Here is a 55,735-nt window from a genome sequence, read left to right as displayed (position 1 = left end):
TGCCCATTTCGCCGCCCTCGATTCGAAGTTCGGCGCGGCGCGCGTGGCCGGCGGCCTCGCCCGCATCTCCGGCATGCTGGGTCCCAACGGCGAGATCCTGCACAGCGGCGCCTCGGGCGTGTCGTTCGGCGAGCGCGATGGAAAGCCCGCCCGCCCGTCGCTGGTCGAGCTCGACGCGGCCTGCAGGAAGGCCGGCATCGACGGCGGCCTGAACGACAACATCAACCAGGATCTCTGGGACAAGTGGATCATGCTGTCGACGATCGCGGGCATGTGCGCCTCGATGCGCGGCACGATCGGCGACATCATGGAGAGCGAGGACGGCGCGGCGATCGTCGCCGAGACGCTCGAGGAAAGCCGCAAGGTCGCCGTTGCCGAGGGCCAGCCGCCCAGCGACAAGGTCGTGGCCAACCTCAAGGGCATGCTGACGGCCAAGGGCTCCAAGGCGGTCGCCTCGATCCTGGGCGACATGGAGAAGGGCGGCGCGGCCGAGGGCAAGCAGATCGTCGGCGACATGCTCGCCCGCGCCCGCAAGCACGGCATCGCCGCACCGAACCTGCGGTACGCCTATGCGCATCTCCAGACGTACGAAGCCCGCCGTGCGCGTGGCGGACTGAAGTAGGAGCCGACATGAAGATCCTGATCCTGGGTGCCGGTGCAATCGGTGGACTCGTCGGCGGACGCCTGCACCAGAGCGGCGCCGACGTGACTTTCCTCGTGCGCGCTGGTCGCAACGAGGCGCTGCAACGCGACGGGCTGGTGATCAAGAGCACCAAGGGCGACATCACCCAGAAGGTGAAGACGGTCACGAACGGTGCCGAAGGGGGCCCGTATGACGTCATCCTGCTGACCTGTAAGGCCTACGATCTCGATTCGGCGATGGATGCCATCGCCCCGGCGGTCGGTCCCAACACCACGATCGTGCCGCTGTTGAACGGCATGCGCCATCTCGAGGCGCTCGATGCCCGGTTCGGCGCCGAGAAGGTGGTGGGCGGTCTCGCGCGGGTCGGCGTCGCCATGAACGGTCAGGGCCACATCCTGCATACCAGCCCGTTCGCGGTGATCTCGTTCGGCGAGCGCGATGGAAAGCCGGCGCGCAAGGCGCTGGTCGATCTCGATGCCGCCATCAAGGCATCGGGGATCGACGGCGGGTTGAACGCCAACATCGTCCAGGATCTCTGGGACAAGTGGATCATGCTGTGCACCCTGGCCGCGACCTGCTGCCTGATGCGCGGCTCCTCCGGCGATGTGCTCGAAGCCGACGAGGGCCTGGCGATCGTGCTCGAGACGGTCGAGGAGAGCCGCCAGGTGGCCGCCGCCGCCGGCCACGATCCGGGGGAAAAGGGCCTGAAGACCATCCGCTCCTTCCTGACGGTGAAGGGCTCGAAGTTCACCGCCTCGATGCTGCACGATCTCGAGAAGGGCGGGATGGTCGAAGCCGACCATATCGTGGGCGACATGATCGCCCGCGCGAAGAAGGCCGGCCTCGCGACGCCGAACCTGCGACTCGCCTACGCCCACCTGCAGGTCTATCTCGCGAAGCGTGCACGCAAAGCGGCTTGAACGCCGGCGCGGGAGGGGCTTAACTCCTCCCATGAGCTTTTCCGGACCCTTCTCACGCGTCCCGCGACGGAACCATCCGATCGCGGAAGCGTAGTCCCCGAGCCGGCCCCTGTGTCCCGGTATCGGGGCACGATCGCATTTTTGCGATCACCGATCCTCTTCAATTCGTCTTCATCAATGCAGGAGCATCCGCGATGCCCGCCGTTGCACGTAATCGTTCCGTCCCCAACATCGTCGTCAGCGACTCCGACTGCGATCGCCTCACCGACCTGGCGACCGCGTCGCTGGAGCGGCTGCCGGAAGTGGCGGAGGAGCTGCTGTCCGAGATGGAGCGTGCCAAAGTGGTGAGCGAGGACAAGGTGCCGGCAGACGTCGTGCGCATGGGCTCCACCGTGACCTTCCGCTCCGATGCCGGTACCGAGGGCGAGCCGCACGAACTCACCGAGACGCTGGTCTATCCTGCGGACGAAGACAGCGACGCGCACAAGTTATCGGTGATGACGCCGGTCGGCGCCGCGCTGATCGGCCTCGCGGTCGGCCAGTCGATCTCCTGGACCGCCCGCGACGGCCGCAAGCATCGGCTCACGGTGGTGAAGGTCGCCTGAGCTTCAGGGCTTGAATCGCAGCAGGGCGACGCCGAAGCCCATGAAGACGGCGCCGCTCGCGCGATTGAGCCAGCGGCGCCAGGCCCCGTGCATCAGCCGGTCGGCGAGCTTGCGTCCCGAGAGGGCGTAGAGCGAGTAGAAGAACAGCTCGATGCCCAGGAAGGTCGCGACCATCAACGCGAACTGCGGTCCGACGGTGCGCGATCGGTCGATGAATTGCGGGAAGAAGGCAGCGGCGAAGACCAGCAGCTTGGGATTGCTGATGCCGACCAGGAAGCCGTCGCGATAGAGCGTCGCGCCCGACGTCCCGGTCGCGGGCGGTGGCGCCTCTTCCGCGACCGGCTCGCGCCAGACCTGGATGCCGAGATAGACGAGGTAGGCCGCGCCCGCGATCTTGAGCACGTCGAAGGCGCCGGGCAGGGCCAGCAGCACCGCGCTGAGCCCTGCCACGGACCCGATCAGCATCAGCACGAGCGCGGTCAGGCAGCCGGCCACGCCGATGAACGCAGGCCCCAAGCCGTAGCGGATGCTGCGCGTCGTGACGTAGAGCACGTTCGGTCCCGGCGTGCAGGAGATCAGCACGACGGCGCCGACGTAGAGCCACCAGGTTTCGAGGCTCATCGCGCGTATCCTACCTCCGGGCGATGAGCGCTCCGTACGCGGCCAGCGCCGCGTGATTCACGAGGTCGCTGACGGTCGCGCCCATCTGGACGATCTGCACCGGCTTCGACAGGCCGTCGATCACCGGGCCGATCACCGTCACGCCGCCCAGCGACTGCATCAGGCGCGAGGAGATGTGGGCGGAGTGCAGGCCCGGCATGACCAGGATGTTGGCCGGGCCGGTGAGGCGCGTGAACGGATAGGTCGACTTCAGCAGCTCGTAGTCGAGCGCCATGTCGGCCTGCATCTCGCCGTCATACTCGAAGTCGACCTGCTCGGCGTCGAGCAGGCGGATCGCCTTGCGGATGCGGTCGATGCGTTCGATCTCGCGGCTGCCGAAGTTCGAGAAGGACAGGAACGCGACCCGTGGCTCGTGGCCCATCATGCGGGCGTTCTTCACCATCTGTTTGGCGATGGTCGCGAGCTGTTCGGGCGTCGGCGTTTCGTTGATCGAGGTGTCGGCGAGGAACACCGTTCCCTGGCGCGACACCACGATCGAATAGCCCATCGGCACCTTGCCGGCGTCGATGTTGATCACGCGCTTCACGTCGGCATAGCACTCGGGGAAGCGCCGCGTGATGCCAGTCACCATGCCGTCGGCGTCGCCCGCCGCCACCATGCAGGCGCCGAACACGTTGCGGCCCTGGTTGACCATGCGCTGCACGTCGCGGTGCAGGTAGCCGTCGCGCTGCAGCCGCTTGTAGACCAGCTCGGTATAAGGCGCGTTCTTGGTCGAGAGCCGCGCATTGTGGATTTCCAGGCCCGAGGTGTCGTTGATGCCGAGCGACTTCATGGTCTCGCGCACCTGCTCCTCGCGGCCGATCAGGATCGGCGTGCCGTAGCCGTTGTCGCGAAACATGACGGCGGCGCGGATGGTGCGCTCCTCCTCGCCCTCGGCGAAGACGATGCGCTGCGGATTGGCCTTCACCTGTTCGAACAGGCTCTGCAGGAAGTGGCTGGTCGGATCGAGGCGGCCGCTGAGGCTGCGCTTGTACTCCGCCATGTCGGTGATCTGCTTCTGCGCGACACCGGACTCCATGGCCGCCTTGGCGACGGCCGAGGAGACCTCGACGATCAGGCGTGGATCGAACGGCACCGGCACGATGTATTCCGGTCCGTAGCGCAGGCGGCGGCCGGAATAGGCGCGGTCGACCTCGTCGGGCACGTCCTCGCGGGCGAGCTTGGCCAGGGCTTCGGCGGCGGCGACCTTCATCGCCTCGTTGATCGTCGTGGCGCGTACGTCGAGCGCGCCGCGGAAAATGTAGGGGAAGCCCAGAACGTTGTTGATCTGGTTCGCGTAGTCCGAGCGGCCGGTGGCGACGATCGCGTCGCCACGAGCGGCGCGCACGTCCTCCGGCGTGATCTCCGGATCCGGGTTGGCCATGGCGAAGATGATCGGCTTCGCCGCCATCGACTTCACCATTTCCTTGGTGACGGCGCCCTTCACCGAGAGGCCGAAGAACACGTCGGCGCCCTCCATCGCCTCTGCCAGGGTGCGTGCCTTGGTGCGCACCGCATGGGCGCTCTTCCACTGGTTCATACCCTCGGTGCGGCCCTGGTAGATCACGCCCTTGGTGTCGCACAGGATCGCGTTCTCGTGCGGCATGCCCATCGCCTTCACGAGTTCGATGCAGGCGATCGACGCCGCGCCGGCGCCGTTCACCACCATCTTGATGTCCTTGATGTCGCGCCCGGTGAGATGCAGCGCGTTGATCAGGCCGGCGGCCGACACGATCGCCGTGCCGTGCTGGTCGTCGTGGAAGATCGGGATGTTCATCAGTTCGCGCAGGCGCTGCTCGATGATGAAACACTCGGGCGCCTTGATGTCCTCGAGGTTGATGCCGCCGAAGGTCGGCCCGAGGTAGCGCACGCAGTTCACGAACTGGTCGACGTCCTTGGTGTCGACTTCCAGGTCGATGCAGTCGACGTCGGCAAAGCGCTTGAACAGGACGGCCTTGCCCTCCATCACCGGCTTGCCGGCCAGCGCCCCGATGTCGCCCAGGCCCAGCACGGCGGTGCCGTTGGAGATCACGGCCACCAGGTTGCCCTTGATCGTGTAGTCGTAGGCGGTGGCAGGGTCCTTCTCGATCGCGAGGCAGGGCGCCGCGACGCCCGGCGAATAGGCCAGCGCCAGGTCACGCTGGGTGACCAGCGGCTTGCTGGCGATGATCTCGATTTTGCCGGGCCGCCCCGTGCGGTGCATGATCAGCGAGTCGCCGTCGAGATCGCCCATCTGGTTGCTGACCATTTCTTCCGAGCTTTTGCCCGCCATCTGCTTTTTCTCTCCCGATTGAGACCGCATATTGGCGCTATTCCACGAACCATGCCAGACGGCCATCCCGCGCTGCAGCGCGGGTTCACTGCCCAAATATCGTCCACCTGTCGTCCACATGGAACGCCGTGCGGCGTGTGCTAGATCGAACCTCCCCCGAGGAAGTTCCAGTGCCGGACAGTCCGACCATTCCCGCCGACGCCACGCCGATGATGCGCCAGTACCTGGCGATCAAGGCCGCGCATCCGGACCATCTGGTCTTCTACCGGATGGGCGATTTCTACGAGCTGTTCTTCGACGATGCGGTGAAGGCCTCGGCAGCACTCGACATTGCGCTGACCAAGCGCGGCCAGCATCTCGGCGAAGACATCAAGATGTGCGGCGTGCCGGTGCACAGCCACGAGGCCTACCTGTCGCGCCTGATCCGGCAGAGCTTCAAGGTCGCGGTCTGCGAGCAGGTCGAGGATCCGGCCGAAGCCAAGAAGCGCGGCGCCAAGTCGGTGGTCGAGCGCGCCGTGGTGCGGGTCATCACACCAGGCACCCTGACCGAAGACTCTTTGCTCGATGCGCGCAGCCACAACTACCTCGCCGCGCTCTCCGAGGCGCAGGGCGACCTGGCGCTGGCCTGGCTCGACCTGTCGACGGCCGATTTTGCGACGCAGCCGCTCCTGCCTGGTCAGCTCGCCGCCGCGCTGGCACGGCTGGCGCCCGGAGAGTTGCTGGTGCCGGACCGGCTGCTGGCGCGTGAGCCGCTCAAGGCCGCGCTGGAGGAGTGGAATTCCGTCCTGACGCCGCTGCCCTCGGCGCGGTTCGACAGCGACAATGCCCGCAAGCGCCTGCTGCAGGCTTTCAACGTCGCGGCGCTCGAGAGCTTCGGCGATTTCTCGCGCGCCGAGGTCGCGGCTTGCGGCGCGCTGCTCGACTATGTCGAGCTGACCCAGGCCGGCAAGCGCCCGGCGCTGGTGCCGCCGCGCCGCGAGCGCGCCGACGGGACGATGGAGATCGACCCGGCGACGCGGCGCAACCTCGAACTGGTGAAGAGCCTCGATGGCCGTCGCGACGGCAGCCTGCTGGCCACCATCGATCGCACCCTGACCGGCCCGGGCGCGCGCCTGCTGGCCGAGCGTATCGCAGCACCTCTCACCGACCGTGCCGAGATCGAGCGCCGGCTCGACCTGGTGCAGCTCTTCGTCGAACGGCCCGCCGTGCGCGAGCGCGTGCGCGAGGCGCTGCGGCGCACGCCCGACATCGAGCGCGCCCTGCAGCGCCTGTCGGTCGGCCGTGGCGGCCCGCGCGACCTCGCCGCCCTGCGCGATGGTCTCGAGTCCGGCGAGGCCCTGGCCCAGTCGCTGCGTGCCGAGCCCGAGGCCCTGTTGCCGCCGCCGGCGCCGCTCGCCGAGATCGTGATGTGCTGCTCCGACCATGGTGCGACCGTAGGGGCGCTGGCGGAGGCGCTGGCCGACGAGCCGCCGCTGCTGGTGCGCGACGGCGGCTTCGTGCGCCCGGGCTACCGGCCCGAACTCGACGAGCAGCGCACGCTGCGCGACGACAGCCGCAAGACCGTCGCGGGTCTCGAAGCGAAGTACCGGGCCGCGACCGGCGTGCCGTCGCTCAAGATCCGGCACAACAACATGATCGGCTACCATATCGAGGTGACGGCTACGCATGCCGACAAGCTCGACCTGGCGGCGCTGGGCTTCACGCGGCGGCAGTCGATGTCGAACGCGACGCGCTTCAGCACGGCGGAGCTGGCCGATCTCGAGACCCGCATCGGCCGCGCCGCCGACCAGGCGCTGGCGCTGGAACTCGCCGTGTTCGAGGAGCTGGTCGCCAAGGTCATGGCGGTTTCGGCGTCGATCGCGGCGGCCGGTCGGGCGCTGGCGTGGCTCGACGTCGCCTCGGCCCTGGCCGAGCTGGCGGCCAGCAGCAACCATGTGCGGCCCGTGCTCACCGACGATCCGGCCTTCGCGATCGAGGGCGGCCGCCACCCCGTCGTCGAAGCCGCCCTCGCGCGCCAGAACGGCGCGGGCTTCGTGCCCAACGACTGCTACCTCGGCACCGATCGCCGGCTGTGGCTGCTCACCGGTCCCAACATGGCCGGCAAATCGACCTTCCTGCGCCAGAACGCCCTGATCGCCGTGATGGCCCAGGCCGGCGCCTTCGTGCCGGCCAAGGCCGCCACCATCGGCATCGTCGATCGCCTGTTCAGCCGGGTCGGCGCCGCCGACGACCTGGCGCGCGGCCGCTCGACCTTCATGGTCGAGATGGTCGAGACCGCGGCGATCCTCAACCAGGCGACATCGCGCAGCCTGGTGATCCTCGACGAGATCGGCCGCGGCACCGCCACCTTCGACGGCCTCTCGATCGCCTGGGCAACACTGGAACATCTGCACGACGTCAACAGATGCCGGGCGCTGTTCGCCACGCACTATCACGAGCTGGGCGCGCTCAAGGAGCGGCTCGACGCGCTGGCGCCCTACACGATGCGCGTCAAGGAATGGCAGAACGAGGTCGTGTTCCTGCACGAGGTCGCGCCCGGCGCCGCCGACCGTTCCTACGGTATCCACGTGGCGCAACTCGCCGGGCTCCCTGCCGCCGTCGTTTCGCGCGCCGAGGAAGTGCTGGCCGTGCTGGAGAAGGGCGATCAGTCGAGCGCGGTCACCCGCCTCGCCGACGACCTGCCCCTCTTCGCCGCCGCCCCGTCCCGTCCCGCGAGCGGCACGGTGAAGACGAAGGAATCGGAAGTCGAGAAGGCGCTGGCGGCGATCAATCCCGACGAGCTCTCGCCCAAGCAGGCGCTTGACGCCCTCTACGCGCTGCGTCAGCGGTTACCGTGATAGATCGTCATGGGAGCGCGCCACTCCAGTGGCGCCTTCGTGATCATGAGCGCAACTGGAGTTGCGCGCTCCGATGATTAATCGAACGCCTTCCGCGCCAGCGCCGCGCCTTCGGCGAGCGCGCGCAGCTTGCCGTAGGCGACGCCGAGCGTCATCGGGGCCATGCCGCAGTTGGTGCAGGCCTGGATGCGTTCGGGATCGACGAACTCGGTCGCGAGCTTCAGGGTCGCGGCCACTTCTTCCGGCGTCTCGATCCTGTCGGAGGCGACGTTGATGGCGCCGACCAGCACGGTCTTGGTCTTCAGGAGCTTCATCAGTTCGGGCGGCACGTGGCTGTCGCGGCATTCCAGCGAGACCTGCTGGATCGAGCTGCGGTCGAGCGCCGGGAAGGTCTGCTCGTACTGACGCCAGCTCTCGCCCAGCGTCTCTTTCCACTTGTTGTTGGCTTCGATGCCGTAGCCGTAGCAGATGTGCACGGCGGTGGTGCACTTCAGCCCCTCAGCCGCCTTCTCCAGCGCCGGCACGCCCCAGTCGACAGTCTCGTTCAGGTAGACGTTGAAGGCAGGCTCGTCGAACTGCACGACGTCGACGCCGAGCGCCTCGAGGTCCTTGGCTTCCTGGTTCAGCAGTTCGGCGAAGGCGAACGCCATCTTCACGCGATCGCCGTAGTAGCCGTCGGCCAGCGTGTCGATGAGCGTCATCGGGCCGGGCAGCGTGAACTTGAGCTTGCGCGAGGTCGCGGCGCGGGCGATGCGCGCTTCGCGCTCGTGCACGAACTTACGACGCTTCAAGGCAGAAGTGACGGTCGGGCAATCGGCGTCGTAGCGGTTGTTGCGGATGCCCATGCGCACCTTCTTGTCGAAGTCGACGCCGTCGACCTCGGCCAGGAAGCCGTGCACGAAATGTTGCCGCGCCTGCTCGCCGTCGCTCACGATGTCGAGGCCGGCTTCTTCCTGGCGGCGGATCGCAAGAAAGGTCGCATCGTCCTTGGCCTCGAACAGCGGCTGGCCGGAGAGTGTCCACGGCGCCCACAGGACGTTGGGCGTGGCGAGCCAGGCCGGCTTGGGCAGGCTGCCCGCGAGCGTCGTCTCGAACATGGCGTTTCCTCTTATTTTTAGCTTGTCGTGTTGTTCGTGGCCGGCACGGGCAAGGTGGATCCGTGCGGCGACGCCGACAGAGCCTCCAGCGGAGCGCCCTCCGGCGGCAGGATATGCCCATAGGTGCCGGGCGCGCGCCATTGCAGCGTGCCGAAGGCGCCGCAGCTCTCGCAGACTGGCCGCCAGCCCTCGTGATGGGCGCCGCATGCAGTGCAGCGCCAGGCGCGATCGGCCGGCGCATCCGCGGCACGGGAGAGCCATGCGCGTACCTTGTCCGGTCCGGTCTGTTCGCGCTCCTCGACCTCGGCCATGAGTCGGCAGACGCGGGTCGACGGATTGCTGCCGGCAGCCGTGTCGAGGTGCCGGCGCGCCTCGCCCCACAGGCCGGCGTCGAGCGAAGCCTGGGCGAGCGCCAGATGGCTTTCGATGTCGCCGGGGTTCTGCTGGGCCAGCCGGCGCACGACGCCGACCCGTTTCAGCGCCTCGGTCTCGCCCGAGGCGTCGAGATAGAGCGAGGCGAGATCGGGATGCGGTGCCAGCGACCAGCCGCGTTCGATCGTCTTCATTGCCTTCTTCGCATCGCCTGCCTTGAGCTGCAGCTCGGCGAGCCGTCGCGTCACGGCGATGCGTTCCGGCGCGAGCCCGAAGGCTTCGCGGGCCAGCGCCAGCGCGTCGCTGGGGCGGCCTTCGCGCTCGGCCTCGCGGCTGCGCTCCGCCTCGAGCAGAGCCTTCAGGGTACGGCCCTTGTCGGCCGTGACGACCTTGCGCCGGATGCCGGTCTCCAGCGTCTCCTGGGCGGCCCGCCACTGGCCGACCTGCGCCTGCATGTCGAACAGCGAATGCACGACCCACGGCGTCTGCGGCCGCAACCTGAAGGCGCGCTCGGCATAGGCCAGGGCCTGGGCCTGGTCGCCGTCGCGCAGCGCCTGGCCGATCAGGCCACGCAGGCCAAGGAAGGCCATCTGGTCGTCGTCGAGCATGGCGGTGAAGGCGCGCCGCGCGCCGTCGCGGTCGTCGTTGAGTTGCGCCGCCTGTGCCGAGAGAAGGAGGGTTAGCGCGGGCTCCGACAGGAGCTGCTCGGCCTTGCGCGCATGCTTCTGCGCTTCCACCCCGTCGCCGGCTGCGACCGCGGCGAGGCCCTGCGTCAGCTCGCGATAGCCACGACGGCGACGGCTCTCGCCCCAGCCTTCGAGCAGCGCGCCCGGGGCGCCGACGATCCAGCGATAGAGAAGCCATCCGCCGACACTGACCAGGATCAGCACCAGCACGGAGATCAGGAGCACGCCGACGCTGGTATCGAGCCGCCAGCCGCGGAACTCGGCGGTGACGGAGCCCGGCCGTTCGGCCAGCCATACCGCGCCCAGCATCGCCACGATGGCGAAGACGAACCAGATGATGGTGCGCAGGATCGTCATGGCAGGACCTACCGGGCCGAGCCGAGCAGGGTGACGGCCTGTGCGGAGATCTGGTCGGTCGCCTGCTTGGCCGTGAGATTAGCCTCGGCGCGCGACAGCCAGCCGGCGGTGGCCCGCGCCGTCTGCGGCGGCAGCGTCCTCACCAGGGCGACCGCCTTGGCGAGGTCGCCGGCCTCGAGGGCGGCTTCGGCGCGCGCGAGCTTTGCTTCCGTGCCGTCGCCTTCGACGTCGTTGCCGACGCGGCGCAGCGAGACCAGCGCCCGCACCTTGCCGAGCAACCGCTCGCCGAACGAATCGTCAGCGAGATCGTCGGCCAAAGCCGCCTTGGCGACGGCCGGGAACTCCGCCACCAGTGCAGGGCGCGAAGCGACGCCGGTCTGCGCATACTTCTGAAGAACGGCGGTGCTTTCATCGAGCTTGGCGTCGCCCTGGGCCAACGGTGTCAGCAGGGCAAGGTCGGTCACGAAGGGAAGGCCCGATTCGACCGCCGCGCTCAGCCGCGCCGCGATGCCGATGAGGGCGGAGGCCCGCGCGGCGCCCATCGCCTTCTGCTCGCCGGCATTCCGCGCGCTCGCCTCGCCGCGCGCCTTGTCGACGGCCTCGGCCAGCAGCTTCGTCTGGTCGCGCTGCACGGCGATCGTCTGATCGATCGTCTGCACCGTGTTGCGCATCGTGGCGAGCTCGAGCCGCAGGGTGGCGAGTTCCTTTTCGTGTTCCGGGCTGGGCGCCGACGGCGCGGCTGCCGGCGTCGCGGTCTCGCCGGGGGTTGGCGGGGCTGCCGGCCGGCTCTCCAGCGCCTCGATCTTGCGGCGCAGCTCGGCGATCGCCGGGTCGGGGCCGCTGCCGGCGGGACTGGCCGGCCGCTCGGCCGCCGCGGCCGAGGCCGCGCGCACCCGCTTTTCGAGGTCGTCGAGGCGCGCCGAGAGTTCGCGCCTGGTGGCCTCCACGGAGGCGTTGGCGACGGCGGCCGCATCCTGGCGGACCTGCTGCAGGTCGAGCGCAGGCGCCGGTGGCGCCGCGGCCGCACCCTGGCCCTGCCAGAGGGCCCGGATCTCGGCCGGCCAGTAGGGCAGGCTGATCAATGCGCCGGCCACCACCAGGCAGGAGGTGACCAGGCCGATGATGAAGGCGCCGACCACGCCCCGGCCGCGGCGAACCTCTATGGGCCGGGATGTCACGGGCGTCACGGGCGGCGCGGCCGCATCGGGAGAAGAAGGTGTGTCGCTCATGATGCTCGGTCCTTCTGCGGCCGCCGCTTCGCTCCGCAGGGGAGCAGCTACGGGCAGCCGGTCGATTTCGTCCAGCACGGACTGGCGGGTGGGGCGCGCGGCCGCCACCGTCGCCCTGAATGGCAGGGCGCTCAAGGGTTGGAGCGCCGCAGGGCTGATGGCAATGGCGGTGACGTTCGATAGGGAGGCGGAAAGCCCGGCCTCCTGCACCAGTCGGGCGAAGAGCGCCGAGGCGCGCGGCGAAAAAAACATCGCGGCGTCGAGCGCGCGGGCCTCGATCGCGGCGCGCGCCGAATCCGGCAGCGCGGCCTCCTCGCGTGCCTCGTAGAGCGCGACGCGGCGCACTTCGAAGCCGTCCGGGGCGAGGGCCGCGGAGAAATCCTGGGCGATGTCGACGCCGGAGACGTGCAGAAGGGGGCCGGCCTTGGGGTCGAGGCGGGTTCGCGCGAGTTCGGCCAGCGCCTGGCCGTCGCCCGCGGCCGAGGTGACGGAGGTGAAACCCAGCCCCTCCGCGGTCGAGGCGGTGGTGTCGCCGACGGCCAGGATGGGCTTGCCGCGCTGTTCGCTGGCCTCGGCCAGCGCCCGTGCGCCGTTGGCGCTGCTCACCAGCACGGCCTGGCACGATGCGAGGTCCGTGGCGAAATCGGCCGGCGGATGCAGGATCTCGAGACGGAACAGGGGCGCGATGACGGGGACATGGCCGCGCTCGGCCAGCGCCGTCGCCAGCGTGGTCGCCTCGCGTTCCGGCCGGGTGATCAGCACGCGCATGACGCCTCCGTAGCCGGGGCGTCCGGCCGACGCAATCGAGAACAGGCCTCATGCTGAGGAGGCCGCGGAGCAGCCGTCTCGAAGCATGGGCTACACGCACTACGTCTATTGCCCACCCTTCGAGACGCCATGTTGAGCATGGCCCTCAGGGTGAGGTGATCCCGTTACAGAAGCACGACGCCTTCCAGCGCCAGCAGCCGGCGTTTGGTCGGCAGTCCCTGGCCGCCCGAGAAGCCGCCTTCCTTGCCGCCGCTGCCCAGGACGCGATGGCAGGGCACGATGATGGGAATGGGATTGCGCCCGCAGGCCATGCCGACGGCGCGCGGGCCGGAACCCAGCGCCATCGCCATGCCGCCATAGGTCGCGGTGCCACCGAACGGGATTTCGCACATCATGTTCCAGACGCTTTTCTGGAAGTCGGTGCCGCGTGCCGCGAGCGGCAGGTCGAAGCGCTTGAGCCTGCCCGCGAAGTAGCGGTCGAGCTGGTGAATCGCTTCCTTCAGGACGGGCGTCATCGAAGTGTCGCGGGCTCGCTCGTCGGTGCTAGTCCAGCGCACCGAGGTCACGGCGTCGTGATCCGCCTCGATGGCCAGTCGGCCGACCGGGCTGTCGACGTAACAAATGGACATATGGCAAGCGTAGCGCCCGCCTGCGGCATTTGCCAACATGGGGGAAATGTCTGGGGGAGTGATGAGCAAGGGCCAGAGGTCCTCGAAGAATGGCCCGACCCGCCGCGCGCTGCTCGGCGGCGCTGCCGTGCTGTGCGCGACGCTTGCCCTTCCCGGGCTCGCCCGCTCCCAGCCGGGACCGCGACGTCAGCAGCCCGAAGCCGGACCGCCGCCGGTCGTGTTCGTGCATGGCAACGGCGATTCCAGCGCGCTCTGGATCAACAACCTGTGGCGCTTCGAGGCCAACGGCTACAAGCGCAACCAGCTTTTCGCCATCGACTTCGTCTATCCCAATGCGCGCAGCGACGATTCGAAGCCGCAACCGTTGCGGTCCTCGGCCGAGGACCAGATGAAGGAACTGACGTCCTTCGTGGTGCAGGTGCTGAAGGCCACGCGCCGCCGCAAGGTCGCCCTGGTGGGCTCTTCGCGCGGCGGCAATGCCATCCGCTCGATGCTGAAGAACGGGGGCGCCGACATGGTGAGCCATGCCGTTCTGTGCGGCACGCCCAACAAGGGCATCGTGATCTCCGAGTCCCTGCTGCCGGGCAGCGAGTTCAACGGCGCCTTCCCATTCCTGAAGGGCCTCAACGACGGGCCCGACGATCTGATCCCCGGTGTCGAGATGATGGCCATCCGGTCGGACAGGAACGACAAGTATTCGCAGCCCGACGGCCGCTTCATCGGCGCCCCCGGCAAGCCGACCGGCGTCAGCTACGATGCGTCGGAGCTGCGCGGTGCGCGCAACGTGATCCTGGACGGGCTCGACCATCGCGAGGTGGCGTTCCACAAGCTGGCCTTCGCCGCGATGTTCGAGCACATCACCGGCAAGCCGCCGGGCAGCATGTTCATCGCCCAGGAACCGCTGCCGATCCTGAACGGCAAGGTGACCGGCTTCAGCGAGGGCACCTACACCAACATCCCCGCGGCCGGCGCGGAGGTCGAGATCTTCGAGGTCGATGCGAAGACGGGCGAACGCAAGAGCGCGGTGGCACTGCTTCGCAAGACCACGGGCGAGGACGGCATGTGGGGCCCCTTCGTTGGCCGCGCCGACGCCCACTACGAGTTCGTTCTCCGTATCCCGGGATTGCCGACGACGCACACCTACCGCTCGCCGTTCCTGCGCTCGAGCGACGTGGTGCATCTCAGGCCGCAGCCCTTCGCCAAGGCCGACGAGGGCGCCGGCGCGGTCACGATCATGAGCCGGCCGCGCGGCTATTTCGGCGTCGGCCGCGACAAGTTCTCGCTCGACGGCAAGGTGCCGCCCGGCATCAACGACGGCGTGCCCGGCGTTTCCATGGGGCGGCTGGCCTTCGACGCAGCGCCGCCGCGCACCGTGATGGCGGTGTTCAACAACGAGACCATCCCGACGCGGACGTGGCCTGCCAAGGACGGCCACATCGTGGTGGCGGAGTTCTTGAATTGAGCGATCTCCCGAGCGATTCGGAAATCGCGCGGATCAACGCAGAACATCTGATCTCCACGCCGATCCGGTCGGCCGATCTCCTGTTCATCTTCGGCACTCGCCATGGCGTGGGCGAAACGGTCCAAGCCGCTCTTGGACTTTGGAGCCGTGGCTTCTTTCGTCATGCCATCGTGAGCGGCGGCCTGACGGCAGGCGATACCCGCACCGAATGCGCGATCATCAAGCAGGCGATGGTGGCCGGCGGGGTGCCCGAAGCGTTGATTCTCGAGGAACATCGCGCGACCAACATCGGCGAGAACGTGATCTTCTCGCTTCCCGTAATCGACGCCGCACTCGGCCGGGAAAACATCGGAAGCGTAATCTGTCTGGGCAAGATCTGCACCGCGCGCCGCTATCCCATGACTCTGCACCGGCATTGGCCTGAAGTCGAAAAGATGCTGCTGACGATCAATCCCTACGGCGCGCCGATCGAACGCTGGCATACCGACGCGCTGTTCCGCGAACGGGTGCTCCTTGAGTGGCGCAAGATCGAGCCCTACAAGAATCGAGGCTTTATCGCCGACTGGCCATAGGCGCACAGTTCATTCTTCATACGTGTATTTGAAATTGCAGTGGCTGGCGCCCTGCATGATCGTCTGCGTGCGTTCGAGCTTGAGCCTGGGGTCGTAGCCCTCGCAGAAGGCGCCGTCGCGGTTGCAAGAGAGCAGGGCGCCGATCTCGCCCAGGCCCATCGCCTTGTAGGTCTCGGCGTACCGGCAGCGCACGACGTTGAAGGTGAAGGTGTCGGCGGTCTGTTCCTTGACGTCGATCTCCAGCGACCCGCCCGCGGTCCAGAGGTGCTGAATGTCCTGGAACGACTTGAGCGAGGTGCCGCCGGGCACCGAGGCGGCGAACTGGCGGGCCTGCTCGATGGCCGAACGGCGCACCGATTCCTCGATCGTCTTCTTCGCGACCTCGATTCCGTGGCTGGCCTTCAGGGTCTCGTAGACCTCCTTCAGGATCTCGGCCTCGATGCGGCGCTTCTCCAGCATGGAGAGACCGTCCGGATGAGGGGCGGGATGGGCGGACTGGCTCATGGCTTGTCTCCAAACAGGGAATGATCGAGCCTAGCCGGTCGGCGACATCTTGACATCGGGGTCCCCCGATGAAATATCGGCCGCACCATGATTTCGCCCACCCTCCTCCGGTCGCGACGTCGCCGCTCACAAAAGCGGTAAGAGAACGCGCGCGCGCAACAGTAACAAACGCGCCGTATCGTGAAGCCGCTGGAGAGACGAAGCGGCTTCCATCCTTCCTTCTCCAGTCGGCCATCCCTTCAAGGCCCTGCATCGAGAGAGAAGACCATGACCAGCAACAAGACGAAGATCTTCATCGACGGCCAGCACGGTACCACCGGGCTGCAGATCCTCGACCGGCTCAAGGATCGGGCGGACATCGAGCTGCTCGAACTGCCGCCGGCCGACCGCAAGGACTTAGGGAAGCGTGCCGAGATCGCCAAGGCCTCCGACATCACCGTGCTCTGCCTGCCCGATGCGGCGGCCAAGGAGCTGGTGGCCGCCATCGGTGACTCCGATACGGTCGTGATCGACGCCTCGACGGCGCATCGCGTGGCCGACGGCTGGACCTACGGCTTCCCCGAGCTGGCCAAGGACCAGCGCAAGAAGCTGCTCGACTCCAACCGCATCAGCAATCCGGGCTGCTACCCGACCGGCGCCATCGCGCTGCTGCGGCCGCTGGTCGATGCCGGCCTCGTCCGCGCCGACTCGACGCCCGCCGTGTTCGGCGTCTCGGGCTATACCGGCGGCGGCAAGGAGCTGATCGCGGTGCATGAGCAGCCGGGTGTCGAGCCGTTCGGCCTGTACGGGCTCGAACTCACGCACAAGCACGTGCCGGAGATGAAGAAGTATTCCGGCCTCAGCCACGCGCCGCTCTTCGTGCCCTCCGTCGGCCACTATGCCCAGGGCATGCTGATCACCGTGCCGATCACGCGGGACATCACGACGAAGCAGGTGACGGCCAAGGACGTCCACCAGGTGCTGAGCGACTACTACGCCGGCGAGACCTTCGTGCCGGTGCGGCCGCTCGCCGACCGGGCGTGGCTGGAGCGCGACCGCTTCCTGCGGGCCGACCGTCTGATCGACACCAACACGATGGAACTGGCCGTCTACGGCAACGATGCCGACGGCAACGTGCTGGCCGTGGCTTCGCTCGACAATCTCGGCAAGGGCGCGTCGGGCGCGGCGGTGCAGTGCATCAACCTCAAGACCGGCGTCGACGAGACGACCGGCCTCAAGGTCGGCTGAGGCCTTCGTCATGGACGAGACACCGGCGCTGCGGCGCGCGGTAGCGGACGATGCCGCCGCCGTGCGCGTGCTCACACGCGAAGCCTATGCCAAGTGGGTGCCCGTGATCGGTCGCGAACCGCTGCCGATGCGCGCCGACTATGACGAGGCGGTGCGCCAGCATCGCATCGATCTCGCCTTCCTCGATGGCGGTCTCGCGGCCCTCATCGAGACGATCGACAAGGGTGACCATCTGGTGATCGAGAACGTCGCCGTGGCACCTGCCTTCCAGGGGCACGGCCTCGGCCGGTACCTGCTCGCGCACGCCGAGCGCCTGGCGCTCGAGCAGGGATACGGCGAGGTGCGCCTCTACACCAACAAGATGTTCGAGGCGAACGTGCGTCTCTATCTTGCCTTCGGCTACCGCATCGACCGCGAGGAGACCTCGGCACTCGGCGTCACGGTCTATATGAGCAAACTCCTCCTGCCGTGCGGCGTGGCTTGACCGTGATCCCTTGAATGTGGTCGCGTCCGGCGCGGAGGAAAAGCCATGCCGGACAGCAAGCCAAAGAACAAGACTCCCGACCAGCTGCGCAGCGCGCGCTGGTTCGCGCCCGACGATCTGCGCGCCTTCGGCCATCGCTCGCGGGCGATGCAGATGGGCTACGCGCCGGAGGAATGGGCCGGCAAGCCGGTCATCGCCATTCTGAACACATGGTCGGACGCCCAGCCCTGCCACATGCATTTCAAGACGCGCGTCGACGACGTGAAGCGCGGCGTGCTGCAGGCCGGCGGCTTCCCGATCGAGCTGCCGGCGCTGTCGCTGTCGGAAAGCCTGCTGAAGCCGACGACCATGCTCTACCGCAACCTGCTGGCGATGGACGCCGAGGAGCTTCTGCGCGGGCATCCCGTGGATGGCGTGGTGCTGATGGGCGGTTGCGACAAGACCACGCCGGCGCTGCTGCTGGGCGCGATCAGCGTCGGCCTGCCGACGATCTACCTGCCGGCCGGGCCGATGCTGCGCGGCAACTGGAAAGGCAAGGTGCTGGGCTCCGGTTCGGACGCGTGGAAATACTGGGATGAGCGCCGCGCGGGCAAAATCACCGACTCCGACTGGGTCGACGTCGAGGCCGGCATCGCGCGCTCCTACGGCACCTGTATGACCATGGGCACGGCCGCCACCATGATGGCGATGGCCGAGACGCTCGGCATGTCGCTGCCCGGCGCCTCGTCGATCCCCGCCGCCGACGCCAACCATATCCGCATGGCCTCCGAATGCGGCCGCCGCATCGTCGACATGGTCTGGGAGGACCTGACGCCCAGGAAGATCCTGACGCATGAGGCGTTCCTCAACGCCATCACCGTGGCGATGGCGATGGGCTGCTCGACCAATGCGATCATTCACCTGATCGCGCTGGCGCGGCGTGCGAACCAGAAGATCGGCCTCGACGATTTCGAGCGCGCCAGCCGCACGGTGCCGGTGATCGCCAACATCCGGCCGAGCGGCGACAAATACCTGATGGAGGACTTCTTCTATGCCGGCGGCCTGCCGGGCCTGATCGGGCAGATCCGCGATCATCTGCATCTCGACGCGCTCACCGTCACCGGCAAGACCCTGGGCGAGAACGTGAAGGGCGCGGAGATCTACAACGACGACGTGATCCGCTCGGTCGCCAATCCGATCTACAAGGAAGGCGCTCTCGCGGTGCTCAAGGGCAACCTCGCGCCCGACGGCTGCGTCATCAAGCCCAGCGCCTGCGCGCCGAAGTTCCTGAAGCACACGGGGCCGGCGCTGGTGTTCGACGATTATCCGTCGATGAAGGCCGCGATCGACCGCGAGGATCTCGACGTCACCGAGGACACGGTGCTGATCCTGCGCAATGCGGGGCCGCAGGGCGGGCCGGGCATGCCGGAATGGGGCATGCTGCCGATCCCGACCAAGCTGGTGAAGCAGGGCGTGCGCGACATGGTGCGGATCTCGGACAGCCGCATGAGCGGCACCAGCTACGGCGCCTGCATCCTGCACGTGTCGCCGGAATCCTATATCGGCGGGCCGCTCGCCTTGGTGAAGACCGGCGACATGATCTCGCTGGACGTCGACAAGCGCACGATCGACATGAACGTCTCCGACGAGGAGCTGGCGCGACGCAAGGCGGCCTGGAAGCAACCCGAACCTCGCTACGAGCGCGGCTATGGCTGGATGTTCACCAGGCACATCAGGCAAGCCAACGAGGGCTGCGACTTCGACTTCCTCGAAACCGGGTTCGGCAAGCCGGTCGCGGAGCCGTCGATCTACTGAGGTCTCCTCGGCCGGCAGGGCTTACAGAAAAGGCTCTTTCCGGGCGTCACCTCGGCAAGACGGGCTGGTTTCGCCACCCCGAGCGGCGTAACGACGCGCGTGAGGCGCGTTCACGAAACCGAAAGCCTGCCGTCTTAAAACCGGCCCGATGGGTAGGGCGGGGCGCCGTGCCTCTGTGTATTTTCAGGAAGGCACGCATGCTCGCATCCAGACCTGACCAGGGCCGCCAGGCCGACGTGCCGCTTGGCGTGAGCGGCAGTACGGGCGTCTGGCCCAATCTCTACGACGCGGTCATCTTCGTGCTGGTGGTCGGCGTCTTCGTGCTGGTGGCCCACGGCTTCCGCGAGATGAACGCGCCGGCCGCCCAGCTCGAGGCGGTGCCGGTCACGCTCGATCTCGCGCGCCTGCCGGAATATGCGCTGCGGACGACCCTGCGCATGTTCGCCGCGATCATCTGCTCGCTGATCTTCACCTTCGTGGTGGCGACCCTGGCGGCCCGCAGCCGCAAGGCCGAGCTGGTCATCATCCCGGCGCTCGACATCCTGCAGTCGGTGCCGGTGCTGGGCTTCCTCACTTTCACCGTGACCTTCTTCCTGCAGCTCTTCCCCGGCAGCGTGATGGGCGCGGAGTGCGCGGCGATCTTCGCCATCTTCACCAGCCAGGCCTGGAACATGGCCTTCAGCTTCTACCAGTCGCTGCGCACGGTGCCGCGCGATCTCGACGAGGTGGCGCGGCACTACCGCTTCTCGCCATGGCTGCGCTTCTGGCGGCTCGACGTGCCGTTCGGCGCGCCCGGGCTGATCTGGAACACCATGATGTCGATGTCGGGCGGCTGGTTCTTCGTCGTCGCCTCCGAGGCGATCACGGTCGGCAATACCACGGTGATGCTGCCCGGCATCGGCTCCTGGCTGGCGCTGGCGATCCAGGCGCGCGACCTGCAGGCGGTGCTGCTGGCCATCGCCATGATGGCCGCCGTCATCCTGGCCTACGACCAGCTGATCTTCCGGCCGATCGTCGCCTGGGCCGACAAGTTCCGCTTCGAACAGCAGGCGGCCGATTCGCAGCCGCATTCGTGGCTATACGATTTCTGGCGCCGCAGCCGCGTGCGTCCCCATGTGATCCGCGCCGTCGGCTCTGTGGCGGACCGCATCTCGCTGCTGCCGACGCCGCTCACCAGCCCGCCGGCCAAGCCGAAGTTCGGGACCCCGCCGCGCACCGGCGAGAGGGTCTGGATCGCGCTGCTGCTGGTGCTGGCGGCCTACGCCCTGTGGCAGATCGTGCTGTACACCCGCACGACCCTGGGCCTCACCGACCTGCGCATCGCCCTGTTCGACGGGTTTCTGACCCTGATCCGGGTGCTGGTGCTGATCGCGCTGGCCAGCCTCGTCTGGGTGCCGATCGGCGTTTGGATCGGCCTCAGGCCGCGTCTCGCCACGAGCCTGCAGCCGGTCGCCCAGTTCCTCGCGGCCTTCCCGGCCAACGTCGTGTTCCCCGTGGCCGTCGTGGCGATCGTCAGCCTGCGGCTCGATCCCAACATCTGGCTGAGCCCGCTCATGATCCTGGGCACCCAGTGGTACATCCTGTTCAACGTCATCGCGGGCGCCAGCGCGATCCCGACCGACCTGCGTGACGCCGCGGCGCTGTTCCGCATCAGCTCCTGGTCGTGGTGGCGCAAGGTCGGCGTACCGGCGATCCTGCCTTACTATGTCACCGGTGCGCTGACGGCGGCCGGTGGCTCGTGGAATGCCAGCATCGTCGCCGAGGTGGTGAGTTGGGGGGACACGCATCTGCGGGCCGAGGGGCTTGGGGCCTACATCGCGGACGCCACGTCCGCCGGGGACTTCCCGCGCGTCGTGCTGGGCATCGTGGTCATGGCGCTGATGGTGACGACCTGCAACCGCATCCTGTGGCGGCCGCTTTACCGCCTCGCCGAGAACCGCTTCAGGCTCGAGTAGGAGAAGCCTCATGGATTCAATCATGAACCCCGTGCAGGACAAGACGCTTGTCGTCGTCGACGCCATCCGCAAGGTCTATCCCAAGGGAAGCGGCGAGGACTTGCTGGTCCTCGACAACGTCAACCTGACCCTCGGCAAGAACGAGATCGTCTCGTTCCTCGGCCGCTCCGGCTGCGGAAAGACGACGCTGCTGCGCATCCTCGCCGGCCTGATGCCGGCGACCGGTGGCGAGGTTCGGATCGCGGGCAGGAGCGTGGTCGGGCCGTCGCCGGAAGTGGCGATGGTGTTCCAGTCGTTCGCGCTCTTCCCCTGGCTGACCGTCCTCCAGAACGTCGAGATCGGTCTCGAGGCCCAGGGTGTCCCACCGGCCGAGCGCAAGCGCCGGGCGCTGGCCGCCATCGACCTGATCGGCCTCGACGGCTACGAGAGCGCCTATCCCAAGGAGCTGTCGGGCGGCATGCGCCAGAGGGTCGGCATCGCGCGGGCAGTCGTGGTGCAGCCCACCGTGCTGCTGATGGACGAGGCCTTTTCCGCCCTCGACGTGCTGACGGCGGAGACGCTGCGCACCGACCTCATGGACCTCTGGATCGAGGGCCGCCTGCCGATCTCCGCGATCGCCGTGGTCACGCACAATATCGAGGAGGCGGTACTGCTGTCGGATCGCGTGCTGGTCTTCGGCTCCAACCCCGGCCATGTGGCGGCGGAGATCAGGATCGAGCTGCCGCATCCGCGCAACCGGCTCGATCCCGCGTTCCGCCAGATCGTCGAGGATCTCTATTCCACCATGACGGAGCGCGCCGGGGGCAAGGCGAGCCAGGGCCATTTCTTCGGCACCGGCCTCGCCATGCTGCTGCCGCGCGTGTCGCCGAACATGATCGCGGGCCTGCTCGAGGCGGTGGCCGCCGATCCTCACCAGGGCCATGCCGGCCTGCCGGAACTGGCCGGCGACCTTCACATGGAGGTCGACGACCTGTTCCCGGTCGCCGAAGTCCTGCAGCTCCTACGCTTCGCTGAACTGGGCGACGGCGACATCAAGCTCACCGAACCGGGACGCCAGTTCGTCGGCTTCGAGCCCGATGCCCGCAAGAAGCTGTTCGCCCAGCAACTGCTGAACTACGTACCGCTGGCGGGCCACATCCGCCGCGTCCTCGACGAGCGCGGCACGCATCGTGCTCCGGCGAGCCGGTTCCGCGACGAGCTCGAGGACCATATGTCGGAATCCTTTGCCGAGCAGACGATGCGGACGGTGACCTCCTGGGGACGCTTCGGCGAAGTGTTCGCCTATGATGAAGTCAGCGGGATATTCAGTCTCGACAATCCGGGATGATGCCGGAGAGGTTCACGGATGCATTTCGACCTGTTTGAACTCGGCGAGGCCGCGTTGCGTCTCGGCGTGGCGCTGCTGCTGGGCTCGGCCATCGGGTTCGAGCGTCAGTGGAACCAGAAGATGGCGGGTCTGCGCACCAACGCGCTGGTGGCGCTGGGCGCCGCGGGCTTCGTCACCTTCTCGGGGTTCGTCGGCGCCGGCGATCCGACGCGCGTAGCCGCACAGGTGGTGACCGGCATCGGCTTCCTCGGCGCGGGCGTCATCCTGCGCGAGGGCGTGAACGTGCATGGCCTCAACACGGCGGCGACGCTGTGGTGCTCGGCGATGGTCGGCACGATGGCGGGGGCGGGCCACGGCGGTCCGGCGCTGCTGGCGGCCGGCATGGTGATCGCCACCAACCTCGTCCTGCGGCCGCTCATACGGCGCCTGAACAGCCGCCTCGTGACCAGCAGCAATGTGGAGACGCACTATACCGTCGAAGTGGTCTGCCGCGGCGCCGAGGAGGCGCAGATGCGCTCGCTGCTGCTGAACGCGCTGGCCCAGGCGGGTCTCGGCCTGCGGCGACTCGACAGCGAAGACATCGCCGATACGTCCAAGGTCACGGTGACGGCGCAGGCTGTCGCCGCCAAGCGCAACGACGCGGCCCTGGAGCAGATCGTGGGCCGCCTCAGCCTCGATCCCACCGTTACGGGCGCCACCTGGCAGATCGACCGCACGATCCCGGAGTCCTGACCTTCCTCGCGGCTTGGACCTTTTGTCCAATTCAGCCGACCTGCCCTGCCGACGAGATTGCGCGCCATTCTCGTCGGAGGGATCGTGCGCTTCATTTCTGCCTGGCTCGCCGCCGCGCCCTATCGCGCGGTCGTCCTCAACATCGCGATGCTGGTGCTCCTGCTGGCGCTGGTCGACAGCGCGGCGGTGTTCGCGCTGGTCGGCGCGTCGTGCCTCGCCGTGGCCGGTCTCATCGGTGCGCGTGGCGCCTTGCGCGCGAGCTTCGACCGCGGCGGAGGCGCGCGCGCCGCCTTCGACCGCGTGCTGGTCTGGTTGCCCGGCGCGGCCGCGCTGACCCTCGGTGCCGTCGGGCTGCATCTCGCCGTGACCGCTCCGCCGGGATCGACCCTGCACCTGGCGGGCGTCGTGCTCTTTGGCTTCGAGCTGGTGATGCTCGCGCTGCCGGCCGACGAGAAGCCGACCCCGGCCAAGGCCGCGTGAGATGGACTTTCCGGTCTTCCACCTCGACGTCTTCGGCAATCGCGGTCTGATCGCCGTCATCGCCGTCCTCCACGTGCTGATCAATCACGGGCTGGCGGTCGGCATGATGCCGCTGGTCGCCTGCATGGAATGGTACGGCCACCGCAAGCAGGACCCGCGTTGGGACCGGCTCGCCTACCGCATCCTGTTCGTGAGCTTCCTGGTGACGACGACAGTCGGCGCGCTGACCGGCGTCGGCATCTGGCTGTCCGTCTCGCTGGTCAATCCCTACTCGATCGGCAGCCTGATCCGCGTCTTCTTCTGGGCGTGGTTCGTGGAGTGGCTGGTCTTCATCACCGAGGTGTGCCTGATCCTCGCCTATACGCTGACCTGGAAGTCCTGGAGCGAGGGCGCGGCCAAGCGGCGGCACATCCGGCTCGGCTTCGCGCTCGGCCTGTTCTCGTGGATCACGATGGCGATCATCGTATCGATCCTCGGCTTCATGATGGACCCGGGCAACTGGCTGTCCGAGAGCACCCTGCTCGCGGGCTTCAGCAACCCGGTGTACCTGCCGCAGCTCGCCTTCCGCACGCCGCTCGCGGCTTCCATGGCCGGGATCATCGCGCTCTTCCTCATTCCGTTCTTCGTCAGGCGCGACGATCCCTTCCGCAACGAGGCGACGCGCGCGGTCGGTATCTGGACGCTGCTCTTCGCGCCTTTCGTCGTCGCCGGCGGCTACTGGTACTACAGCGTGGTTCCAGCGGCGATGAAGGACAACCTCGCCGTCTCGACGCTGACGCTGCAGTTCAGCGGCTGGCTCGACGACTTCCTCTGGATCGTGCTGGCGACGGTCGTGGCGATCCTCGTCATCGTGCAGATCGCCATCAAGCGGCCGGGTCTGCTGCCGCGCATCGCCACCGTTGTGCCCTTGGTCGCGATCCTGTGGCTCACCGGCCACTTCGAACGGGTACGCGAGTTCATCCGGAAGCCCTACATCATCGGCCAGTACATGTACGCCAACGGCCTGCGCGTCGAGGACTACGCCCTGCTGCAACGTGACGGTGTGCTGGCCTACGCGACCTACTCCAATCCGCTGACCGAGGCCGAGAAGAAGTTCGTTTCGGCCGAACGGCCCGAGGCGGAGCGCACCGCGGCGCTCGCGCGGCTGCAGAAGGGCAAGGACGTGTTCATGGACACCTGCTCGCGCTGCCACACCACGCATGGCGTCAACGGAGTGGCTGGTCACCTTCAGCGCATGTTCGGCGATGCCCGGTGGACGCCGGATCTGACGTCCGACTACGTCGCCAACATGCACAATGCGCAGCCCTACATGCCGCCGTTCCCCGGCAACAAGGACGAGCTGGGCTTCCTCGGCACCTATCTCGAGCAGCTCCAGGGCAACAGGACGCCGGTGCCGGGCGCGCAGCAGGCGGGTATCGCCATCCGTCCCGAAGGTGAATCCAGGCTCGCCGACGGCGCGGCACCGAAGCAGGGAGCACGCAAGTGAACCAGATCCCCGTCCCTCGCGACATCCCGCTCCCCATGCCGGCGCCCGAGCCGCTGCTGGTCGTGGTGCTCGTGTTCTTCTTCCTGCTGCACATCGCCTTCGTGAACTTCATGGTGGGCGGCGCGCTGATCTCGGTCTGGTACGAGATCAAGGGCCTGAAGGACCGCCGCTACGACCGGCTGGCCTACGAAGTCGCCTCGACGATCACCGCAAACAAGAGCATCGCCGTCGTGCTGGGCGTCGGGCCGCTGCTCGCCATCAACACGCTCTATACGGTCTACTTCTACACGGCGAACGCGCTCACCGGCACGTTCTGGATCTCGATCGTCCCGCTGGTGGTCGTCGCCTTCCTGCTCACCTACGCGCACAAATATCTCTGGCACGCGATGGAGGGCCGCAAGGCGCTCCACATCGCGATCGGCGCGGCGTCCTGCCTGATCTTCCTCTTCATCCCGCTGATCTTCCTCACCAACGTGAACCTGATGCTGTTCCCGGAGAAGTGGGGGACGGTGCAGGGGTTCTTCTCGGCGCTCCTGCTGCCCAACGTGCTGCCACGCTACGCCCATTTCCTGCTGGCCTGCCCGGCGATGACCGGCCTGCTCATGGTCTGGCTGTTCCGCCGCCGCAGCGAGGCGTCGCTGGCCGACACGGGCTGGCGGCGCGACGAGCTGGTGCGAGCCGGCTATCGCTGGGCGCTGTGGCCAACGGTCGGCCAGTTCCTCGTCGGGCCGGTCGCGCTGCTGACCCTGCCCACCCTCCAGGGTACTCCCGCGACGCTGATGGGAATCTTCGGTCTGGCCATCCTGGTTTCGATCTGGATGACCCTGATGATGTTCGTCGAAACGCGCCGACCGGCAGCCCGCATCGGCGGCAGCTTCGTGTCGATCTGCGGCCTCATGGTCGTGGTGCTGGGGCTGATGGGCGCCGGCCGGCACGTCTATCGAGAGGCCGCCGTGGCGCCGCATCGCGAACTCGTCCGCGCCAAGACCGCGGACTATATGCGCCGTGTCGACGAGGCCAACCGTGCGGCGGGCGCGGCGCAAAGTCCGGTGCGGCCATGAGCGAGACGATGGCGATGCCGGCGACGACGCGCCGCAGCCGCTTCGCGACCTGGATTCGCCGCTATTTCTGGCTCTGGATCGCCTACCAGACGGTGAAGGGTCTCGCGACGACCACTTTCGTTTGGCTGCCGCTTCTGTACGTGTTCCTGTCGACGTGACGGGGCCACGAAAGGAGCGCGAGGATTTCCGCGCAGGACACCGCGAACCGCAAGAACCTGCTGCTGCTGATCCAGCTTCGCTGGATCGCGGTGCTGGGCCAGATTGCGACCATCGTGTTCGTCGAGTTCGTGCTGCAGGTCGCGCTGCCGCTCTCCTCGATGCTGGCGGTCGTTCTGTTCCTCGTGGTGCTGAACGGCATCAGCCTGTTGCGTCACCGCAGCGGCGCCCCGACGACCGGCGGCGCGCTGCTGCTGGAGCTGCTGCTCGACGTGGCCGCCCTGACAACGCAGCTCTATCTGAGCGGCGGGGCGTCGAACCCGTTCGTGTCGCTCTACCTGCTGCAGGTCATCCTCGCGGCGGTTCTGCTCGAGGCACGGCCGGCCTGGATCCTGGTGAGCGTGACGACGGCCTGCTTCGTCGGGCTGGCCCTGTTCAGCCATCCTCTCGAACTGCCGTACCGCCGGGGCGGCGATCTCTTCGATCTCCACCTGCAGGGCACGTTCATCGCCTACGTGCTGGCCGCGGGCCTGATCGTGTTCTTCGTCACCCGCATCGGCCGCAACCTGCGTGAGCGCGACGCCCGTCTTGCGGCGCTGCGCCAGCGCTCGGTCGAGGAGGAACTGGTCGTGCGCATGGGTCAGCTCGCCTCCGGGGCCGCACACGAGCTGGGCACGCCGCTCGGGACGCTCTCGGTGATCGTCAACGACTGGCAGCGGATGCCGATGCTCACGGCCGATCCCGATCTCTCCGAGGACCTCGACGCCATGGAGGACCAGCTCCTGCGCTGCAAGGAAATCGTTTCGAAGATCCTGACCTCGTCCGGCGAAATGCGCGGCGAGGGCGCAGGCCCGACGACCGTCGCCCGCTTCTTCGATTCCGTGGTCGACGATTGGCGATCCGGCCGGCGGCCGTCCGCCCTGCACTACCAGAACCGCTTCTCGCCCGACCAGGCCATCGCGACCGACCTGGTGCTCGCCCAGGGCATCGCCAACGTGTTCGACAATGCGCTGGAGGCATCGCCCGACTGGATGTCCATTGCGCTCGACCGACAGGGCGACGGAGTCGTGCTGACGGTGGAGGATCGCGGGCCGGGCTTCGCGGACCGGATCCTCGACCAGTTCGGCAAGCCCTACCAGACGACGAAGTCGCGCCCGGGCAGTGGGCTCGGCCTGTTCCTGCTGGTCAACGTGGCGCGCAAGCTGGGCGGCACCGTCACGGCGGAGAACCGCGCGGGCGGCGGCGCGCGCGTCGTCGTGCGCCTGCCGCTGGCCCGGCTGGCGCTGGAGACACGCCATGGCGGATAGGCCGCGCCTGCTGATCGTCGACGACGACCCGGCCTTCGCGCGCGCGATGCGCCGCTCCTTCGAGCGCCGGATGTATGAGGTGCGTGCCTGCGCGACGTCGGAGGCGCTCGAGGAGGCGTTGCGCGATTTCCTGCCGGGCTTCGCCATCGTCGATCTCAAGCTCGGTGGCGACTCGGGCCTGCATTGCGTCCGTCGTCTCGCCGCGCTCGATCCTGAGATGCGCATCGTGGTGCTGACGGGATTTGCGAGCATCTCGACCGCCGTCGAGGCGATCAAGCTGGGTGCCTGCCACTATCTCGCCAAGCCGTCCAATGCCGACGACATCGAGGCGGCCTTCGCGCGCGGCGAGGGCGATGCCGCGGCGCCGCTCGGCACGCGGCCGACCTCGCTCAAGACGCTGGAATGGGAGCGCATCCACGAGATGCTGGCCGAGACCGACTTCAACGTCTCCGAGACGGCGCGCCGCCTCGGCCTGCACCGCCGCACGCTGGCTCGCAAGCTCGCCAAGCGACGGGTCACCTGACCTGGCACACCGTCAGGGGCTGGCTTTCCACGGATCGGCGAAGCGCGGGTCGCTCGCGAACTCTCGATCGGTCAGGGACTTGAGGAACGCGACGAGATCCTGCTTCTCCCCGGCCGAAAGATGGAAGCCCGGCAGGAACGGACTCGTGTTCGGACCGCGCGCCCGCCCACCCGCTTCGTAGTGGGCGATGACCTCTTCCAGGGTGGCAATGCTGCCGTCGTGCATGTAGGGCGCGGTCAGTTCGATGTTGCGCAGGCTGGGTGTGCGGAACCGGCCCATGTCGTCGGCCCGGCCCGAATGTTCGAGCAGGCCGGTATTGTCCGCGGGATAGGCGCCCTTGCCATCGCGGTCGTAGAGGCCGGTATTGTGGAAGGCATACTCCGCGAACGGCTTGCGCGAATGCACCAGGCTGTCGGTCAGGTGCACACCGCCATGGCAGTGGAAGCACTCCAGCCGCTCGCTGAAGAACAGCGCCTCGCCGCGCTTCGCAGAGGCGGAGATCGCATTCGGTTCGCCGCCATAGCGGTAGCGGTCATAGGGCGAGCCCGCGGAGACGAGGGTGCGCTCGAAGGCGGCCAGGGCCTTCGTGATCGTGCCGAGATCGATGATGCCTTCGCGCTCGGGAAAAGCCGCACGGAAGAGCGGCGGATAGACCGGCTCGCGGTGCAGGCGGTCGAACAGTGCCTGCTCGCGCCCGGCCATGCCCATCTCGACCGGGCTTTCGCCGAACATCGGCACCAGCGCCTGCTGCTCCAGCCGCGTCTGCAGCGGGTTGGCCCAGGTCAGCACCGGCAGGTAGCCTGCGTTGGCCAGCGACATGGCATTGCGCGGATGCACATCGCCCGTCACGCCGCTGGGCGTCGGGCGCGCATCGGTGAAGGCCCGCGCCTGCTCGTGGCAGGAGGCGCAGGACATCGTGCCGTCCGCCGACAGGCGCGGGTCGTAGAACAGGCGGCGCCCCAGCTCGACCTTGGCTTCCGACATCGGATTGTCGGCGGGAACCACCGGCGGGGGCAGCCAGGACGGGATGTGCCATCGATAGCCCTGCTCGGTGCGCGCCGCCGCAGTGACCAGAAAGAAGGTCGCTGCGGTGGTCAGCAGGAGGCCGAGAGACCGGCGCATCTCTCAAGGACCGACGCGGAAGAACTTCTGGCTGCCGCCCGTACCGGCGAAGGTCAGCCCGAAGTTGCGCATCAGCGGATTGCAGTCGCCGTCGGTCGGCGTCGACATGCAGCCTGCGGGGCTGTCGGCCTGGTTGGTGTCGACATCGACCCCTTCCAGCACCGACTTCAGATCGGCGATCACGACGTTGCGTGCCGGGTCGAACGACGCGAATTCGATGGTCGGCCGGTTGGGATTGGCGCAGGCCGACGGCGCCTTGTTGTTGCCCTCGGCGGCGCACTGGGTGCTGCCGAGATGGATCGCGAACCCCAACCGGTTGCTGGCTGCGCGATCGCCGAAGCGCGGCATGTCGCCCGGCCGGAGGTCCTGCGGCCGGCCGCTGGTCGCAAGGTCGATCCGCAGGAACTTGTAGCCCGCCTGCCAGTTCCAGAAGAGCGACGTCAGGTTGAGGGGCGAGGGCGCGATCGTCGAATCGGCATGGTTGAGATCGAAGGGCACGCCGAGCGTGAAGCGCAGGCCGCGATAGTCGCCGGCCGGCGCCGTTCCGACGACGATGTCGCGCGTTTCGTCGGTGCCGGTGAGGCAGGGACCCGTGCGGTTCTCGAAATCGAGCAGGGCGACGTTGGCGTGCTGCCAGCGCTCGTCCTGGTCGAGCTTGAGGGGCACGGCCTTGCCGGCCGTGTCCACGAGCTGCACGTCGGAGACGTAGAAGCGGAAATCGGAAGGTGTCACGCGCGACCCCGTCGCGCCGATGCCATCGTAGCTGGCGCCACAGGCGAACGGCTTGCCGCCCACCTGGGCGGCAAAGCGGATCGTCACCTTGCGATCCTGCTGGGCAGCCGCCGGCGGCGCGGTACCGCCGAGGACCATGAGGGCGAGGCTGGCGATCGCCAGCCCGTGTGTCGTCGTGAGAGGTGTCATCGGTTGTTTCCTCGGGTTTGTCATGACTGCTTCCTTGTCGGGTCTTGTCTCTCCAGCTCGGCCTCGCTCTCGCTGACCATCAGGACGAGGATCAGGAGGCCGAGCCCGAGGAAGGCGATGGGCGTCGCGAATTCGAGGCCGGCGACGTTGACGGCGATCACCGCCAGTGCCGCGAGGTTGGCGAGGCCGAGCGGCGTGCCGACGATGCGGCCGATCGCGGCCAGTGCCTGCCCCAGCAGGCCTGCGGCGATTTCGACGGCGAGGCGTGCGAGCAGGATCGGCCAGCGCAGCACCGCGGCGACGGGTGCCGTGATGCCGCCCACTACTCGCACCGCGGCGGTGCCGGCCGTGATGGCGGCAGCGGCGATTGCATGTCCCAGCAGGCGGGGCACGCCGTGCGGATCGGCAAGCAGGTGGCGGGAGGTTCGCACGGCGCCCGGCAGGACGCCGAGACCGACGCCGACAACCACGCCGATCTGGGCGCCGCGCAATCCGCCGACCAGGAAGCCGATCAGGATGCAGAAGCCGGTGTTGATGGCGACGGCAATGGCGAAGGCGGCACCGCGGTAGCGGTCGAAGGATGACATGGATTCTCCTTGGGAGATTTCGGGATGAAGGCAGCGCGCCGCAGCGAGACGCGAACCGGTCGATGGGGATGGCCGTAAACAGTGGGAACGTGGCCTGACGGCCACCTCTGCCCGCGAGCGGCCGGCTTGCGCCGGCGGGGCGTAGTCGGTGCCGCAGACAGCAACGCGGGGCGCCGGCGGCGGCGGCCCGCGATGAAATCAGCCGATGAAGGGAGGGGCTCGGGCCTGGAGCGGGCCGTCGCGAATGCCGGCGGTGACGACCGTGGGCGAGGCCATCACGACGGCGGCCGGCCGGACGACCGGCGGCTCGAGCGTGAAGACCGTCGAAGGCCCGGCGATCGGCGTCGCATGTGCGAGGCCGAGACAGCATTCATGGATCCTGCCGGCGTCCGGGATCGACCCTTTGCCGCTCTCGTCCTCGGCGGCCGGCAGGCAGAAGGCGCCCCAGGCGCGAGCTGCTGCCATCGGCCCGCCGTCCCGCAGAAGGGCGGCGTGGGCGAGCGGTTGGAGGAAATTGAGCGTGATCGCGAACAGGGCCGCGGCGAACGCGACCGCGCGCCTGCCGGTAACGGGGCCCGTGCGATCCATAGTCTTATAGTACGGGCCGCCTGCCCGACTCCTCAAGCGGCCGTGCCCCGCGCAATGTCGCAGGCGGCGCCCGGCCGCCCGTCAGGCTGCGGCCGGCACTCTGCCCCGTGGTTCAGCCCAGGGCGCCGCCACTGCGCAGCCGGTCCAGGTCCTGCTGGTCGTAGCCCAGTTCGCGCAGCACCTCGTCGGTGTGGGCGCCGTGGGCCGGGCCGGCATCGGGTGTCGCCGGCTCGGGCGCGAACGACAGGCGGATCGGCGCGGAGATCGTGCGCGGCATCTCGTCCTGGCGGGTCGGCACGACCGCGCCGTTGGCCACGGCCTGCTCGTCGTCGGGTACGTCGCGCAGGATGCCGAGCAGGCCGAAGGTGATCTCGTGCCGGCGCAGGCGCTCCTTCCATTCGGGCCAGGGGCGGCCTGCAAACACGGGATCGAGGATCGCCGCCAGGTCGGTGGCGTGGGCGCGCCGTTTCTCGGTCGTCTCGAAGCGCGGATCGTCCATCAGGTCGGTGCGTTCGAGCGCCTGGCAGAGTTCGGGCCAGAGCTTATCCTCGCGCACGATCGTGAGCTGGATCCAGCGGCCGTCGGAGGTGCGATACTGGTTGGCCAGCGCGCTGCGCGGCTTGGTGCGCGGCGGGCGCGGCGCCACGAACGAGCCCAGCAGCGCGCCCTGGGCCAGGATGGCGTTCGACCACAGGCCGCTCGCATGCAGTGAGGTGCCGACCTCGCTGCCTTCGCCCGTGCGCTCGCGATGGAGCAACGCCATGGCGATGGCGGCGAACAGGTTCATGCCGGCCATCTGGTCGCCCTGGGCCGGCAGCGAGAAGGCCGGCGGCCCACCCTCGTAAGTCAACGCGTCGAGCAGGCCGGAGCGGGCGAAGAAGGCCGTCGAATCGAAGCCCGGCTGCTCAGCATCGGGACCCTGCTCGCCGTAGCCGGTCATGGAGGCGTAGATCAGGCGCGGGTTGGCGGGCTTCACGTCGGCGTAACGCATGCGCAGCCGCTCGCGGACCCTGAGCGGGAAGTTCACCACCATCACGTCGGCCGTCGCGACGAGCCTGTCGAATGCCTCGCGGCCCAGCGGGTTCTTGAGGTCGAGCACGACCGAGCGCTTGTTGCGGTTGGTCATGTGCCAGCAGAAGTTGACCGGATGCTGCGGAATCGAATGGGCCTGGCCGAGCTTGCGCTGCGGGTCGCCCTCGCCGGGCGGCTCGATCTTGATGACCTCGGCGCCATAGTCGCCCATCACCGTCGAGGCGACGGGCCCGGCGATGAAGCTGGCCAGGTCGAGGACCCGCAGGCCCTGCAGCGGCAATGGTCCACTCATTGAGTTTTTCCTTTCGAACGCCTACACCCAGCCTATCCGGGGAGAAGGCTTTCAGGTCAATGACCGGCAGATATCGAAATTTCTGGCTGGTGGGCGCCTTCCTGCTGGTGATCCTCGCGATCGGGCTCGCGCTGCAGTCGGCCCTGTGGGCCTGCGTCGCCGCCGCCCTGCTCGGCCTCGTGGGCGTCGTCACCCTGCGCGGCAATCGCTGGCGCAGCGGGGCGCTTCTGGCGACCGCGCTGGCGCTCAGCCTGGTCGCGCTCGACCTCTTCGCCGGCCTGCTCACGCCGAAGGCGATGAATATGGGGGTCGTGACCCGTACGATCCCGCAATGGTGGCCGCCGCCCGACCCGATCCTCGGATTCCGGCCCAAGCCCGACAGCGAAGCCACCGCCACCGCCACCTGGGGCTCCGAGCTCGTCTATCGCCAGACCTACCATTTCGACTCCGCCGCGGCGCGCGTGACGCCGCCGGCCCCGGATGCGACCGACACCTACCTGTTCATCGGCGATTCCTTCATCTTCGGGCAGGGGTTGAGCGACGACGAGACGATGCCGTCGCAGTTCACGAAGCAGAACGCGCCGGCCGCGCGCAGCGTCAATCTTGGTGTGCCGGGCTACGGACCCAACCATCTCGTCCGGGCCTTCGAAGCCGGACTCCTCGACCGCTATACCGACCGCAAGGTGAAGGCGGTGGTGACCTGGATCATCCCGGCGCACCTTCAGCGGGTCACCGGCGACGGCACCTGGCTCGGCTCCTCGCCGCGCTACGTGCTGGAGAACGGCAAGCTGCGTTTCACCGGCACCTTCAACGAGCATCGCTGGCGCGATCCCATGGCCGGCCTGCACTACCTGCTCGGCCAGCATTTCGCCTTCATCGATGCGATCGGCCAGCGGCAGCGCCAGGAGGAGCAGATCGAGCTGTTCCTCGCGATGATGGCGAAGCTGCAGGCGGAGGCGCGCGCGAAGTTCGATGCGCCGCTGGTCATCGTCTATTCCTGGCCCGACGAGCAGACCCGGCATCGCTACGGCGATTCGAAGGTGGAGCAGCCGCTGCTGGTCGAAACGCTGGTGCGCCTGCGCAAGCTCGGCGCGCCGATGGTTGGCGAGTCCCCCACGACGTTCGGCCGGGATCCCAAGACGCTGGCCATTCCGCACGACGGTCATCCCTCGGCTCTTGCCACGGACCTCATCGCCGCCGCCGTGAAGAAGGCGCTGCAGGGATCGCAGAGACCCTAGGGGCATCCTGAGCAGGCGCAGCGCATCGCCCGTTTCAATTGACAGTTCCCCTGCAATCCCGGCAGCCTGTCGCCAAAGGAAGGTCCGCACGAACGGGCCACCGAGGAAGCGTCTTTGCGGGAGGATCAACAGGGTGAGACCTTTCACGCCCGTGCGTGTGCCTGACGGGCCCGTTACGAGGGTTTCGGCCGCTTTTCCCGGCGCTTCCGACGGGAAGGCCTGATGCAGGCCTATATCGTGCGCCGCGTCCTGGCGCTCATACCGACGCTCTTCTTCGCCAGTCTCATCGTCTTCGTGACGGTGCGCATGATCCCGGGCGACGTCATCGACCTGATGCTGAGCCAGAACGACATCGGGGCCTCGAAGATGGGCCGCGAGCAGCTCGAGAAGGCGCTGGGCCTGGACCAGCCGATGTGGGTCCAGTACGGCCGCTGGATGGGCGCCATCCTGTTCCATGGCGATTTCGGCCGTTCGCTGTGGCAGAGCACGCCGGTCAGCGAGCAACTGCTGCAGCGCCTGCCCGTCACCTTCGAGCTCGGGCTGATGGCGCTGATCGTGGGCCTCTCGGTGGCCATTCCCATCGGCGTCTATTCGGCGATCCGCCAGGACACGCCCGGCGACTACGTCGCGCGTTCCTTCTCCATCCTGATGCTGGCGGTGCCGAGTTTCTGGCTGGGCACGATGGTGATGGTCTTCCCGTCGATCTGGTGGGGATGGTCGCCGCCCATCCAGTTCGTGCCCTTCTCGAAGGATCCGTGGGGCAATCTCGGCCAGATGATCATTCCGTCGATCATCCTGGGCTGCGCGCTCTCGGCCATCACCATGCGCCTGACGCGCACCATGATGCTGGAAGTGCTGCGCCAGGACTTCATCCGCACCGCCTGGGCGAAAGGGCTGGGTGAAAGGCTGGTCGTGGCCCGGCATGCATTGCGCAACGCGCTGATCCCCGTGGTGACCCTGATCGGCCTGCAGGCGCCGCTGCTGATCGGCGGCGCGGTGATCATGGAGCAGATCTTCGTCATTCCCGGCATGGGCCTGCTGCTGCTCGACGCGGTGAGCCAGCGCGATTATCCGGTCATCACCGGCGTGTTCCTGATCGTGGGCGTCGCGGTGATGGTCATCAACCTGATCGTCGACCTGAGTTACGGCCTGCTCGATCCCAAGGTGAGGTACCGCTGATGGCGTCCGTCGCGGAAACCACCGTCGCCGCCGCGCCGCGCCGCAAGCGCGGCCCGGTGCTTCACTTCATCGGCCGGCTGTTCCGGGAGAAGCCGCTGGGTGCTGCCGGCGCGGTCGTGTTCATGCTGTTCCTGTTCTGCGGGATCTTCGCCGACGTGCTGGCGCCCTACGGCATGAACCAGATCGCGCCGCTCAACCGGCTGAAGCCGCCGTCCTGGGCCTTCCCCTTCGGCACCGACAATCTCGGCCGCGACATGCTCTCGCGCTGCCTCTACGGCGCCCAGCTCTCGGTCATCATCGGCTTCTGCGCCGCCGGCATCGCCACGATCATTTCCGTCTTCCTCGGCATCGTCTCGGGCTATCTCGGCGGCAAGTTCGACCTCGTGCTGCAGCGCTTCGTCGATGCCTGGATGAGCTTCCCCGACCTCATCATCCTGATCGTGGTCGTGTCGGTGGTCGGCCCCGGCATGCCGCAGATCATCGTGACCCTTGGGCTGCTGCTCGGTATCGCCGGTTCGCGCATCATCCGCGGCGCCGTCGTCTCGGTGCGCGAGAACATGTACGTCCATGCGGCGCAATCGACCGGCGCCTCGACCTTCCGCATCCTGTGGCGCCACATCCTGCCCAACGTCATGGCGCCGGTGATCGTGCTGTTCACCACCCGCGTCGGCACGGTGATCCTGGCCGAATCGGGCCTGTCCTTCCTCGGCCTCGGCGTGCCGCCGCCGGCACCGACCTGGGGCGGCCTGCTGTCGGGCAGCGGCCGCACCTTCATGCTGCAAGGGCCGTGGCTGGCGCTGGCGCCGGGCCTCTGCCTCACCATCGTGGTCTACGCCACCAACATGTTCGGCGACGCGCTGCGCGATCTTCTCGATCCGCGCATGCGGGGCTCGCGCTGACAGGCAACAAGACAAGAAAGAAACAGAGGAGGAAACGATGAAGATGAAGAGGTGGGCCAAGGGCCTCCTGTCCGGCGCGCTGGGACTGGCACTTGCCGGAACCGCTCAGGCGCAACAGGAAAAGCCGCAGTACGGCGGCACGCTGGAAGTCGGCACGGTGTACGTGACTTTGTCGGCGCTGTCCTTCGATCCGGCCGACTGGAACTGGAAGCTGAACCACGATACCGGCCAGTTCTACGAGCAGCTCTTCGCCGCCGATCTCTCCAAGAGCAAGCGCAACGGTGGCAAGTATCCGTTCTATGCCGATGCCTGGCTGCCCTCCGACGCGATCCGCGGCGAGCTGGCCGAGAAGTGGGTGTGGAGCGACAATCCGCTCAGGCTCACGATCGACCTGCGCAAGGGCGTGATGTTCCCCGAGAAGCCCGGCGTCATGAAGGAGCGCGAGCTGACCGCCGAGGACGTGGCCTTCGCCTTCAATCGCCTGGCCAACAGCCCCAAGAAGATCGCGGGCTACTTCGATCATGTCGAGAAGGTCGAGGCGACCGGCAAGTACACCGTCGTCTTCACCTTCAAGTACTTCAACGCCGAATGGGACTACCGCTTCGGCTGGGGCTACTACTCGACCATCACCCCGAAGGAAGTGGCCGACGCCGGCGCCACCAACTGGAAGAACGTCAACGGCACCGGTCCGTTCATGCTGAGCGACTTCGTCCAGGGCAGCTCCAACACCTATTCGAAGAACCCGATCTACTGGGACAAGGAGAAGATCGACGGCGTCGAGTACAAGCTGCCGTTCCTCGACAAGGTCGTCTATCGCACGATCAAGGACGAGGCGACCTACCTGACGGCGCTGCGCACGGCCAAGCTCGACCTCCTGGAGAACATCCGCTGGAGCGCCGCCGACGACCTCAAGAAGTCGACGCCGCAGCTCAAATGGTCGCGTTGGCTCGGCATGAGCGGCCAGTTCCTGGCGATGAGGGTCGACACCAAGCCGTTCGACGACATCCGGGTTCGCCGTGCGCTGAACATGGCGGTGAACAAGCAGGAGATCGTGAAGGCCTATTACGGCGGCAATGCCGAGCTGTTCGCCTATCCGCAGCATCCCGACTATCTCGGCTATTTCGAACCGCTGGAGGCGATGCCTGAATCGGTGCGGGAGCTGTACACCTTCAATCCCGACAAGGCGAAGAAGTTGCTGGCCGAGGCAGGCTATCCCAAGGGCTTCAGCTTCAAAGTCCAGGTCTGCTCCTGCAATCCTGACCATATGGACCTGTTGCCGCTGGTCGCCGCCTATCTCGAGGCGGTGGGCGTCAAGCTCGAGATCCAGCCGATGGAATATGCGGCCTTCCTCTCGGCGATGACGACCAAGACCAACGCGCCCGGCTACTTCATGAACAACGGTCACACCAACCCGACGACGACGATCCGCAAGAGCTTCGTCACCAAGGAAGTGTGGAATCCGTCGCAGTATTCGGACCCGGCCTTCGACAAGAAGGTGGCGGACATGTACCTCGAACGGGACGAGGCCAAGCGCCAGGTCATGATCAAGGCGCTGACGCGCGAAATCCTCGAGAAGACGCCGTACATCTGGCTGCCGACGCCCTACATCTATACGGCGTGGTGGCCGTGGGTGAAGGGCTACAACGGCGAGCTGCGCGCCGGCGCCGTGCGGCCGGGTCCGATCTATGCCCGCATGTGGGTGGACCAGGAACTGAAGAAGAAGATGGGCAAGTGACCCCCGGCGCATGACCGCTCCGCTTCTCAGCGTCCGTAACCTGTCGACACGCTTCCGCACCGAACGCGGGACGGTGCGGGCGGTCGACGGCGTGTCGTTCGATGTCGCAGCCGGCGAGACGCTGGCGATCGTGGGGGAATCGGGCTCGGGCAAGAGCGTGACCGCGCTCTCGATCCTGCGCCTGATCCCCGACCCGCCCGGCCGCATCGAGGAGGGCGAGATCCTCTTCGAGGGCAGGGATCTCCTGAAACTCGACGATGCCGGCATCCGCGCAATCCGCGGCGACCGCATCGCCATGATCTTCCAGGAGCCGATGAGTTCGCTCAATCCGGCGCTCACGGTCGGTCTGCAGGTCGGCGAGCCGATCAACCTGCATCGCAAGACGGTGTGGGCCAAGGCGCTCGACAAGGCCGCCGAACTGCTGGGCAAGGTGCGCATTCCCGACGGGCGCAGCCGGCTCTCGTCCTATCCGCACCAGTATTCCGGCGGTATGCGCCAGCGGGTCATGATCGCCATGGCGCTGGCCTGCCAGCCGCAGCTCATCATCGCTGACGAACCGACGACGGCGCTCGACGTCACGGTGCAGGCGCAGATCCTGGCGCTGCTCAAGGAGCTGACGCGCGAGGCCAACTCCGCGATGATCCTGATTACCCACGATCTCGGCGTCGTGGCACGCTACGCCGACCGGGTCGTGGTGATGTATGGCGGCCGCATCGTCGAGACCGCGCCGGCGCGCCTTCTCTACAAGACGCCGCGCCATCCCTATACGCGTGGCCTCATGGCGTCGGTGCCGCGGCTGGACGGCGACACCGACCGGCCATTGGTGCCGATCGAGGGCCAGCCGCCCGATCTCGCGACCCTGCCGCCGGGCTGCGCCTTTGCCCCGCGCTGCAAGGATGCGACCGACCGCTGCCGCGCCGAGCGGCCGCCGCTCGTCGAGAGTGCCCCCAACCATTTCTCAGCGTGCTTCTTCCATGACCGCCTCGCCGCCTGACACCGTCCTCAAGGTAGAGGGCCTGAAGATCCATTTCCCGATCACGGCGGGCGCGATCCTGCGCAAGCAGGTTGGCACGGTGAAGGCGGTCGATGGCGTGAGCTTCAGCGTGGCGCGCGGCGAGACGCTGGGGCTGGTGGGCGAATCGGGCTGCGGCAAGTCCACGACCGGGCTCGCCATCCTGCGCATGCTCGAGGTGACCGAGGGCAGGATCGAGTTCGAGGGCGAGGACATCACGCGATATGACCGCAAGCGCATGCGGCCGATCCGCCGGCGCATGCAGATGGTCTACCAGGATCCCTACGGCTCGCTGAATCCGCGCATGAAGGTGGCCGACATCGTGGGCGAGCCGCTGGTCGTCCATGGGCTCGCCTCCGACCAGGACAAATACCGCGCCCGTGTCGCCGATCTCCTGCGCATGGTCGGCCTGCTGCCCGACATGGCCGAACGCTATCCGCACGAATTCTCCGGCGGCCAGCGCCAGCGCATCGGCATCGCCCGCGCGCTCGCGCTGGAGCCTACGCTATTGATCTGCGACGAGCCCGTCTCGGCGCTCGACGTCTCGATCCAGGCGCAGGTCGTGAACCTGTTCATGGAACTGCAGGAGCGGCTCGGCCTCACCTACATCTTCATCGCCCACGATCTCAGCGTCGTGCGCCACATCAGCGACCGCATCGCCGTCATGTATCTCGGCCGCGTCGCCGAGATCGCGACGCGCGAGCAGCTCTACAAGGATCCGCTGCATCCCTACACGCAGGCGCTGCTGGCCGCCGTGCCGATCGCCGATCCCGAACTGGAAGCCGCCCGCGGCGCCGACATCATCGCGGGCGAAATCCCCAGCGCCATGCGCCCGCCCCCCGGCTGCCGCTTCCACACGCGCTGTCCCCGCGCGATGGACGTCTGCAAGGCGGTCGACCCGCCGCTGAAGGAGATGGACGACGGAAGAGCCGTCGCGTGCCATCTCCATTCATGGGAGCGCGCCACTCCAGTGGCGCAATCATGATTCATGAGCGCCACTGGAGTGGCGCGCTCCTATGATCCTCGAGACTGCTGCAGTGCCGCGCACTGGTCGAGGACCCAGGACTTGCGTTCCTCGAATATCGCGGAGGGGCGGTTGACCTCGGGCCGCTGGTGGAACCAGCCGATTGTCGCCATCCAGCGGATCAGGCGGAACTGCGGGATCAGGCTCAGCGCTTCGTCGGGGACGGGGCGTCTGGCGCGATAGCCGGTGAGGAAGGCGCGCTCGATCTCGGCGGCATTCGGCTTGGTCTGCCAATGCGTGAGCGCGGTGGCGATGTCGTACTGATGCCAGCCGAATCCCGCATCGTCGAAATCGATGACGGTCAGCCTGTTGCCGTCGACCACGATGTTGCCGGGATGCAGGTCGGCATGGATCACGCTGTAGGTGGACAGGTCCCGGCTCAAGCCGCTCAACAGGTCGTGCATGCGTTGCCGGGCATCGAGCAGAAGCGTGCGCTCGCCCCCTGTCAGGGAACGATGTTCCCAAAACTCGCCCCAATGAGGCGCCAGGCCCATCAACCCGTCGCTGTCGAGCGAATGGCGCCTGAAGCCCGGCGGCGGCTGCCAGGCGCTGGCCTGGTCGTGCATCGCGGCGGTGATGGCGCCGAGTTGCTCGAAGGATTTCTCGACGAAGTTCTGATCGATGGTCTGGGCCAGCACATCGGACAGCAGCCGGCCTTCGGTCCAGCTCGCGAGGCCGGCGTATCGCTGCTCGCCGGTGGCGGGTATGGTCACCGGCACATAGTCCCGGCCGTCGCGCGTCATCACGGCCTCGGGAACGTCGATGCCGGCCGCGGCCAGCGCGCGGATCCAGGCCCGCTCGGAGACCAGCTCGTCGAGTGAGTGATAGCCCGGCCTGTGCAGCCGAAAGACGTAAGGCTGGCCGTTGCGCCCGTCGGTCACCCGGAACGTGACGTTCTCCGAGAGCGACACCAGGGTCAGGTCCTGAGGATCGATCGGAAAGGCCGCAAGCGCCGCGCGGGCGGCCGGTCCATAGGTCCGGTCGACGGTCTCATCGTCCATCGAGCGCCTCAGCCGTCGACTTCCGCCATCGTCGCGTCGAAGGCGGTGAGGAATTCCTCGGCATGGCTTTGCTTGAAGACCAGCGGCGGCCGGATCTTCACGACGTTCTTGTAGGCGCCGGCATTGCTCGTGAGAAAGCCGCGATCCTTCAGGCGGTTGATGACATCGACCGCCTTGTCCATGTCGGGGTCCCGCGCGGTGTCGGTCGTGGCGATCTCGACACCGATGAACAGCCCGTGGCCGCGCACGTCGGCGATCGAGGCGAAGCGGCCCTTGCGCTCGGCCAGGGCCGATTTCAGGAAGGCGCCCACGGTGGCAACGTTCGCGGCGAGGCCCTCGCGTTCGATGACGTCGATCACCGCCATGCCGACCGCGGCCTGCAGCGGGCTCGACGCGAAGGTGTTGAAGTAGCGCGTCGCCGCCCGGAAGGTCTCGACCAGCGTGCGGCTCGCCGCGGTGGCTGCCAGCGGCAGGCCGTTGCCCATCGGCTTGCCGGTGACGACGATGTCGGGCTTGAAGCCCAGCACGTCGTAGCCCCACCAGACCCCGCTACGGCAGTAGCCTGCCTGGACCTCGTCGGCGATCACCAGCCCACCCGCCTCGTGCACGATCTCCGTGGCGCGCGCCATGAAGCCGCGCGGCACGTCGGGCAGGCCCTCGTTGGCGAAGATCGAACACACGATCAGTCCCGCGAAGCCCGTGCCGTCCTCCTCGAAGCTGCGGATGACCTGGCGCAGCCGGTCGAGATAGGCCTCGCACAATTCGTCCTCGCCGGCGCCGGGCACCAGCGGGCGCAGCATCTCGGGGAAGGGGATCGCGCGCACGTCGCCGGCGGTGTTTTGGCCGCTGCCGATGCGGGTCATCTTGCCGACCGCCTCGCTGTTGCCGTGATAGGTCGCGTTGGTGCAGACGATGCCGGCCTTGCCGTTGGCCATCCGCGCCATGCGCAGCGCCACCTCGTTGGCTTCGGTGCCGGAGCAGGAGAAGATCACGCTCTCGATCTCAGGCCCGTGCAGCGCCGCCAGCCGCTCGGCGAAGGCGACGATGCCTTCGTGCAGGTAGCGGCTGTGGACGTTGAGCGTCGATTGCTGGCGCGCCATCGCCTCGGCGACGTACGGGTTGGCGTGACCGACGCAGGGCACGTTGTTGTACATGTCGACGTAGCGCCGGCCCTCGGGGTCGAACAGCTCCACGCCCTGGCCCCGCACGATGTGCAGGGGCGTGCTGTAGAAGAGCGGCGCACCGGCGCCCAGGGCTTGGTCTCTGCGGGCAGCCAGTGTCGCGGCCTTCATGGTCTCCGTCCTACATCTTCCCCGAAACGATCCGTGCACCCAGCGCCCAGCGATGGACCTCGGACGGGCCATCGTAGATGCGGAAGGCACGCGAGTCGCGGAAGAAGCGCTCGACCACGGTGTCGCGGGTGATGCCGAGGCCGCCCAGGATCTGCATGCAGCGGTCGGCGACGCGGAAATAGGCCTCCGAGCAGATCACCTTGGACATCGAGCTCTCGTTCGAGGCGCGCTCGCCCTGGTCGAGCAGCCAGGCGGTGTGCCAGATCGACAGCCGCGCCTGGTTCATGTCCATCAGATTGTCGGCCAGCATGAACGACACGCCCTGGTGCTCGCCCAGCGTCTTGCCGAAGGCCATGCGATGACGCGCATAGTCCGTGGCGATGTCCTGCGCGCGCATCGCCGCGCCCAGCCAGCGCATGCAGTGACTGAGGCGGGCGGGGGCGAGGCGGACCTGAGCGTAGCGGAAGCCCTTGCCGATCTCGCCTAGTACCGCGTCGGCCGGCAGGCGCAGGTTCTTGATCTCGATCACGCCATGGCCGCCGGTGAAGGAGGAATCCATCGTGTCGAGCGTGCGCTCGATGCGGATGGCGGGATCGGGCAGGTCGGCCAGGAACATGGTGGCGTGGCCGTCCATCGGACCGCCCTCATTCTTGGCCATGATGATGGCGCAACCCGCGCCCTCGGCGCCGGTGATCAGCCATTTGCGGCCGTTGATCACCCACTCGTTGCCTTCCAGCCGGGCCGTCGTCGTCATCAGGCTGGGGTCGGAGCCGGCGCCGCCGGGCTCGGTCATGCAGAAGATCGAGCGGATCTGCCCCGTCGCCATGCGCTTCAGGAAGTGCTCGCGCTGGTCGGGGCGGGCCACCACGTCGAGCAGGTGGATGTTGCCCTCGTCGGGCGAGGCGCAATGGATCGCCGTCGGCCCCAGGATCGAATAGCCGGCCGCCTCGAAGACATGGGCGCGGCCGACCTGGCTCAGCGCCTGGCCGCCATATTCCTTGGGCACCTGCGGCGCGAACACGCCGGCCGCGCGGGCCAGCTCGTTCATCTCGATCCGCAGCTCGTCGGTCGGCCCGTGGGCGGTCCAGCGCGGGTCGGTCTCGTAGGGGATGATCTTGTCCTTGATGAACGCCTTCACCCGGGCGGCCAGGTCGGTGATCGCCGCCGGCGGCGTGAAATTGAGGTCGTCGATCTTCTGCTTGGCCGTCACGAAACTCTCCCGCGTTTGCGGGCGGCAACCTAGCACGGGCCGCGGCCGGCGGGGCACCGGGTTCGGGATGGGATCCGCACGCCGGTGAACGCGGATATCTCTCCAGCTCGGGGTATCAATCGATCTGGTAAGCGAGCAAGATGGCCTCTCCGCGTTCAGAGCTTACCGCCTCGAACAGGAGGGTTCGTATGAACCTCCGCAGCATCGATCTCAACCTCCTGGTAATCTTCGATGCGCTGATGGCGGAGAAGGGCATTACCCGCGCGGCCAAGGCGATCGGCATGACGCCGTCGGCCGTCAGCCACGCGCTCAACCGCCTGCGCCAGACCCTCGGCGACCCGTTGTTCAGTCGCACGCCGACCGGCATGTCGCCGACGCGGCGTGCGCTCGAGTTGGTCCCCTTCGTGCGCGCCGCCTTGCACAGCCTGCAGCAGGGCATTTCGCTGCAGCGCGATTTCGATCCCGAAACGTCACAGCGTACTTTCAACCTGCGCCAGTCCGATTTCATGAGCGACTGCCTGTTGCCTCGGCTGTGCGCGCGCGTGCGCGCGGAAGCGCCCGGCGTCACCATGATCGTTGGCCAACTCCCTGACGACGACGAGGATCCTTACGCCCCCGGCGACATCCAGATGCGCGTGGACGCCCGCGCACGCGGGCCGGAATATCGCCGCAAGCGAATCTGGCGCGATCCTTTCGTCGTCGCGATGCGGTCTGATCATCCTGCCAGGATGGCCAAACTCACCCTGGATCGATTCCTCGAATTGCCCTTTCTCGACGTTTCCAGCGCCATCGTCGACCGGCGCAGCCTCGACGAGGTGCTGCGAGGCAGGGGCGTGACGCGGCGCACCGCGGTCACGATCCCGACCCTGGCGGGGGTCGTGGCGGTTCTTGCCCACACCGACCTCTGCGCCGTGCTGCCGCAGCGCTGGGTGGCGCTCTACAGTGCGCCGAGCGAGCTGGCGACGATGCTGCTGCCGCCACCGCTTGAAGGCATCGAATACGCCGTCGACATGATCTGGCACGCCAGCGAAGAGAGAAATGCGGCCCACCGCTGGCTGCGCCGGGTGATCGTCGAGGAATTTGACGTGCTCTATGCGCCGCCGGCCTTGCAGAAGCGTCGTGTCGGTCATCCACCCAGCCGGCTCGACGAAGTGCCGCCGCTCGCCGCCGCGCTGTGAATGTCGTTCATGTTCGTCTGAAGACTTTGCAATAGCGTCCTCGCGCACGCACCCCACCTTCTGTCCGTGGAAATGCAAACCCGGAAGTGTGGTCCGATGCGTGTGTTCTTGTTATCGGTGATGGTAGCGTTGCTCTTGGGGCCGGTCGCGGCGCGAGCCGAGACAATAGGGCTCTCGACCGTTCATCGCCCGGACTATCCGTCGGCGCTGGCCATGGCCGAAATGTCGAGGCTGGTCGCCGAGCGCACGGCCGGTCGCATCAAGCTGGCGCTCCAGCCGAAGAGTGGCGACACCGAGTCGTTCACTCTCCAGCAGGTGCGTACCGGCAGGCTGGCGATGGCGGCCGTGGGCGTTGCAAGCTTCCACGACCTGGTTCCCGCCACGACCGCGCTCTCGCTCCCATACCTCTTTGAGTCCGACGACCACGTGCATCGGACGCTCGATGGGCCGATCGGCGAGCAGATCCTCGCATCTCTCGACGACATCGGCCTCGTTGGGCTCTGCTTCTACGATCCTGGCTACCGGTCGATCATGGCGCGCCGGCCCATCCGCACCGTGGCAGACATGAAGAACCTGAAGATCGGCGTGCCCCTCTCGGAGATGGCGCGCGCGACGGCGCAGGCGATGGGAGGCCAAGCGGTATCGCTGCCGGGTGGCCTGGTCCACGAAGCAATCAGAGCCGGACTCGTCGATGCGGCCGAGGAGAATCCCTCGGCTTATCTCTCGGCCTTTCTGGCGTCGCGCCAGAAGGCCGCGACGGGCGTCTACAGTCTCACCCAGCATACGCGGCCGCCCGAGGTCCTCGTGATCTCGAAGATGGCGTGGCAGCTCCTGTCGCCGGATGACCAGAAACTCCTCCGGGCGGCTGCCGAGGAGTCCGTCAAGCTGCAGCGCCAGTTGCGCGTCGAGCGAGAGGAGATGGCGCGCGCGACGGCGGCGTCCTTGGGGGTCGAGATCGTCAGGGAAGTCGATCGCAAGGCCTTCGCTGACGCCATCGGGCCGGTCTATGCGCGCTACGCGGCAGATCCGGTCGTCAGGGTCTTGGTCGAGCGGATCAAGGCCATCGCGGCAGTGCCTTGAACTTTGCAACCAAGACGTGCTTTACTAACGCGCTGTACGTTCTTTAATTGTTCCCGGCACAGGACGGGAGCGGGACATGCAGGCGACGGTTCGGACGGTGGCGTTCCAGGGCATCGATGTCCTGCCGGTCGACGTTCAGGTGCTGGTGGCGCCGGGGACCATCGCCTTCGCGGTGGTCGGACTGGCGGACAAGGCGGTGGGCGAGAGCCGGGAGCGGGTGCGGGCCTGCTTCCGGGCGTTGGGATTGGCGCTGCCGCCGCAGCGGATCACCGTCAACCTGTCGCCGGCCGACCTCGCCAAGGAGGGCAGTCACTACGACCTGCCGATCGCGCTGGGTCTGTTGGCTGCCCTGGGCGTTCTGCCGCGAGAGAGCGTCGAGGGTTTCGTGGTGCTTGGGGAACTGGCGCTCGACGGCTCGCTCTGCCGCGTGCCGGGCGTCCTGCCGGCGGCGATCGCCGCCCAGGCGGCGGGGCGCGGCGTGATCTGCCCGGCGGTGTGCGGGGGCGAGGCCGCGTGGGGTGGCTTCGATTCCCTGGCCGACACCGACCGACCGCCGATCATCGCCGCGCCTTCGCTGCTGGCGCTGATCAACCATCTGCGCGGCCAGCAGACCCTGCCGACGCCCGAAGCGCTGATGGCGGACGATCGGGAGACCTATCCAGACCTCAGCGAGATCAAGGGGCAGGAGAGCGCCAAGCGGGTGCTCGAGATCGCCGCGGCCGGTGGCCACAACCTGCTCAATTTGGCTCAATGGACCCAAATGCAGAGGCGGCCGGCACACTGAGCTTCAACCTATTAGGGGGAGAGTGACATGGCTACGTTCGTCGAATTGGAAGGCTACCGCATCGAAACATATGAACGGCCAACCCCGTCAGCGGGAAGAGAGACGGGCATCCGGGTCGTTAGAACCCGCGATGGCGCCTACGTTGAGTTCGGCCGGGAGGTGGACGTTGCCTATGGACTGCTTTGGGAGCACGCCAACGGGACGCCGAAGGAAGAGCTGCAAGAGCTAACGATGGAATGGATTGATTGGATGGAAACTGACGCGGCGCGATGCGAGACAGAAGGTGGCGCATACTGGACGGCGGCGTAGGCATACCGTGGGCTAGCTAGACAAGTTGTACTAGGAGCCGCCAGCTCATCACTGGCGGCTTTTTTGCAATTGCGGCATCCCGGCCCCGCGCCAGCTCTCAAGGATGGCCAAAGACGCGCCTAAGCGCACGGCTTGGCCAGAGGTCGGCATCCCCCTGAAGCTTTAGCCCAAGTCCCACCGTAGCACGATTCTCTATTTGGCGCTTGATGCACCTTCTCCAATATAGTCCCAGCAGAGAAGTGCAGCGCTCCCCATTGATAACGAAGAGGAGCATCCAAACGATGATCTCGGATATTACGTTACGCTAGAGGCCTGGAGTTGGTATCGCTTAGGCTTGCCGCCACGTGGTTCTTCGATGACGTCGATTGTGCGTCCATCATCTCTAATGAACATCAGCAGCGGGGTGGGTGGCGACCATGAGCCGAGCAAAGTGGATCGGGCCAAATTTTGCTGTTGAACGCTACCTACCACTGCCCGCCCCCTGATTACACCTTCATACTCTATTCGAACTGGTAGCGGCGCCGGAGGACTACTCGAACGACCGGCGATTGCGCTAGCGAGGCCAGATGGTTGCTCAGTGAACTCACCCTCCGCTGCAATGCGGTCGCCGCTGATAGTCACGAGCAGATCGCATTTCGGTCCCTTCCAGTTCATCGGCAAGCTAATCGTTGAGCGCCGCAGCATAGCCTTACCCAATTCCGCATAGGTTTCAGAAATGGGCCGCGCTTCTTTGAGGAATGCCTCTTCTCTCTTAGTTTCAGCTTCTCGCTGACTTTCGAGCAAGGCCTTGCAGTCGGATATATCATTTTCGCCGGGCAATGCTGTTAAGCCCTCATCGCAAACTTGGAGCGCCTCGCGTATGAAACCGGCACTGCTATACCGCTTGGCAAGGTTGCTGAAAGCGATCGGTTCCTTCGCGTCGATTGCTCGCCTATAGGCGCCTATCGTGCCAATCGGTAGGCTTAGTTTCTCCCGAGCAAACCCCAGATTATTCCACGCGCCTCCAGCGCGCTTATGCTCAGGAACACCAAGGTAATGAAGTAGGGCCGCCCGATTCTCGTCAAGCGCGTCATATTGATAACCGAGCGAGAAGCGAATATCTGCATCAAGGGGGTCTCGTTCCCTCAGCACTTCAAGCGCGGCGATCTGAAATTCTAGTTCTTTGGTTTCTCCAAAATATCGCTGGAGGGCTTCAAGTGCCGATGACTCCGTATCTGCGGAAGTGGCATCTATCATCTGTCGCAAAATTCGAGCTGCGCCCTGCTGATTGCCCGCCTTTGCAAGCAATGCGGCAGCTTCACCCCAAAGCCTGTTTTTCTTATCAAGAGAGTTTTCAAGCTCAGCCGCCTTTTCTTTCGCCTCCGCCGCTTGACGGTTCATTTCGAGGTGCGCGTATGCCCGACCCAAGTAATCCCACACTTGAGCGTTGTCGGGGTTGTCTCGGCTGAGGTTCAATAGCGGCTGCAATGATGAGCTCTTTTCTGCGAGTACGATAAAAAACTCGCGTTGGGCGTCCCATCGGGCTTGGTTCTTTGGCTCCATGAAAAGCGGGGACTCTTTGTATTTCAGATAGATTTCCTGAGCAGTGTCGCCGTGGTCTCCAAGGGTCTCTAAGAGCAGTGCCCTATCGTAATCCGCTTGCCCCCAATTGGATTGCGGCCCATCCCCTGACTTACCCGGGCCAGGTTGTTGGTCGATTTCAGGCGGTTGTACTGTCTGAGGCTGCTTCTCAATACTGCCTTGGTTAGGAGTAATTGGATTGAGAGATGCGATCATCTCCATGAAATCCGCATAGGCCGCCTCTGGATTCGCCCGATCAAAAGGAATGGTTTGCAGGTCTGAAGTGATGCCGGCCGGCCGGACCACTCCATTCTCAAGGAACACGATTAACGTGAGGTCCCGGCCCTTCGCGAAGCCAATCTCTTGCAATATCCAGTCCGACGTTTTCCACGTTAGCTCTGCGTCAGCGACTAAGCGGAGCCCCCAGAGTCCGGCCGTGGGACGGCTCGGGACGTAGACCTGTTCTCGCTTAGTACAGATCGCGATCAACGTATTCTTGTCTTGGAATACCCGGATGACTTTTTCGGACAACGAGCGAGGCTCCGCCCGAATTGCGTGGTCCCATTTGAACTGCGGATGAAGAGCTTCGACGTGGTTGAAGAGCTTGATAAACTTCTCGACGACCGGCGCGTCCTGGTCGAGGAAACTATGCGAGACGAAGGCGTGGTAATCAGGCATGGGACCGATCTAAGTTGATTGTAGATCGTAGCATTCAACCAGCTGATAGGGTAGGAGCGCAAAGAGAGGTTGGCTGAGGCCGTTCGCTTATCCCGCCCGAACCCGCGAACGTTCGCTTGCGGCGAAACAGGAGGCACCCCGCCCCGGTTGTGCTAGCGTGAGTCATTCGCGGAGAGGAGGGATGGTGTCACGTATCGGAGGAGTCATTCTTTGCGGTGCGGCCCTGTTCGCTCCGCTGAGTGCTTTGGCCCAAGTGCCGAAAATTGATGGCTATGACGGCTACAGGTTCGGCATGACCGTCGAGGAAGCGGCCAAAGTGAAGGCGGGGCCTAGCTACGCCTCCTGTGAATTCACGGACATGGTGGGCTGCATTCAGTATCCAGTCACCGTATCGGCCTTTCCGGCGCTGGTCTCGGTACAGTTCAAGGGAGCAACACCTCGGGTCGTGCAAATTATCATCAGCTTCGATTCGTTGAAGGAGCCCGATAAGTACCCCTGTGAGGCAGTCGCGAAGGAGGTCTTCCGGCTGATGGCAGCGAAGTACGGAAGACCGCCACTTTTTAAGAAGGGGATTGCAACTTGGGCATCCCCCAATGGCGGCGCGGTGGAGTTCTCGACGCTCTGCCTCAACGAAACCACGGGAATGAACGTAATCATCTATCGCCCCTCGGCCCCACTGTAGGTAGTGGAGCCTTACTAGATGATCGATATTCGGAAATTCCTACAAGCCCGTGCCGGTGGACAATTTGAGGGACCCGGCCGGCGGGACAATCGTCGCGCGGCTAGGTAGTATTCAGCGGTGGTTACCGACACTCCGATATGGCCGGGCTGGCTTGTTTCAATCCTTCAATGGATGGCAGCAAACCAGATTAGCGACATTGTTGGCCTGCTCGGCATTCTAATTTCCGTGCTTGGATTTATAGCTACCATCATAAAACTAAGGACGGCGCAGAGAACGGCGGAAGCGGCGCGAGATGCCGCAGAGAAGGCCAGACAAAGCATAGCCTATGCTGGTGTCTTAGCGGACTTTGCAGCAGGCGCGGCAATCCTTGAGGAAATTGAGCGCTTCCACCGCAATCGCGTCTTCGTTGCCTTGCCTGACAGGTATACTGCCCTCCGTAAAATCCTAGTTATCGCCCGAGCCGGTTCTGATGGATTGCAGAATGGCGGGCTAACAGAAAAGCAGAAGGTCGTGATTCAAGCGGCATTGGCGAACATCGCCAGCGCTCAGGGTCTAATTGATCGCGCCATCGCAAACAATGCACAGGTCGATTTTCCGCGTCTTAATAGAATCTTCGCCAAGGATTTGGATGCCCTGCACGAAGTTCTAGTTCACCTCAAGTCTCTGTCAGGGGGCCAAGTATGATCTCAGCGAAGCACAAAGAGCTGTTCGAGCAACTTTATGGCCGCACGAAGGAAGGCAATATCGCTTGGGAGGAAACTGCGGAGAAAGGCACTTACCGAGCTTCTTTTGCTTCGCACTCCCTGGAGATTTCGCGGGAGTTTCATCCCGGCGCGCCGGATGACTCGGAGCCCACAATTCGTATTACCGTCCGCAATGACACAGGGGATCAAATCGATACCTTTACAGATGGTACCGTAGGGGCATCCGCGTTCGCCAACGAAGCGGCGAGATTTGCATTTTACCGGAGGTGCGAGGAGCTGTTCGCGATGGCAGAGCGCACGGCATTAGGAACAGAAGACGCTTTGGACAGCATACTAAAGGAACTCAAGGATATGCTTCCATTCTAGGACGCCTTTGCTAGACGGACCCATCGAAACTACACGGTTCATAGGGCACTATCTGCGCGGAGCTTTCCGCCCATGCCAACATCGATGCAGCGGCGCGCCTTGCAGATTCGAGACATGTATTCTCAACGGATCGCCATCTGCCTTCGTCTCTCGCGGGCCTCTACCCGCAAAAGAACTGATAGCCACGCGAACGCCCATGCTTACGTGCTAATCCTTACGGGCTGCCAGGGCTGCCTTGATCCGGGCGACTGTTCCCGAGCCCACGCCGAACTCAGCGGCTAGTTTGTGCTTGCCCTTGTCGCCCTTCGCTAGGGCCTTGCGGATAGCTTCCTCCACTTTCTTGTCAATCCTTGGGCGGCCCAGCGTCACCCCCTTGGCGCGCGCGCGGTCAAGCCCTGCGTTGACGCGCTGGACGATCATGTCGCGCTCGAACTCGGCGAACGCGCCCGTGATGTGAAAGAGCAGCTTCCCGCCGGCTGTAGTGGTGTCGAGCGTTTCCCCGTCGCCTCGAAACTTCACGATGAAGAGGTCCACTCGGCACTCTTTGAGGTGCTCAATTGTCTTTAAGAGGTCCCCGAGGGATCGCCCGATGCGGTCCAGGGCGAAGACCATGATTACGTCAAAGAGCCCACGCTGGGCATCGTTGAGCATCCGGTCGAACTCGGGACGATCCTTCCTGCCCTTTGCTCCGCTTATGCCCTTGTCGCTGTAGGCCGTGACGATCTCCCACTCACGATGCGCCGCGACCGCTTCTAGGGCTTGCCGTTGGTTCTCGACGGTCTGCCGGTCGGTCGATACGCGGAGGTACAGGGCGGCTCTCTTGGGCTTGCTCGTGGCGGCCATAGCTCTCTCCTCAGGACAGTGCGCGACGGGCCTCAGCCTACTGGAGCGTTGGGCAGAAAACAATTGTTATCCGCCCAAGCCGAACGGCGACGTGCGCCCATTGAATTCATTGAGGTTTTCCGAGGGGATTTCGGAGGGGTTTTCTGCCCACCCCTCAGGGGAGGCTCTCGGGACGCGCCGAGCGGCCCACGGGAAGCGGCCCACGCGCCGAGCCCATCATCATTCGGGAGCACCGGGCACCAGGACCGGACGCAATCCTGGGCGGACTCGGGGAGGCTGCTGGGGCGCGAGGCGTTGCCGTCGTCGCGGGACCGGCGGGAGTGTGTCGGCGCGTTGGTCCGCGTGGCGCTCGACGGGAAGCCCGGGAGACTGCCCGCGAGCGTCGGCCGGCTGGCCTATTAGGCGCAAGGCCCCTAGAGGGGGGTCAGCCGCGCGGCGCGCTGGCGCTTAGGGGTTCGTGAATATCCCGGGCTGGAAGCCCGTTGGAAGGATCGAAGCCACATCGGAGCCTAGGATCAAGGGTGGCTGTCTGAAGATGAATAGACCTGAGGAGCCCGCACGGGCGACGAAGGCTGCCTCAGGTTTGCCCGGGTGCATCGCAGGCTAGGACCTGGAGCAAGGGGAGCAATCGGCTAGCGCCTTCCCAAGCTTTATCATCTTCTAGAAGCCTGCCTTCGGAGCTGCTGTTGAGGAGCATGAATTCCAAGGCGCTCTAGGTGCTGCTGTATAAACCCAAGGGAAGCTCTCTAGAGGTATGCAACGATTTGCCCGCAGAAATCCCGAATAGCCATTATAAATCAATGGGGTAGCGACGGAAAAGAGGTGCGCAGCAGGGCGAGGCACGGCGGCCGGTGGCTGGACGGAGAAGCCCCTTCCAAACCGCTTCAGGAAGGGCTCAGGAGGCCGCTCAGGGCCGCTCCAGGAGGCGGCAGGTAGGGTCTGGCGGCCGTTCTAGAGGCTCTGTACGAGTCCCTAAACGCCTCCCGGAGCGTCCTCGCAGCTACGCGAAAAGGTAAACCGATTGAGCGATGGCAGCCACGTCGAGAGCGCCCCGCGAAGGCGGCGGCGGGGGTGTCGCGCCGGCTGCTTCGAGCATCTTCCCGAGGGTCCCTTCTAGAACGTCTTCCGAGTACATCCGCGCGAACTCATCCCGCAACACCGCCGCCAACTGGCCCACCTTCGACGGCGTGGTTCCGAAGGCGTCGTGGACTATTGCAATCTGGTCGATGCCGGCCGCGTGGGCGCGCATCACGGACCTCATGAGGTGGCTCGCGTCGAGTGAATGGATGAAGTGCGGCGGGGCACTCCCGACTACCTCCCTCCAGTCCGTCGCCGCTGAGGCAGCGTAGTAGGTGAACGTAAGCTTTCGCCCGGTGGCCGGGTCGCGGAGTTCGGTGCGGCGAGTCTTAGGCACTCGGTAGTCCGTCAACACGGGGAACCCGCAAGGCGAGGTCCAGCAAAGCCTAAGGTTGGGGGTGGATGCTCTGCTCCTGTTCTTCGTCGCGGCCTTCCGCCGGCCCGCCTCAAGCGCCTTGAGCGCCGTAGCGCAATCACGGACGTACTGCATTACGTCCATTGGGCCCCGCACGACTTCGCTCATGGCTTCCCAGATTGCATCCGAGAGGACCTTGATGGCCCGCTTGTATTCGCTCCGGTTCTGCTTCGACGGGCTCAGCCAGTCCGGGCGGGGCTTCTTGCCGGCCTTGATTTGCTTCTCAATGCTCTTCTGCACCTTGGCCGGGTTTCCATACTTGGTGCCGCCATAGGGAAGGGTCATCACTGACGACTTGGTGTCGTCGCGGGTCACGCCCCAGCTCGTAAGCCAGTAGTGCGCGTACCGATCTAGTTGGGCCTCTTGCTCCCGCAGAATGGCGACCGCTCGCTCAGCCACTACGGCGTAGATATCCGCTGGCTTCTCGTGCGAACCCCTAGGGACCAGGTTCACCATCTCCCCCGCTTCAGCATCCGCGACCAACGTCGCACTGTGCTGGATGGCCGACCGTGCCCGCAACTGGTCGAAGCCGCGCTGCAATGCCGACACCGACGGCGCGCTTCTTGCGGCCATCGCCGAACCCGATGCGGAAGGCCGCGCGCTGCTCGCCCGCGCCGCCGAACGCCTCGGCCTCTCCGCCCGCGCCTGGCATCGCACCCTCAGGGTGGCGCGAACGCTCGCCGATCTCGACGGCTCCGACGCCGTGCGCCGCCTGCACATCGCCGAGGCGCTGAGCTACCGCCGCCCGCAGACGCGATCGACGCTGGCGGCGTGACCGCTACCGGTCCCGGTTCTCCATCAGGACGATCGTCCGCCGGAGCGCGTCCGAATCCACTGCGGTCTGGCCCTTGAAGGGCTGGTCCATGATGAACACGAAGCCGATGAAGGCGCCCATTACCGCCATCTGGGCGGAGAGCACGTAGGCGCGGAAGGTGCTGCGCTGCATCGTGCTTGTGATGAACAGCAGCATCAGGACTGCGAACAGGACGACCTGCCAGTAGGGCTTGGGCAGGCCGAGCGTGACGGCGTTGAGCCTTGCGTCGCGCGACTCGACGATCGAGTCGAACGACCTCAGGATTTCGGCATAGATCGTCGTCTCGCGGCCGGGCCGGGGTTCGATGGCGAAGATCCCCCGGGACAGGGGGCCGAGGGTCGCACGTATCTTGCTGCTCCGCTCGTCGCGCAGCATCGCCGGCCACTCATCGTCGACGATCGCCTTCGCATAGGCCAGCAGGTGCTGCCGGAGTTCCGTGGTCGAGTCATCGCCATAGCGGCTGAGCAGCCGGTCGAGCCGGTTGATCTGCGAGGCCTCGGTCGCGATCAGCGAATCGACCTTGCGGAAGTTGCTCTCCGCCTCGACCAGGGTGAAGGCCAGCACCAGGCTCGTCATGGTGAAGAGCGTGGCCTGCATGCGCAGCACGAAGTCGTTGTTCTCGTTGCTCGTGCGCAGGTAGGGCAGCCGATGCACCAGCGACGGCAGGGTGAGGATCGCGCCGGCCATGATGACGGCGCCCATCATCAGGACGAGGGTCTCGGGGAGTGAGTACAGCCAGTCGATCATGGTCCGGTGTCGGCGTTCGAGGGCATTGGTTTCACTGCCACCGCAGTATCAGAGATTGCTCCCGAAGGAACCGGTCGACTAGGTTTCTATCGTCACGGTCGTTACCTGGCCGGAGATCTCGCTTCAAAGGCCTATCCCATGTTTCGTACGCTTATGCTTGTCCTGACGTCCCGCTACACGATCGGATTCCTCTCGCTCCTGATCTGCATCCCGATGTGTATCACCCTGATCGAGGTTTCCAGGTCGCTCTGGATCAAACCCGACCTCAAGGAGGAGATGGATATCGTCACCGGTATCGGCATCATCATGATCGGCTGGGGCGTTCTTCTGGAGGAACGGCGGACCCTGCGCGAAATCTTCGGCCTGCTGGACGGCCCGGACGAGGGATGGCAGGCGGTGATCGATCATGCCTGTCACAATTACGGCGTCGGCCAGCTTTCCATCGGCCTGATGGCCGAGATCTGCATCGAGCTGATCAAGATCCCCAACACCATCATCTACACCGGCGAGGTCGACGACTATCTCGTCGCCGCCGGCCTCTTCTTCGTGGGTGTGGGGGCGCTCCTGCTCGTCCGTCACGTCCTCGTCATGCTGTTCTTCCTGCCACGATCGGTTCCGGCCACCCACTGACACCGATCCGTCACGGATCGATCAGCACGCCGGGATTCATCATCCCCCTCGGATCCAGCTCGCGCTTGGCGCCCCGCAGGGCCCGGGCGAAGAGCTCCGGACGCTGCTTGTCGTAGAACGGCCGGTGGAAGCGGCCCACCGCGTGGTGGTGCGTGGTCGTGCCGCCATGCTCGACGGTCGCGGCGGTGCAGGTGGAGAGGATCTCCATGAACTGCTGAAGCGCGTCCTTCTTCGGATCGAACAGGCCCCCGAAGGTGAAGTAGAGGCAGGGCCCGTCGGGGTAGACGTGGGTGAAGCGGCAGGTGACGGTGCCGTCGCGGCCTGTCACCGCCTTGATCGTGTCCTTCGTTAGCTTCGTGATCTTCGCGTGGAAGTCGCGGGTGCGCTCCCAGGTCATGGAAGTCTCGAAGGTCGAGGACAGGATGCCGCGGGCCACGGCGTGCTCGCCGTAGTGCGGTGCGCGGATGAACTTGTTGCGCCAGGCGCCGGCGGCGCCCGATCGGTGCGCGTTCTCGTCGTCGTCGCTCTGGTCCGCCACGCCGCCATGGGCGGCGCAGATCTCCAGCGCGCGCTTCATCCAGGCGTCGAGCG

Annotated in this window: 52 protein-coding genes and 1 pseudogene (1 of these 53 cut by a window edge); 33 read left to right on the top strand and 20 right to left on the bottom strand. The window is 66.3% G+C overall.

Annotated elements, in window-relative coordinates; translation table 11 throughout:
* The 3 genes from Q0Q48_RS03295 to rnk all read left to right on the top strand — a co-directional run.
* Positions 1 to 622: the 3' portion of a ketopantoate reductase family protein gene (locus Q0Q48_RS03295; protein ID WP_295133951.1), read on the top strand. 311 nt of this gene lie to the left of the window's left edge; only the last 622 of its 933 coding nucleotides appear in the window; its start codon lies beyond the left edge, outside the window; the stop codon is at positions 620 to 622.
* Positions 623 to 630: 8 nt separating this feature from the next.
* Positions 631 to 1,563: a ketopantoate reductase family protein gene (locus Q0Q48_RS03290; protein WP_295133948.1), complete on the top strand. Its 933-nt coding sequence runs from the start codon at positions 631 to 633 to the stop codon at positions 1,561 to 1,563.
* 194 nt (positions 1,564 to 1,757) lie between these two features.
* Positions 1,758 to 2,168 (top strand): nucleoside diphosphate kinase regulator, encoded by a 411-nt coding sequence (rnk, locus tag Q0Q48_RS03285; RefSeq protein ID WP_295133944.1) that lies wholly within the window; start codon positions 1,758 to 1,760, stop codon positions 2,166 to 2,168.
* 3 nt (positions 2,169 to 2,171) lie between these two features.
* Here the strand turns inward: rnk and Q0Q48_RS03280 are convergent, their stop codons facing one another.
* Both Q0Q48_RS03280 and Q0Q48_RS03275 read right to left on the bottom strand, forming a co-directional pair.
* Positions 2,172 to 2,789 (bottom strand): LysE family translocator, encoded by a 618-nt coding sequence (locus Q0Q48_RS03280; RefSeq protein ID WP_295133941.1) that lies wholly within the window; start codon positions 2,787 to 2,789, stop codon positions 2,172 to 2,174.
* A 10-nt stretch (positions 2,790 to 2,799) separates the two neighbouring features.
* Complete coding sequence (locus Q0Q48_RS03275; protein WP_295133938.1) at positions 2,800 to 5,100, bottom strand: NADP-dependent malic enzyme; 2,301 nt, start codon at positions 5,098 to 5,100, stop codon at positions 2,800 to 2,802.
* A gap of 170 nt (positions 5,101 to 5,270) precedes the next feature.
* Here Q0Q48_RS03275 and mutS point away from each other — a divergent pair, with 170 nt between their 5' ends.
* Positions 5,271 to 7,937 (top strand): DNA mismatch repair protein MutS, encoded by a 2,667-nt coding sequence (mutS, locus tag Q0Q48_RS03270; protein WP_295133935.1) that lies wholly within the window; start codon positions 5,271 to 5,273, stop codon positions 7,935 to 7,937.
* Between the two features lie 77 nt (positions 7,938 to 8,014).
* Here mutS and Q0Q48_RS03265 read toward each other — a convergent pair whose 3' ends face one another.
* The 4 genes from Q0Q48_RS03265 to Q0Q48_RS03250 form a co-directional block, all read right to left on the bottom strand.
* On the bottom strand, positions 8,015 to 9,034 hold the full coding sequence (locus Q0Q48_RS03265) for a methionine synthase (RefSeq protein ID WP_295133932.1): 1,020 nt from the start codon (positions 9,032 to 9,034) through the stop codon (positions 8,015 to 8,017).
* A gap of 17 nt (positions 9,035 to 9,051) precedes the next feature.
* The gene (locus tag Q0Q48_RS03260) at positions 9,052 to 10,449 is read right to left on the bottom strand and encodes a heme biosynthesis HemY N-terminal domain-containing protein (protein ID WP_295133929.1); all 1,398 of its coding nucleotides are present in this window, start codon (positions 10,447 to 10,449) and stop codon (positions 9,052 to 9,054) included.
* 8 nt (positions 10,450 to 10,457) lie between these two features.
* A complete protein-coding gene (locus Q0Q48_RS03255; RefSeq protein ID WP_295133926.1) occupies positions 10,458 to 12,446 on the bottom strand; it encodes a uroporphyrinogen-III synthase in 1,989 nt (662 codons plus the stop codon).
* Positions 12,447 to 12,610: 164 nt separating this feature from the next.
* Positions 12,611 to 13,075, bottom strand: coding sequence for a methylated-DNA--[protein]-cysteine S-methyltransferase (locus Q0Q48_RS03250; RefSeq protein ID WP_295133923.1), 465 nt, complete (start codon positions 13,073 to 13,075; stop codon positions 12,611 to 12,613).
* Positions 13,076 to 13,136: 61 nt separating this feature from the next.
* On the opposite strand from Q0Q48_RS03250, the gene Q0Q48_RS03245 reads away from it, so the two are divergent.
* Together Q0Q48_RS03245 and Q0Q48_RS03240 are read left to right on the top strand one after the other, a co-directional pair.
* A complete protein-coding gene (locus Q0Q48_RS03245) occupies positions 13,137 to 14,537 on the top strand; it encodes an alpha/beta fold hydrolase (RefSeq protein WP_295133920.1) in 1,401 nt (466 codons plus the stop codon).
* Entirely contained in the window at positions 14,534 to 15,109 is a 576-nt protein-coding gene (locus Q0Q48_RS03240; RefSeq protein WP_295133917.1) for a YdcF family protein, read from the top strand. Before Q0Q48_RS03245 ends, Q0Q48_RS03240 begins: the two co-directional genes overlap by 4 nt.
* A 9-nt stretch (positions 15,110 to 15,118) precedes the next feature.
* On the opposite strand, the gene Q0Q48_RS03235 is transcribed toward Q0Q48_RS03240, so the two are convergent.
* Complete coding sequence (locus tag Q0Q48_RS03235; RefSeq protein WP_295133914.1) at positions 15,119 to 15,613, bottom strand: L-2-amino-thiazoline-4-carboxylic acid hydrolase; 495 nt, start codon at positions 15,611 to 15,613, stop codon at positions 15,119 to 15,121.
* Between the two features lie 267 nt (positions 15,614 to 15,880).
* On the opposite strand from Q0Q48_RS03235, the gene argC reads away from it, so the two are divergent.
* The 12 genes from argC (at position 15,881) to Q0Q48_RS03175 (ending at position 28,145) form a co-directional block, all read left to right on the top strand.
* Complete coding sequence (gene argC, locus Q0Q48_RS03230) at positions 15,881 to 16,840, top strand: N-acetyl-gamma-glutamyl-phosphate reductase (RefSeq protein WP_295133911.1); 960 nt, start codon at positions 15,881 to 15,883, stop codon at positions 16,838 to 16,840.
* Positions 16,841 to 16,850: 10 nt separating this feature from the next.
* Entirely contained in the window at positions 16,851 to 17,324 is a 474-nt protein-coding gene (locus Q0Q48_RS03225) for a GNAT family N-acetyltransferase (protein WP_295133908.1), read from the top strand.
* A 45-nt stretch (positions 17,325 to 17,369) separates the two neighbouring features.
* Positions 17,370 to 19,118 (top strand): L-arabinonate dehydratase, encoded by a 1,749-nt coding sequence (gene araD, locus Q0Q48_RS03220; protein WP_295133905.1) that lies wholly within the window; start codon positions 17,370 to 17,372, stop codon positions 19,116 to 19,118.
* A gap of 197 nt (positions 19,119 to 19,315) precedes the next feature.
* Positions 19,316 to 21,073, top strand: a complete 1,758-nt coding sequence (locus tag Q0Q48_RS03215; RefSeq protein WP_295133902.1) for an ABC transporter permease subunit — start codon at positions 19,316 to 19,318, stop codon at positions 21,071 to 21,073.
* Between the two features lie 10 nt (positions 21,074 to 21,083).
* Complete coding sequence (locus Q0Q48_RS03210; protein WP_295133899.1) at positions 21,084 to 22,400, top strand: nitrate/sulfonate/bicarbonate ABC transporter ATP-binding protein; 1,317 nt, start codon at positions 21,084 to 21,086, stop codon at positions 22,398 to 22,400.
* A gap of 18 nt (positions 22,401 to 22,418) precedes the next feature.
* On the top strand, positions 22,419 to 23,132 hold the full coding sequence (locus Q0Q48_RS03205) for an MgtC/SapB family protein (RefSeq protein WP_295133898.1): 714 nt from the start codon (positions 22,419 to 22,421) through the stop codon (positions 23,130 to 23,132).
* A gap of 84 nt (positions 23,133 to 23,216) precedes the next feature.
* Positions 23,217 to 23,612, top strand: a complete 396-nt coding sequence (locus Q0Q48_RS03200; RefSeq protein WP_295133896.1) for a hypothetical protein — start codon at positions 23,217 to 23,219, stop codon at positions 23,610 to 23,612.
* 1 nt (position 23,613) lies between these two features.
* The gene (locus Q0Q48_RS03195; protein ID WP_295133893.1) at positions 23,614 to 25,098 is read left to right on the top strand and encodes a cytochrome c; all 1,485 of its coding nucleotides are present in this window, start codon (positions 23,614 to 23,616) and stop codon (positions 25,096 to 25,098) included.
* Entirely contained in the window at positions 25,095 to 26,159 is a 1,065-nt protein-coding gene (locus Q0Q48_RS03190) for a hypothetical protein (RefSeq protein WP_295133890.1), read from the top strand. Before Q0Q48_RS03195 ends, Q0Q48_RS03190 begins: the two co-directional genes overlap by 4 nt.
* Positions 26,156 to 26,317, top strand: coding sequence for a hypothetical protein (locus tag Q0Q48_RS03185; RefSeq protein ID WP_295133887.1), 162 nt, complete (start codon positions 26,156 to 26,158; stop codon positions 26,315 to 26,317). Before Q0Q48_RS03190 ends, Q0Q48_RS03185 begins: the two co-directional genes overlap by 4 nt.
* 90 nt (positions 26,318 to 26,407) lie before the next feature.
* A complete protein-coding gene (locus Q0Q48_RS03180) occupies positions 26,408 to 27,622 on the top strand; it encodes an ATP-binding protein (protein WP_295133884.1) in 1,215 nt (404 codons plus the stop codon).
* Positions 27,612 to 28,145: a response regulator transcription factor gene (locus Q0Q48_RS03175; protein ID WP_295133881.1), complete on the top strand. Its 534-nt coding sequence runs from the start codon at positions 27,612 to 27,614 to the stop codon at positions 28,143 to 28,145. Before Q0Q48_RS03180 ends, Q0Q48_RS03175 begins: the two co-directional genes overlap by 11 nt.
* Positions 28,146 to 28,157: 12 nt before the next feature.
* Here Q0Q48_RS03175 and Q0Q48_RS03170 read toward each other — a convergent pair whose 3' ends face one another.
* The 5 genes from Q0Q48_RS03170 to Q0Q48_RS03150 all read right to left on the bottom strand — a co-directional run bounded on the left by Q0Q48_RS03170 (position 28,158) and on the right by Q0Q48_RS03150 (position 32,687).
* Positions 28,158 to 29,267 (bottom strand): methanobactin export MATE transporter MbnM, encoded by a 1,110-nt coding sequence (locus tag Q0Q48_RS03170; protein WP_295133878.1) that lies wholly within the window; start codon positions 29,265 to 29,267, stop codon positions 28,158 to 28,160.
* Between the two features lie 3 nt (positions 29,268 to 29,270).
* Entirely contained in the window at positions 29,271 to 30,188 is a 918-nt protein-coding gene (locus Q0Q48_RS03165) for an MbnP family copper-binding protein (RefSeq protein WP_295133876.1), read from the bottom strand.
* Positions 30,189 to 30,208: 20 nt separating this feature from the next.
* Positions 30,209 to 30,775, bottom strand: coding sequence for a hypothetical protein (locus tag Q0Q48_RS03160; protein ID WP_295133874.1), 567 nt, complete (start codon positions 30,773 to 30,775; stop codon positions 30,209 to 30,211).
* Between the two features lie 198 nt (positions 30,776 to 30,973).
* Positions 30,974 to 31,363, bottom strand: a complete 390-nt coding sequence (locus Q0Q48_RS03155; protein WP_295133871.1) for a DUF2946 family protein — start codon at positions 31,361 to 31,363, stop codon at positions 30,974 to 30,976.
* Between the two features lie 112 nt (positions 31,364 to 31,475).
* Positions 31,476 to 32,687, bottom strand: coding sequence for a CoA transferase (locus Q0Q48_RS03150; protein ID WP_295133868.1), 1,212 nt, complete (start codon positions 32,685 to 32,687; stop codon positions 31,476 to 31,478).
* 59 nt (positions 32,688 to 32,746) lie between these two features.
* Between Q0Q48_RS03150 and Q0Q48_RS03145 the strand changes: the two genes are divergently transcribed.
* From Q0Q48_RS03145 to Q0Q48_RS03120, 6 genes are all read left to right on the top strand, one after another.
* Positions 32,747 to 33,925 carry a hypothetical protein gene (locus tag Q0Q48_RS03145; RefSeq protein ID WP_295133866.1) on the top strand — a complete coding sequence of 393 codons (1,179 nt, stop codon included), beginning with the start codon at positions 32,747 to 32,749 and terminating at the stop codon, positions 33,923 to 33,925.
* Positions 33,926 to 34,147: 222 nt separating this feature from the next.
* Positions 34,148 to 35,104: an ABC transporter permease gene (locus tag Q0Q48_RS03140; RefSeq protein ID WP_295133862.1), complete on the top strand. Its 957-nt coding sequence runs from the start codon at positions 34,148 to 34,150 to the stop codon at positions 35,102 to 35,104.
* A complete protein-coding gene (locus Q0Q48_RS03135) occupies positions 35,104 to 36,003 on the top strand; it encodes an ABC transporter permease (protein WP_295133859.1) in 900 nt (299 codons plus the stop codon). Before Q0Q48_RS03140 ends, Q0Q48_RS03135 begins: the two co-directional genes overlap by 1 nt.
* A 37-nt stretch (positions 36,004 to 36,040) precedes the next feature.
* On the top strand, positions 36,041 to 37,738 hold the full coding sequence (locus Q0Q48_RS03130; protein ID WP_295133856.1) for an ABC transporter substrate-binding protein: 1,698 nt from the start codon (positions 36,041 to 36,043) through the stop codon (positions 37,736 to 37,738).
* Positions 37,739 to 37,748: 10 nt separating this feature from the next.
* Complete coding sequence (locus Q0Q48_RS03125; RefSeq protein ID WP_295133853.1) at positions 37,749 to 38,732, top strand: ABC transporter ATP-binding protein; 984 nt, start codon at positions 37,749 to 37,751, stop codon at positions 38,730 to 38,732.
* The gene (locus Q0Q48_RS03120) at positions 38,713 to 39,735 is read left to right on the top strand and encodes an ABC transporter ATP-binding protein (protein WP_295133850.1); all 1,023 of its coding nucleotides are present in this window, start codon (positions 38,713 to 38,715) and stop codon (positions 39,733 to 39,735) included. Before Q0Q48_RS03125 ends, Q0Q48_RS03120 begins: the two co-directional genes overlap by 20 nt.
* Before the next feature lie 29 nt (positions 39,736 to 39,764).
* Here Q0Q48_RS03120 and Q0Q48_RS03115 read toward each other — a convergent pair whose 3' ends face one another.
* Genes Q0Q48_RS03115 through Q0Q48_RS03105 form a run of 3 tightly spaced genes read right to left on the bottom strand, consistent with a single transcriptional unit; the run spans position 39,765 to position 43,277 of the window.
* Positions 39,765 to 40,775, bottom strand: coding sequence for a phosphotransferase (locus Q0Q48_RS03115; protein ID WP_295133847.1), 1,011 nt, complete (start codon positions 40,773 to 40,775; stop codon positions 39,765 to 39,767).
* 8 nt (positions 40,776 to 40,783) lie between these two features.
* A complete protein-coding gene (locus Q0Q48_RS03110) occupies positions 40,784 to 42,067 on the bottom strand; it encodes an aminotransferase class III-fold pyridoxal phosphate-dependent enzyme (protein WP_295133843.1) in 1,284 nt (427 codons plus the stop codon).
* A gap of 10 nt (positions 42,068 to 42,077) precedes the next feature.
* Positions 42,078 to 43,277 carry an acyl-CoA dehydrogenase family protein gene (locus tag Q0Q48_RS03105; RefSeq protein ID WP_295133840.1) on the bottom strand — a complete coding sequence of 400 codons (1,200 nt, stop codon included), beginning with the start codon at positions 43,275 to 43,277 and terminating at the stop codon, positions 42,078 to 42,080.
* A 188-nt stretch (positions 43,278 to 43,465) separates the two neighbouring features.
* Here Q0Q48_RS03105 and Q0Q48_RS03100 point away from each other — a divergent pair, with 188 nt between their 5' ends.
* From Q0Q48_RS03100 to Q0Q48_RS03085, 4 genes and pseudogenes are all read left to right on the top strand, one after another.
* Positions 43,466 to 44,455, top strand: coding sequence for a LysR family transcriptional regulator (locus Q0Q48_RS03100; protein ID WP_295133837.1), 990 nt, complete (start codon positions 43,466 to 43,468; stop codon positions 44,453 to 44,455).
* A gap of 96 nt (positions 44,456 to 44,551) precedes the next feature.
* A complete protein-coding gene (dctP, locus tag Q0Q48_RS03095) occupies positions 44,552 to 45,535 on the top strand; it encodes a TRAP transporter substrate-binding protein DctP (RefSeq protein ID WP_295133834.1) in 984 nt (327 codons plus the stop codon).
* Between the two features lie 76 nt (positions 45,536 to 45,611).
* Positions 45,612 to 46,274, top strand: a pseudogene (locus tag Q0Q48_RS03090) (magnesium chelatase domain-containing protein); the annotation flags it as partial.
* Between the two features lie 72 nt (positions 46,275 to 46,346).
* Positions 46,347 to 46,628 (top strand): hypothetical protein, encoded by a 282-nt coding sequence (locus tag Q0Q48_RS03085; RefSeq protein ID WP_295133831.1) that lies wholly within the window; start codon positions 46,347 to 46,349, stop codon positions 46,626 to 46,628.
* 294 nt (positions 46,629 to 46,922) lie between these two features.
* Here the strand turns inward: Q0Q48_RS03085 and Q0Q48_RS03080 are convergent, their stop codons facing one another.
* A complete protein-coding gene (locus Q0Q48_RS03080) occupies positions 46,923 to 48,866 on the bottom strand; it encodes a tetratricopeptide repeat protein (protein WP_295133828.1) in 1,944 nt (647 codons plus the stop codon).
* A 181-nt stretch (positions 48,867 to 49,047) separates the two neighbouring features.
* On the opposite strand from Q0Q48_RS03080, the gene Q0Q48_RS03075 reads away from it, so the two are divergent.
* The 3 genes from Q0Q48_RS03075 to Q0Q48_RS03065 all read left to right on the top strand — a co-directional run bounded on the left by Q0Q48_RS03075 (position 49,048) and on the right by Q0Q48_RS03065 (position 50,618).
* Positions 49,048 to 49,548 (top strand): hypothetical protein, encoded by a 501-nt coding sequence (locus Q0Q48_RS03075; protein WP_295133825.1) that lies wholly within the window; start codon positions 49,048 to 49,050, stop codon positions 49,546 to 49,548.
* Positions 49,549 to 49,719: 171 nt separating this feature from the next.
* Positions 49,720 to 50,232 carry a hypothetical protein gene (locus Q0Q48_RS03070; RefSeq protein WP_295133822.1) on the top strand — a complete coding sequence of 171 codons (513 nt, stop codon included), beginning with the start codon at positions 49,720 to 49,722 and terminating at the stop codon, positions 50,230 to 50,232.
* A complete protein-coding gene (locus Q0Q48_RS03065; RefSeq protein WP_295133819.1) occupies positions 50,229 to 50,618 on the top strand; it encodes a hypothetical protein in 390 nt (129 codons plus the stop codon). Before Q0Q48_RS03070 ends, Q0Q48_RS03065 begins: the two co-directional genes overlap by 4 nt.
* Positions 50,619 to 50,825: 207 nt before the next feature.
* Here Q0Q48_RS03065 and Q0Q48_RS03060 read toward each other — a convergent pair whose 3' ends face one another.
* A complete protein-coding gene (locus tag Q0Q48_RS03060) occupies positions 50,826 to 51,461 on the bottom strand; it encodes a recombinase family protein (protein WP_295133814.1) in 636 nt (211 codons plus the stop codon).
* A gap of 1,000 nt (positions 51,462 to 52,461) precedes the next feature.
* A complete protein-coding gene (locus Q0Q48_RS03055) occupies positions 52,462 to 53,409 on the bottom strand; it encodes a DNA-directed RNA polymerase (protein WP_295133811.1) in 948 nt (315 codons plus the stop codon).
* Between Q0Q48_RS03055 and Q0Q48_RS03050 the strand changes: the two genes are divergently transcribed.
* Complete coding sequence (locus tag Q0Q48_RS03050; RefSeq protein WP_366915269.1) at positions 53,363 to 53,728, top strand: hypothetical protein; 366 nt, start codon at positions 53,363 to 53,365, stop codon at positions 53,726 to 53,728. The two genes, Q0Q48_RS03055 and Q0Q48_RS03050, sit on opposite strands and share 47 nt — an antisense overlap.
* A gap of 3 nt (positions 53,729 to 53,731) precedes the next feature.
* Here Q0Q48_RS03050 and Q0Q48_RS03045 read toward each other — a convergent pair whose 3' ends face one another.
* Positions 53,732 to 54,514 (bottom strand): DUF4239 domain-containing protein, encoded by a 783-nt coding sequence (locus tag Q0Q48_RS03045; protein ID WP_295133808.1) that lies wholly within the window; start codon positions 54,512 to 54,514, stop codon positions 53,732 to 53,734.
* A gap of 138 nt (positions 54,515 to 54,652) precedes the next feature.
* On the opposite strand from Q0Q48_RS03045, the gene Q0Q48_RS03040 reads away from it, so the two are divergent.
* Positions 54,653 to 55,144 (top strand): hypothetical protein, encoded by a 492-nt coding sequence (locus Q0Q48_RS03040; protein ID WP_295133806.1) that lies wholly within the window; start codon positions 54,653 to 54,655, stop codon positions 55,142 to 55,144.
* A gap of 10 nt (positions 55,145 to 55,154) precedes the next feature.
* Here the strand turns inward: Q0Q48_RS03040 and Q0Q48_RS03035 are convergent.
* The coding region (locus Q0Q48_RS03035; protein ID WP_295133803.1) for an FAD-linked oxidase C-terminal domain-containing protein at positions 55,155 to 55,735 on the bottom strand (581 nt) is incomplete at its 5' end.

It is taken from the genome of uncultured Reyranella sp., assembly GCF_945957355.1.
Lineage (GTDB): Bacteria > Pseudomonadota > Alphaproteobacteria > Reyranellales > Reyranellaceae > Reyranella.
Note: the sequence above shows the minus strand (reverse complement) of the source record. Positions and strands in the feature narration are given on the sequence as shown.

What these genes read in the sequence shown, in the direction of transcription:
- Q0Q48_RS03210 (WP_295133899.1), top strand. Translation starts at nt 21,084, where the DNA reads ATGGATTCAATCATGAACCCCGTGCAGGACAAGACGCTTGTCGTCGTC.
- Q0Q48_RS03125 (WP_295133853.1), top strand. Translation starts at nt 37,749, where the DNA reads ATGACCGCTCCGCTTCTCAGCGTCCGTAACCTGTCGACACGCTTCCGC.
- Q0Q48_RS03065 (WP_295133819.1), top strand. Translation starts at nt 50,229, where the DNA reads ATGATCTCAGCGAAGCACAAAGAGCTGTTCGAGCAACTTTATGGCCGC.
- Q0Q48_RS03175 (WP_295133881.1), top strand. Translation starts at nt 27,612, where the DNA reads ATGGCGGATAGGCCGCGCCTGCTGATCGTCGACGACGACCCGGCCTTC.
- Q0Q48_RS03235 (WP_295133914.1), bottom strand. Translation starts at nt 15,613, where the DNA reads ATGAGCCAGTCCGCCCATCCCGCCCCTCATCCGGACGGTCTCTCCATG.
- Q0Q48_RS03040 (WP_295133806.1), top strand. Translation starts at nt 54,653, where the DNA reads ATGTTTCGTACGCTTATGCTTGTCCTGACGTCCCGCTACACGATCGGA.
- Q0Q48_RS03275 (WP_295133938.1), bottom strand. Translation starts at nt 5,100, where the DNA reads ATGGCGGGCAAAAGCTCGGAAGAAATGGTCAGCAACCAGATGGGCGAT.
- Q0Q48_RS03255 (WP_295133926.1), bottom strand. Translation starts at nt 12,446, where the DNA reads ATGCGCGTGCTGATCACCCGGCCGGAACGCGAGGCGACCACGCTGGCG.
- Q0Q48_RS03100 (WP_295133837.1), top strand. Translation starts at nt 43,466, where the DNA reads ATGAACCTCCGCAGCATCGATCTCAACCTCCTGGTAATCTTCGATGCG.
- Q0Q48_RS03280 (WP_295133941.1), bottom strand. Translation starts at nt 2,789, where the DNA reads ATGAGCCTCGAAACCTGGTGGCTCTACGTCGGCGCCGTCGTGCTGATC.
- Q0Q48_RS03225 (WP_295133908.1), top strand. Translation starts at nt 16,851, where the DNA reads ATGGACGAGACACCGGCGCTGCGGCGCGCGGTAGCGGACGATGCCGCC.
- Q0Q48_RS03195 (WP_295133893.1), top strand. Translation starts at nt 23,614, where the DNA reads ATGGACTTTCCGGTCTTCCACCTCGACGTCTTCGGCAATCGCGGTCTG.
- araD (WP_295133905.1), top strand. Translation starts at nt 17,370, where the DNA reads ATGCCGGACAGCAAGCCAAAGAACAAGACTCCCGACCAGCTGCGCAGC.
- Q0Q48_RS03250 (WP_295133923.1), bottom strand. Translation starts at nt 13,075, where the DNA reads ATGTCCATTTGTTACGTCGACAGCCCGGTCGGCCGACTGGCCATCGAG.
- Q0Q48_RS03205 (WP_295133898.1), top strand. Translation starts at nt 22,419, where the DNA reads ATGCATTTCGACCTGTTTGAACTCGGCGAGGCCGCGTTGCGTCTCGGC.
- Q0Q48_RS03185 (WP_295133887.1), top strand. Translation starts at nt 26,156, where the DNA reads ATGAGCGAGACGATGGCGATGCCGGCGACGACGCGCCGCAGCCGCTTC.
- Q0Q48_RS03060 (WP_295133814.1), bottom strand. Translation starts at nt 51,461, where the DNA reads ATGGCCGCCACGAGCAAGCCCAAGAGAGCCGCCCTGTACCTCCGCGTA.
- Q0Q48_RS03130 (WP_295133856.1), top strand. Translation starts at nt 36,041, where the DNA reads ATGAAGATGAAGAGGTGGGCCAAGGGCCTCCTGTCCGGCGCGCTGGGA.
- Q0Q48_RS03290 (WP_295133948.1), top strand. Translation starts at nt 631, where the DNA reads ATGAAGATCCTGATCCTGGGTGCCGGTGCAATCGGTGGACTCGTCGGC.
- Q0Q48_RS03140 (WP_295133862.1), top strand. Translation starts at nt 34,148, where the DNA reads ATGCAGGCCTATATCGTGCGCCGCGTCCTGGCGCTCATACCGACGCTC.
- Q0Q48_RS03145 (WP_295133866.1), top strand. Translation starts at nt 32,747, where the DNA reads ATGACCGGCAGATATCGAAATTTCTGGCTGGTGGGCGCCTTCCTGCTG.
- Q0Q48_RS03080 (WP_295133828.1), bottom strand. Translation starts at nt 48,866, where the DNA reads ATGCCTGATTACCACGCCTTCGTCTCGCATAGTTTCCTCGACCAGGAC.
- Q0Q48_RS03085 (WP_295133831.1), top strand. Translation starts at nt 46,347, where the DNA reads ATGGCTACGTTCGTCGAATTGGAAGGCTACCGCATCGAAACATATGAA.
- Q0Q48_RS03115 (WP_295133847.1), bottom strand. Translation starts at nt 40,775, where the DNA reads ATGGACGATGAGACCGTCGACCGGACCTATGGACCGGCCGCCCGCGCG.
- Q0Q48_RS03135 (WP_295133859.1), top strand. Translation starts at nt 35,104, where the DNA reads ATGGCGTCCGTCGCGGAAACCACCGTCGCCGCCGCGCCGCGCCGCAAG.
- rnk (WP_295133944.1), top strand. Translation starts at nt 1,758, where the DNA reads ATGCCCGCCGTTGCACGTAATCGTTCCGTCCCCAACATCGTCGTCAGC.
- dctP (WP_295133834.1), top strand. Translation starts at nt 44,552, where the DNA reads ATGCGTGTGTTCTTGTTATCGGTGATGGTAGCGTTGCTCTTGGGGCCG.
- Q0Q48_RS03170 (WP_295133878.1), bottom strand. Translation starts at nt 29,267, where the DNA reads ATGCGCCGGTCTCTCGGCCTCCTGCTGACCACCGCAGCGACCTTCTTT.
- Q0Q48_RS03245 (WP_295133920.1), top strand. Translation starts at nt 13,137, where the DNA reads ATGAGCAAGGGCCAGAGGTCCTCGAAGAATGGCCCGACCCGCCGCGCG.
- Q0Q48_RS03045 (WP_295133808.1), bottom strand. Translation starts at nt 54,514, where the DNA reads ATGATCGACTGGCTGTACTCACTCCCCGAGACCCTCGTCCTGATGATG.
- Q0Q48_RS03155 (WP_295133871.1), bottom strand. Translation starts at nt 31,363, where the DNA reads ATGGATCGCACGGGCCCCGTTACCGGCAGGCGCGCGGTCGCGTTCGCC.
- Q0Q48_RS03165 (WP_295133876.1), bottom strand. Translation starts at nt 30,188, where the DNA reads ATGACACCTCTCACGACGACACACGGGCTGGCGATCGCCAGCCTCGCC.
- Q0Q48_RS03260 (WP_295133929.1), bottom strand. Translation starts at nt 10,449, where the DNA reads ATGACGATCCTGCGCACCATCATCTGGTTCGTCTTCGCCATCGTGGCG.
- Q0Q48_RS03110 (WP_295133843.1), bottom strand. Translation starts at nt 42,067, where the DNA reads ATGAAGGCCGCGACACTGGCTGCCCGCAGAGACCAAGCCCTGGGCGCC.
- Q0Q48_RS03160 (WP_295133874.1), bottom strand. Translation starts at nt 30,775, where the DNA reads ATGTCATCCTTCGACCGCTACCGCGGTGCCGCCTTCGCCATTGCCGTC.
- Q0Q48_RS03265 (WP_295133932.1), bottom strand. Translation starts at nt 9,034, where the DNA reads ATGTTCGAGACGACGCTCGCGGGCAGCCTGCCCAAGCCGGCCTGGCTC.
- Q0Q48_RS03215 (WP_295133902.1), top strand. Translation starts at nt 19,316, where the DNA reads ATGCTCGCATCCAGACCTGACCAGGGCCGCCAGGCCGACGTGCCGCTT.
- Q0Q48_RS03055 (WP_295133811.1), bottom strand. Translation starts at nt 53,409, where the DNA reads ATGGTGAACCTGGTCCCTAGGGGTTCGCACGAGAAGCCAGCGGATATC.
- Q0Q48_RS03070 (WP_295133822.1), top strand. Translation starts at nt 49,720, where the DNA reads ATGGCAGCAAACCAGATTAGCGACATTGTTGGCCTGCTCGGCATTCTA.
- Q0Q48_RS03120 (WP_295133850.1), top strand. Translation starts at nt 38,713, where the DNA reads ATGACCGCCTCGCCGCCTGACACCGTCCTCAAGGTAGAGGGCCTGAAG.
- Q0Q48_RS03150 (WP_295133868.1), bottom strand. Translation starts at nt 32,687, where the DNA reads ATGAGTGGACCATTGCCGCTGCAGGGCCTGCGGGTCCTCGACCTGGCC.
- argC (WP_295133911.1), top strand. Translation starts at nt 15,881, where the DNA reads ATGACCAGCAACAAGACGAAGATCTTCATCGACGGCCAGCACGGTACC.
- Q0Q48_RS03075 (WP_295133825.1), top strand. Translation starts at nt 49,048, where the DNA reads ATGGTGTCACGTATCGGAGGAGTCATTCTTTGCGGTGCGGCCCTGTTC.